The following is a 57,671-nucleotide window of genomic DNA, read 5'->3' as shown; positions in this document are numbered from 1 at the left end:
CCCGTTGCAATAGGAATCGCACCATATTGAGCGATTTCATGAATTGAATCCAAGTGCTCTGGCAACAAAGGCTCTTCTACAAACATTGGGCGTAAAGGTTCTAATTCACGCATTAGTACTTTTGCCATGCCTTTGTGAACTCGACCATGGAAATCTATTCCTATCCCCATATCTTTATGTGTCGCATCACGCACCGCTTGAACACGATCTAAAACAGCATCAACTTTACTGTAATCATCAATGTAATTTAGTTCTTCAGTACCATTCATTTTTATCGCTGTAAATCCAAGCTCCATACGTTCTTTCGCCATACGAGCGACATCATCAGGACGGTCACCACCAATCCAAGAATAAGTACGAATAGAGTCACGACACTTACCACCAAGCAGTTGATAAACGGGAACATTCAAATCTTTTCCTTTGATATCCCATAACGCTTGATCAATACCGGATAGAGCGCTCATCATGATTGGACCACCACGGTAAAACGTAGCGCGGTACAACACATTCCAAATATCCTCAATATCACGAGGGTCTTTGCCAATGACATAGTCCATTAATTCATCAACTGCCGCTTGAACCGTATGTGCACGACCTTCAAGTACTGGTTCCCCCCACCCCACAAGACCTGTATCCGTTTCTAATTTCAAAAAACACCAGCGTGGTGGAACTATAAATGTTTCATAACTTACAATTTTCATGGCAACTACTCTATTTGGCTAAATCAGGTAAAAAGGTGATAACGCTTGGCAGGAATACCAATGCAATTTGGACCAAAAGCATACTAATAAGGAAAGGGACGACAGCACGAGACAACTGAACCATTGAAGAGCCCGTAATACCTTTTGCCACAAATAGGTTTACCCCAACCGGTGGTGTAATAAGCGCAAGCTCTGTACCGACAATGAGAATAATACCGAAGTGGTAAGGACTAATACCTAATTGAACTAAGATTGGCAGGAACAACGGTGTATAGATCAAAATCTGCGCAGCAGTCTCTATAAATAAACCCGTGAACATAATCAGCGCAACAAATATCAATAGTATAATCGTCGGGTTATCAGTAACTTGAAGTATCGCCTCACCAATCATTTGAGGAATTTGACTCATGGTTAAGTAACGAGCAAATGCAGTCGCAAAGCCAAGAATGATAATAACGCAACCTGTCGTAAGAGCCGATTTAACAACGATTGGGCGGATATCTTTTAGCGTAATCTCTTTATGAATGAACAAGCTGACAATTAGAGTGTAGATAACGGTAATGCAGGCAGCTTCCGTAGCCGTAAATACACCGGAATAGATCCCACCCAGAATAATGACTGGTGTTAATAACGCCCATTTTGCATCCCAGAACGCTAACTTAACTTTCTTGCTATCAAATTTTTCTTCCATGCCTACATAACCACGTTTTCGCGCAATTAAGTACACTGTAAGAATCAAACCTAGACCAACCATTCCCCCTGGAATAAAACCAGCTAAGAACATATCACCAATTGAAATTTCCGCAGTCACCGCGTAGATAATCATTGGTATAGATGGAGGTATTAAAATACCTAACGATCCAGCAGACGCAGTCAAAGCTCCGGCGAAGTGACGGTTGTAGCCTTTTTCTATCATAGAAGGCACCATCATTGATCCAATCGCAGCTACTGTAGCTGGTGAAGAGCCAGAGATCGCAGCAAAAAACATACACGCGATAACAGTTACGATACCAAGGCCACCAGTTGTACGACCAACTAAAGTTGATGCAAAGCCAACAATACGACGTGAAAGCCCGCCGGTCTCCATGACAAAACCAGCCATGATAAACATTGGAATCGCTAGATAAGTAAATGAATCCAAGCCAGAGAATGAAATTTGAGCAATAAAACCACCCGAAATATCATTCATGAGCAACGCGGCCAGTGTCGACATGCCTATGCAAATCGCAATCGGCATACCAACGAACAATAGCGCTACGAAAATCAACATGGTAATAGCAAACGAAAACATTACTGAACCTCCGAATCATTTGAGCTAGCAATTAGCGCATCGCGATTTTGAAAACGGTGATACATTCGTTGTACTAAGCGCAAAGAAATTAAAAAGAAGAACACCGGTACAATCATGTATATCCAGCCAATCTGCCAACCAAGCGCAGGAGTTACTTGTGAAACACGCAACGCTTCTACGGTGATTTCAACACCATAAATGCCAATGTAGATCATAAATGCACACCAAGAAGCCTCTATCACTTGGTCCAAGTAATACTTAGCCTTACCCGAAACAAAGTTATCGATAATTTCAACTCGAACGTGTGCACCCTTAATAACTGCCAATGAAGAGGCTGCGTATACAAGCGCTATAAATACATAACGGGCTAACTCTTCAGTCCAAGACAAAGAAAAATTAAATACAAAACGGAATAATATTTGTAGAAGGCAAAGTACTATTAGTGCTAAAAATAAAGCGACACTTAAATATTCTTCAAACTCTTCACAGAAGACTTTTGATAATTTAGACATAACGATTCTCGATATTATCTATAAATGATGTAGGACGAGAATTCGCCCTACCCTCACACTATGACAGTTTATTTACCTGCTGTTGAAGCTCAGCAAAAAATTCAGGATCAATCTGATCGCCATGCTGTTTCACCACTGGCTCTACCGCATGACGTATTTCTTTCTTCGCGGTATCGCTTAACTGATGGTACTCAACCCCTGCATCAATCATTTTCTGAAGAGATTCCTGATCTTGAATTCTTACCGCTGAACGCATTTCTTCTTTCGCTAAGTCGGCACCTTGTTGCAAAATCTGTTGGTGCTCAGGGGATAGACCTTCATAGAATTTTTTACCTACAACAAAGACAACCCAGCTGTATACATGCCCTGTGTCTGTTGCATAAGGTTGAACTTCAAATAGACGTTGTGAATAGATATTAGTAAACGGGTTTTCTTGTCCATCTACAGTACCAAGCTGCAATGAAGAAAATAGTTCAGAAAAAGGCATTGGTGTTGGGTTTGAACCTAGAGCTCGGAAGGCATCTAAGTGGGATCGGTTTTGCATTGTTCTAAGTTTCAAGCCATCAAAATCACTCAATTGTGTAATCGGCTTAATACTGTTGGTTACATGACGGAAGCCAAAATTACCATAACCTAACCCGATATAACCCGCATTTTCTAATTTGCCCAATAAATCCTTACCCCATTCACCATCAACAACTTGGTTTGCAATTTCTTCAGTAGGGAAAATAAAAGGTAGTTCTAAAATGTTAAATTCCTTAACAATATTCCCCATTACTGCTGGCGCAGGCAAATTCATTTGAACAGTATTTAACTTGATCGATTCCAAAACCTCTTGGTCGTTTCCTAGCTGGTTACTAGCATAAATCTGAACATCTAATTTTCCTTGGGTTTTGTCTTCAACAAAAGCTTCAAATGATTTCATTGCTTTATATTCAAAGTGGGATTCAGGTACACCAATGCCCACTTTCATTATTTTTACATCATCTTCTTTATCACCACATCCGGAAAGTCCAAAAATGGCCATAGAAATAACAATTGAGGTGAGATTTTTTTTCATTTCACGTTTCCTTTAGTATTTTTAGTTATTAGATTGAGACCATGCTTCTCTATATTCACGAGCATTTTTTATAATTTGTTCTATTTTCATTCCCGGCTTGTATAAGCCGGAACCTAAACCAAAGCCGTTAGCTCCAGCTTGTCTGAATTCACTCATTTGCTTAGCATTCGCATTGATACCACCGACAGGTAAACAAGCTAAATTTGCAGGTAATACAGCCCTTAGTGCTTTCAAATAGTTTGCCTCTACACAATCTGCAGGAAAAAATTTTAAGCCACTCGCACCGCACTCTAGTGCCGTAAATGCCTCTGTTGGTGTCATGACACCAGGTAACGTTACGCAACCTTCTCGAGAAGCTAAACGAATAACGTCCGGATTCATATTCGGTGTAACCACTAGGCGAGCACCAGTTGTTAAAACCGATTCTAACTGAACAATATTGGTGACAGTTCCAGCCCCAACAATTGCTTTTTGCCCAAATTCATCAACTAAATAACGGATACTTGTTAGTGCATCAGGACTATTTAAAGGTACTTCGATGAGCTTATAGTTTTCCGCAATAAGTGCTGTAGCAACAGGAATAATATCTTCCGGTGTAATACCACGAAGAATTGCTACTAATGGTAACGAGGTAAAAGCATCGTCATTCATCAATTGTTCAGGCAACATTACGCATTCCTTCATTTTTTTGATAGATAGTCGTTAGGCCAGATAAAAAACAGTCATCGCCCGAAAGGATTTTGCTTTTTAAACCAATATGAACCAAGGCCGTTTGATAAAGAGTGCACAGCTTTTCATCACCAACGATATATACCAAGTCATCAGTTGATATGGCTGATAATTCCGCACCAATTAATATTCCAGATAGGTAGCTCTCTATATTGGATGAGGATATGTGATTAAATAATCTTTCGGTACGGGCAGAAAATATGACCGCACTCAATAAACCTTTGCGCCCAGCATCAACACCCTTTAGAAAAGCATTTTTACTATGATGCTGCTCAGGCAATTGCCGCCCTAAAATTGAATGCTGTTTAAGAATTGAAAATAGCTCACCAGTCATATACGTTTGAAAACTAATCAATGACTGCTGTTTTATCCGAGCATGCTTGCTATGCGTGCCTGGTAAAATTGCGATTACATTGTTTTGCCCTAACTGATGTGCTAAGCCCATTAATTGAATTTCTTCACCACGCATTACATCATGAAATTCAAATTGATTGTCGCCCGCCGCACCTGGAACTATCCATCCTTTTTGACCCCAAGGTAACTCAACGTCCACCAAGTTCTCACTTAAATCATGAATAGAAACAGGTAACGAGGCATAGGGAACATCACACCATCCTTGCTGAGAACCGACCATCCCTCCCAACAACACTGGTAGTGACTCAATCTTGCCTGCCCAAGGAGATGTAAGTTGTCGAAATGTCTCTGAAAACAGGCCATCAGGTACAGCTAACAATCCACATGATGCCGTGATTTTATCGATAACTAGTCCATCTTCAGTCATCAGGAACGCTCGAAAATTCGACGTTCCCCAATCAACAGCAATCCAACTTGGTATAAGTGATTTTTTTGTCATACATATATTCCTATCTTGTATGACAAGCATGATAGATGCTTTTTTAACCTTGGTGTGTGATCAGCACCAAAAATCTTCTAACGAATTAAAGAAACAAAATCTGGGTCTTCTGGTAACACTTTTCGCATCGATGCCAAAACCATATCTCGCATGCGACTGCGGGCACTAATAGCATCACGCATACGGATCGCATCAAGTACTTCCCAATGCTCTTGCAATGCTGGACCGCTTAAACTGACATCATCTTCTAGTGTATTAGCAAAAGAGAGCTCCATAGTGGCCGCTAGCATATTGCCTAATGCTAATAAAAATGGATTATGAGATGCATGGATAATTGCATTATGGAACTGAATATCACCTTGATTAAATTTTTCTCGATTCATCTCTGCTTTTGCATCACGCATAATCTCATAGCCAGCTTCAATATCAGCTAAGTCTTTACCTGTAGCGTTCAGTGCGGCTAAACCGGCAATATTTGGCTCAAAAATTAGACGTGTTGCGATTAGGTGACGTAAAACTTTGTCACTACTTTTGACTTGAGAGGTCCACCGAAGAACATCACTATCTAACCAGTTCCATTGTTCTACTGGTGCAATAGTCGAGCGTTTTTTAGCTTGAATAATAATCATCCCCTTCGACGCAAGACTCTGTAGAGCAGAGCGGACAGAGGTTCTTGATTTATCGAAATGGCGTGCAATCTCGTTCTCACCTGGTATTTGCTCATCAGAACCATAATGGCCAGAGACAATCAAATAAGCGATTTCTTCAGTTAGTGCTTTAGATACTGGTGTTGTTTTCATTTTTCCAATCATGTATTACAAGATATTGGTAGTAGCATACATTATCTGCATTTATACTCAAGCAACCAAATGAACCTAGTTGCACTAGAGCATTGCAAATGCACTTGATTCAACTATTTGAGGAGGAGGCTAACTACTATTCAACATTAAATATTTGTGTCCATGCAGACAGAACTCACTACTCAGACAGACTTGATCAAAATCATGTTTGCGAGCAAAGGGAAGAAAACTACCACTTTAGGGTTAAAAACGACCTTTTGCCCATTAACAGAATACTCAATATTAGCGCTGAAATTTAAGTAGGACGTTTTGCATGATCAGCACTAAATGGCTAGAACTCTATCAATATCTACAAAGCCAACTCCCTTTACTACCATCACAACAAGACGTTGAGCCAAAGCTCAATGATCGTTTGATGTTTTTAAGTGCCCAATTTGCCCAAGCAGGCCGTGAGCAAGATAAAAACCAACTTGATTGGTTAGAGCATGAAAGTTTCACTCTGGTAATGAGTGAGCTATTTGAACCGCTTTCCATTACCGAAGCCCAACTGCAATTTCTGTTTGAAACTTTAATGGCAGCACAAATGTGTCAGCTCGCCATGATCGTCACCAACCTTTACAAGTCGCTACTCCCTGAACATGAATTCAAAAGCAGATGTGGCCTTGTTTACCAACAGTTAGGTGATTACGAGATGGCAAAAGCGATGTTGCAAGAGTCCATCGCACTAAATGAAAACAAGCCAATGGTTCATTGCCACCTGGGTTTTAATCATCTTTACCAAGGTAACAGTGATTTGGCCGCAGAGCAGTTTCAACGCAGTATTGAAATTGATGAAAACTTTGTCGGCGGCTACCAAAATTTGGCTGGCCTGCATTATCAAGACAGTAAATTTGAGCTGGCAGCCAAGTATGCCGAGCAAGCTTTTGCTTGTGATCAATCGTTAGTCTCTACTTACATCACAGCCGTTAGCTCATACCTTGCCCTTGGTCAAAATGACAAAGCGGATCAGTGGATCACAACCGCACTAAACAACGATATTTCTTCGATTGAACTGGTGCGCTTGGCCGGGATCACCGCACACCAAAATGGTCGCTTAGAAGAAGCACTCGAAGCGCTGGATCACTATCTGCTATTGAAGCCGGAAAGCTACGACGTGGTCAGCATTCGTGCTCGCGTTAAAGCGGACTTACGTCTTTATGTCGAACTTGAACAAGATATTCGTCAATTACTGATCTTTGAACCACATGACGAATGGTGCTTAGAACACCTCTTCCTGTGCTACTTCCACACTGAAAAATGGGCCGATGCTCAATTGGTGATGGTTGAGCTTAATAAGCTGGCAGCACACTACAAAATTACCTATCGAGATCAGCTCAATACTATTAACAAAGCGCTGAGCCTTGATGTGGTCGAAATATAATTATAAGTCTGGAGTTAATGTGAAAGAGCAAGTTGAATCAGGTGTTGCAGACACCTCTCGCCGCGACTTTTTGAAGCTAGGTGGCGCAGCTGCCGCAACAGCGACAATTGGTGCAGCGGCCGGCGCTGGCTTTGTATTGGGTCGTGATCCTGATGCAAACGTCGGCTGGGGTCGTACCGAATCAGGCCACGATATGTACTTTGATCGTGAACCGTTCCGTGTCGATGTTGCACCTACGATGGAAGTTGCGGGTGAGTTGACACGCCCTGAATGGAGCGATTTCTTATTCCACCGCACTCGCGTGTTGGGTGCAGAGATGAAAAACGGCTGGGTTCCTACTGCTGATTGGCGTGAAATCCCAAATGAAAGAGTACGTGAATACTACTCACGCTACCCAGAGCGTTGGGCCGACATGCGTCAATCGTTTGAAGAGAAAGCTGAACACACGCAGAACTTTGAACAACACCGCTCACGCTTTGCACTTGGTTGGGCCTACTCTGCGGCTTACATGCGCGGCAACATGAGTAACTTCCCTCCGAAGCCTGATGGTCACCCTGACGAAGTGGATTTCCAGTGGGTTAAGCGCACTAAGCAAGAGTTTAAATCACCAAAACACGCGTCTGAACTGATTAAAAAGATGGCATTCAAATTTGGTATGAGCATTGTTGGCATCACCAAAATGGATCCTAACTTCATGTTCAAAAATACCATGCGTGGTATGCCTGATTGGGACGAATCAGTACCAAAACACTGGAAGAACGTGATCATCTTTGGTACCCCAATGAACTGGGATCCTATGTACGCAGCGATCGGTTACTCAACCTCTTACGACGGTTACTTCCGTGCGAAGAATGCCTCGGGGTTGATGGCGGCATTCCTTGGTGAACTGGGTTACGCGGCGCGTCCACAGTGGCCAGGTTCTGACTATGAAATCGTTGTGCCACCACTGGCTATCCAAGCAGGTATGGGTGAAGCGGCACGTAACGGTATTCTATTAACGCCGGAGCTAGGGCCAAACATCCGTCTTGCGGCGGTCATCACTGAACTGGATCTTGAGGCCGATAAGCCAATCGATACGAAGGTTAAGCACTTCTGTGAAGAGTGTAAGATCTGTGCTGACTCTTGCCCAAGCGGTTCAATCAGTAAGGCCGATAAACCGGATGCCATTGTCCGTGGCTACCGCAAGTTTGACTTCAACCAAGACAGTTGCTGGACAATGTGGCGTCAAGGCCCAACCGAAACCGCAATGGGTTGTCGCGTATGTATTGCTGTGTGTCCTTACACTCGTAAGAACAACTGGATTCACGCCTTGGTGAAGGAAACTGACCCGCGCGATCCAACCGGTATTACACGTAAAACACTATTGGCGATGCAACACAACTTCTTCTACTACCCAGAGGCCGAAGCGTACCACGGTGATTGGAATGGCGGCCGCTTTGCTGGTTACCACCAACCACCAGAATGGATGCGCAGCGAGAACTACCTCAAGGTTGAGAAAACTTGGGAATACGACGGCAGCTGGGAGGGCTTCTAATGTTTCCACAATCAACGGTACTTGATCCACTATTTTGGATGGCGTTTGGTGCACTACAAGTCTTAGTGTTTGCTGGTGCAAATCAATGGGCGAAGCAATTTAAGCTCGGTATGAACTGGTGGAAATGGGCACTCGTTGGCGGTTGGTGGGCTTCTATCGTCCTGACTGTCGCGGGAGCATTCACTCTACTGGGTGAAAACGAAGGTTTCGCAGGCTGGTACTTCCTTGGCTTTGCAGGTACTGGGCTTATCATTGGCGGCGCAATTCTATTGCGTGTGTTGATTGCTCTAAAACCGAAAACCGCACACTGATCTCACCCATCATGATTTAGTACAATGTTAAGGAGCAAGCCACAGAGTCAAATTTTGTGGCTTGTCTATTTCTGTATGGCAATAAAAAAACCAAAAACTCCAAATCGAAATAAAAACATCGAGAAGATCCTCAGCGTCTTATCGATCTTACTGCTGATTGTTGCTTGGTATTTAGGCGGTTTACGTCCGAATAACTCTCAAACGCAATTTTTTGAACACATTACTTCATCGCAAGATCAACGGATTGAAATCTCGCCGAATCTATACAAGCTAGTTGGCGAAGAAGGTGAAGATAATGCCAAATGGATCAGCTTTGGCTCTGGCATCGGTTATGGTGGCGAACTGACGATTGGTACCGTATTTACCGCTTCAGGTGCCGTTGAAACCATCTCCCTGATCTCATCAAAGGAAACCTCGTCCTACTTTGATAAAGTGGTGGAAGAAAAACTACCCGAAGCGCTATTGGGAAAAAACATCAAAACCTCGCTTAATGTTGATGCGATTACCGGTGCAACCTTGACGTCTGATGCTTATACACAAGCACTCGATCAAGCAGCCGATCCCGTCCGCCAAGCCATGTTTGGTTACCGCTTATCTGAACAAGCTTCGCCATGGAGCTATTTTAAGTGGTTAGATGCCGCGGCTCTGATCTTCTTTGCGATTGCCGTGTGGGTAAACCGTACACGCTCAGAGCATAAGGTAAAAATGAATGTTGCCTTATTAGCTGCATCCACTCTACTGTTTGGCTTTCACTCCGCATCACTTTACTCGGCTTCAACCATGGGTGGCTTGATTTATGGTTCGTGGATCTCTGGGGTCGCCAACTACACGCCGTTTATTTTGTTGGCACTTAGCATTATCTACATCTTCTACTACAACCGTAATGTCTACTGCCAAAGCCTATGTCCATTTGGCGCCGTACAACAATGCCTAGCCAAAGTGGGGAATGCGAAGTCATCACCAGTACGTCACCAGTTCTTTATTTGGTTTCCACGTGCATTGCTGCTGATCACGTTATGTCTCGGGGCATATTTCCGCAGTCCAGCGGCTTTCGTTTACGAACCATTTGGTATTGCCTTTGGCATGATTGGTGGCATGTATCTATTTGTATTGACGGTGATGATCATTTTAACGTCTTTGGTCGTTCGTCGCCCTTGGTGCCAAAGTCTTTGCCCGATCAACGCCATGACTGATTTCTTGGTCTTTAACAAAAACTGGTTCAAGCAAGTACGTAACCAAAAAGGTAAGAAAGCTCGTCAAACCGCGCCAAGAAAGCAAAGAGTTGGGGCTAAAAACGAAACCGCTAAACAAGAGAAGGAATAACAATGAGACAACATATCTCTATGGCATTTTACTGTTTGGCTTCAGTGGTGATTATTTTGCAACTTTCGACTAGCTTCATCAGTTTGAGTAATGAGCAAACGACTCAGCAATTACTGCATACTGTGACCAAGCAGGCAGAAAAAGCACCTGTAGTAGTAGAGAGTAAGGCCAAAATCGATTATCAGCAGATGGCCGAAGATATGGCGCAAGAAAGCTATTAGCCATATTGATTGGCTAGCCATGCGATAAACAAAATAAACGTAATAATAAGATTGGAGCTTCACCTTGTGTAAGCTCCTTTTTCGCTAACTATGAACAGTAAATGTATTCCACTTGAGCGCATGCGCTCCGAGTCTGATTTAACCAACCCTTATCTTTTTCGTATCTCACAGCTTTATGCTGAACGCGGCATTGAAGAGGTATCACGTCATCATCGACTCAATTTTAGTGCTCTAATCTACATTACCGAAGGCGAAGGTCAGCACTATATCGACCATCAATTTCATCAAGTACGAGCAGGCACATTACTGACATTAGGCAAAAACCAGATCCATGCCTTTGCCAAAAATCGTACAGTCGATGGCTTTGTGATGCCGTTTAATTGTACCTTTTTAGCTGAAAGCGGCCATGACCCTTATTTTGATTCGATCATTGCAGCTTTAGTACAGGTCAATTGCATCCACAATATCACCGATGATATTGACGCTTTGTTTCGAGTCATGGTGCAGGAGTTTTATTCTGATTCTGAATTTCGCGCAGAAATCATCCGCAGCTTACTACGTAGCGTATTGCTAAAAACCATCGTGCCTATCTATAAGGCTAATGCCAAACAGGTGCAGCTGGGTGCGAGTGATTTCTACCGATTAAAACACTATATCGATGAGCACTTTCGTCAACGCCCTTCCGTGGCTGAGATTGCCCTTGCGATGGGGAAAAGCGTCAAACAACTTGATAAATTGGCTAAGGATAATGCCGGAATAAGTGCGAAGGAACTGCTGGACGAACGTGTGTTAATTGAAGCCAAACGTCAACTGGCCTTTAGTCAATATTCCATCGCAGATATCGCCGAGCAACTGGGATTTAACGAAGCCACCAATATGACCAAATTTTTCAAACGTCATACCGATGTGAGTCCAAAAGACTTTCGTCAGCTGTGCCGCATGGGCTTGAGACAAAACTAGTTTCCCCCACTTATCGTAATGATCGTGGCAATGACAATAAAATCGCAAGACGTGTTAAGCGTCTTGCGATTTCAATTATCCCTCTATCAATGCGTGGTGCGAATCAATGTATGCCGCACCACATTCCACTTTTCCACGATGATGGCTCAACTTTGGTGACAAAAATACCACCGAGTAGAGGCAACATCAGCGCCATAGAGAACATTGAAATGGCGTTACCCGCAAACCAAGTCGATAAACTCAATGCAATCAAAGGGAAAAAGAGGAAACAAATTGACGCGGTAAAAGGGGTCGAAACTTGCCCCAATTTGAAATAAGCGACAATCCCGCCGACACTTGCAAACAAGCCAAGATAGAGCACAGCTGCCAAAGAGTCTGAAGAAAACGCCGTAATATCCGGTTGTTCTACAACCAATGACGTCGCAAAGAGACAGATGGATGCGACAAAACTCGGTAAAGCATTGTAAGTCAGCACGGCAATCCCTTTGCAGTATTTCTCAACCAACACATACATCACCGCATGAGCGGCCACAGCACCACCTAAGGCCAAAAAGCCCAGCAAATAATCACTGCCACCTAAACTCATCTCATTGATCAAAATTAAGATGAGGCTACTCACTGCAATCAACAACCCCATGATTTGTACTTTACGCAGCCTGAGACCAAGAAATAGACCAGATGTGATCATCACGGCAATCGGCATATTGGCGAAGATAATTGATGCTAATCCTGAAGAGATATACTGCTCGCCAAAAATCATCAAGGTAAACGGCACCGCGAAATAAAAAATCGCCACAACCGGCATCCAGGCCCTTTTTTCTTTAGGGAACAATAATGGCTGGTTAAACCATTTGGCTAACAGGATCAATAATGGTGCGGCAATTACAAAACGAAGCCCAGTCGCGAATATTGGCGGAATGGTTTTCACTGCGACTTCCATCGCAAGCCAAGTCGTTCCCCAAATTAAACATACAGAAATGAACAACAGCATAGGTAAACGTTTAAGCATCATCACGTTCCCCTGTAACCAATAAAACAGCAGTAGCGTCAAAGCAAGCAACGTATGAAGGCTGTGCTTGTGCGCACAACACTTGAGCGATCAATGTAAAATTCATTGTATTATTCCAATCACTAAGCGATGCAAATAAGTCGGCTTATTTACATGCATGGCAAATACACACGGTTAATTCGTGCAAAAAAGAAGCAGTAGCGAAATGCTACGAGATTGGAATTACGCTATCGGAGGACGATAAAGAGAGTGCAGATCAGCACTTAAATAGAAATTTATCCGAGGAACGTCAACAAGTGAGCGATAAAGAGCGGCATAAGAAGAGAATAAATTCCCAACCAGACAACTACCGCAGGTAGGGGCATGCGAGCAGCATTGCTTATCTCTACAGCTCCCGCCGGGATCGCAACATCCGGTTTCATCCGCTAAGAAAACCGCGAACAGATCATCACTAAGATAACCAGATTCACTCGTTTGAACATCAAGATTAGCAATGGAAAACGGCACAGGAGAAACATCAGCGCGCACAGAAAAGCTCAATAGTATGGCTACCATTAGAGTCATTGTCAGTAAGCAGATTGTGGTTAGTTTTTTACTTAACACCACTGTGTCTCGCCAGAAGGAAGTTTAGATTTATCGCGAAAATAGCGATAAATAATACAATTAGCAATAACAAAATTGGCGCTTTACACTCTTTTACCCTTAAAAATCATGATTATGTCATGATCAAATTCTCACCATTTACATTATCGAGCGGTTTCCATCAGTTCGGCTGACAAACTCTATAGCCCCCGGACACACTCTATAAACTAAAGCCACGTCAGTCCTATCACCCCACGCTATAATTAGCGAAGTGATACCCTTCGTTTGCTTTACACCTGTAAAGCAAACACACCAGTGTATTGATAATTTTTTTCCTCAAGTCGTTGTTAGGTTTGAGAACTAGGTCTAGTATTTGTGTAAGTAATTGTAACTGCGCACTTCTGCGTGATTCTCAAACGCCCTGAACAGGGCAACTAACTTAGTTGGTTTAAAATAATGAGTGAAAATACTGCACCGTCCCATTTCATCCGCAACCTTATTATCACCCTCATTGGTGCTGCGCTTCTTGCTGCCGTGGCCTATTTTTATGTCGAGCATCAGAAAAACTATCCAAGTACCGATGATGCTTATGTTCACGCCAATATCATTTACGTTGCGCCTCAAGTTAGCGGCAAAGTGCTTAATGTGAATGTTTCAAATTACCAAAAAGTTAGTCAAGGGGATTTGCTTTACCAAATCGATCCTGCACCCTTTCAAGCCAAGCTAGATGAAGCGCGTGCCGCTTACGAAATGGCGATTCAAAGTAATGCCGCTACTGATGATGCGATTCTTGCAGCGAGTGCCAATGTCAAAAGCACTGTTGCCCTACTCGCCGATGCTCAGTCAACCTACCGACGCATCGATAACCTAGTCAAAAAACAATTGCTTCCAGCGCAACAACTCGATGATGCTAAAGCCAAGCTTTCAAGTGCAGAAGAGAATGTGATTGCCGCTCGTGCCAGTATGTCACAACTGGTGAAGGCGCAAGGCGCACAGGGCACAGCCGCTCCTGAGGTCAAAAAGGCCGCTGCCGCATTAAGCCAAGCAACGCTTTCTCTTTCGTACACCAATATCTTTGCTCCAAAAAGTGGTCATTTGGGCAAGTTAAGCGCACATGCAGGCAGTGTTGTCTCGCCTGGCCAAGCTTTGGTTCCTTTAATTGAAGACAATACTTTCTGGGTTCAAGCTAATTTCAAAGAGACTCAGCTAGAGCGTATTACGACTGATATGCCAGCGACGATTGAACTCGATCTCTACCCTGACGCAAAATACCACGGTACTGTAAAAGCTATTTCACCAGCCAGCGGGTCAGCCTTCTCACTACTACCACCAGAAAATGCCACCGGTAACTGGGTAAAAATTCCACAGCGCTTCCCGATCTTGATTCACCTAACCAATGAAACTGAGCATCCAGATTTTCCATTGCGCGTAGGGGCGAGTGCAGATGTAACCATCGATACTGTACACACTCAAACAAGCCAACAAGAGCAATAGTATGGCGGAACTAGCCCACACGGCTTCTTCAGAGGATGAAGAAGCCAATGTAATGAGTGAAGGCACTCGTAAGCTAGTAACCTTGGCGGTGATGCTGTCTGCCATAATGGTACTGCTGGACATGACGATCGCCAACGTTGCCCTACCGCATATGATGGGCGCACTTGGCGTAACCTCAGATCAAGTCACTTGGGTCCTGACCTCTTACTCGATGGCGGAAGCGATCTTTATTCCGCTGGCCAGTTTTCTGGCGTTGAAGTTCGGTATACGTCGTTTACTATTGATTTCAGTCAGTGGCTTTATCATTACGTCTGCGTTATGTGGCCAAGCCGATAGTATCGCTGAAATGGTTACTTTCCGTATTATGCAGGGCGCTTTTGGCGCCTCAGTGATCCCGCTGTCACAATCGATCATGGTGCAGATCTATCCAAAAAATCAACGTGGTAAAGCGATGGCACTGTTCAGTGTTGGGGTTTTACTTGGCCCAATCCTTGGCCCAACTCTGGGCGGCATCATTACCGAAAATATGGATTGGCGTTGGATTTTTTACGTCAATATGCCAATTGGTGCCATTTGCCTCGCGCTGCTGTATTTCTTCGTAAAACTGGATGGGCGTGGCGACAGTAAAATTGACTGGCCTCTCGTCATTGCCATGACCATTGGTATCGGTTTGCTGCAAATGGTCCTAGACCGAGGTAATGAAGAGTCTTGGTTCCAATCTAACGAGATTCTGCTTGCCGCCATTATTAGCGCCTTCGCTATCATATTCTTTGTTAGCCGCTCGCTAATCACCAAAGGGGATATCGCGCCGGTATGGCTATTGCGTGACCGTAACTTGGCCATGTCGTGCATCGTGATGGCTGGATTTTCGATGGGCATGTTTGGTATTACTCAGCTGCAACCGATGATGCTGGAGCAACTGCTCAACTATCCCGTTGAAACCACGGGCTTCATGATGGCGCCCCGCGGTTTAACCTCCGCCATTGTATTGCTGGCTCTGGCCCGTTACATGGACAGAATTGACGCGCGTTTATTGATTGTCATCGGCTTATCACTCAATGCGATAGGCACCTATTTGATGACGTTATACTCGCTCGAGATCAACATCTACTGGATCTTGCTGCCAAGTATCATCCAAGGTGCTGGCATGGGGTTAGTCTTTGCGCCATTAAGCCAACTGGCTTACGCCACTTTGGCTCCCAAAGATACGATAGGCGGTGCGGTGATCTTTAACCTATGCCGTACGATCGGCGGTTCATTTGGCATCTCGATAGTAAATACTTACTTCTCTCGCATTCAGCAAAAAGAATGGAATGAGCTCGGTGGTTCATTATCACCAATGAATCCAGCTCTACAGCAAGCCGCCCACGCTCAAGGGACAACGATTACCGACCCATCGTTTTTGGCGCAGATTCAAAACTTACTGCACCAACAATCGACCTTAATGGCGTTTGTTTATACCTTTGGCTTCTTACTGTTTTCCTATATCTGTTTGATCCCCTTACTGGCGCTGTTTAAACCCAAACCCAAGATGGATAGCTAGATGGATCACGGATTTAAGACTGTACGTTGAAAATAAAAATAGGAGTCCATTTGGGCTCCTATTTTTATCTCAGATAATTTCATATCAGAAAAGGAGAGTATTGTTAGAAATTAAAAGCAAATCCCGCCCCTAATGCACTCTCATCAAAATTGTAATTGGAGATGGTAAGACCATAGCCCGTTTCAGCCTTTAAATAACCATTTAAGCCCTGATAGAGCGGAAAACTCCACGACACGCGGTAAGCCCCTTTCTGCCAATCTTTGGTCAATAGATTGGCAACGGTCAGTTTAACTTCATGGGAATCTAACGGTTGCCAACCTAACTCCATTTCGCCATAGCCCAAAAAATCAACGATGTCTGGGTTATAGTCGTTATTACCAATATCAACCCAGGGCTTTATACGCAAGAATCCCTGTTCAAACCGCCATTTCGCATCGACATAAGCGCGATTCCAACTCACTTCATAATCACCACCCGCGCCATTTGACTGATGTTCAAAGCCAAACGACAGTTGCCAAGCATCATGATTTAGTCGGTAAAACAGCTCTGGGTTGTACTGATCATCACGAAAATAGGCCGAATCGTCATACGCTTCCCAGTTTGAGCGCTGCGTATAGCCGATAAAAACACCGTGATCATCCCACGTCAGTAGTTTGTATTTCACACTCAGTTGAAATTGAACGAAGGTATCTTTCGCAGCATGCCCATTAGGATTGAGCGGTTCATAGCGACGCTGGTTGACCTTGCTCTCGTGATAAAATGGCAAAATGTAATTATCTCTATGCGCTGAAAAGCGACGCTCTTCAGCCTGCGTGACTGAAAGAGGTAACGACACTAACAACAGCACCAATGTCGTTTTCATCCCTAGTCCCTCACCCAATTGTGACCTCAACATAATAATCCTTTTCATTAACACGACTCACGGCAGGTAAATCGCGACCTCCAACAAAGGTAAGTTGCTATTAGTTGGAGTATAGCTAGTAGGAGTATAGAAAAGTCCGACGAATCGGCCATTATTTGTTGATTGTCAGTCATCTAGCTTGCCACTGTGGCAGCCTCTGACTTGCCTGATTACCTTATTTTAAGGCTGACCCGATCAAAAATGAGGCACGCGAGCCTCATTTTTCACAGTGGCATTGTGGATCGCTAGAGCGTAAAGACAACATCACTCAACATGAACAATACGATCACTAGCAACGTTAACCCATACCCCGCATTAGCGATAATGCTCATGGCTTTCGTAGTCGGAGTTTTCGGCGTGCGATCGAAGCGACGTGAATGTTGTTTCTTCTGCTCGACTTTGTCTCGAATGGACTGCTGTGACATCACTTATCCCTCTCGATATTAGACTGCTGAAGTGTAGCTTGTGACTTCGCCGACTGAACTTGAATCACTTTTCGCTTAGCGCGACTGCGCAACCATTGACGTGTTTGCTGACGCTTCTCAACCAGCAGGTTTAGACCTCGCCCCAAGGGACAAAATAAGCGGCACCAATAATCTTTAATGAAAAAACTACCAAACAGAGCCAACGGTAAGAGGTACCACTGCACACCAACACCATCGAGTGAAAATAGCATGGAGAACGGCTCATACGATGCTACTGCTGGATTGCGCGTAATAAAAATAAGCATCAATGCTGACCACAACAACACGTTTACCACCGTAATCGCGTGATTATTAATCCAACATGATAGCGCAATATTGTTTTTGCCTAACTTATGTAACCAGCGCTGAATATGATGGAATGGGCATAACTGACTGCAGTAAAGGTTTTTCCCTAACCATACAATGCCAACCAACACACTCAGCAATAAAATATACAGCGAAGGGTTTTGTCGTGGATCGGGCCAATAGCCCAAGATTAAACTCGATAGTGAAGCGATCGACAGTGCCATGTTGGCCCAAAAACCAATCACCACCACCGATAAAGCTCCAACAAACATAATATGATACTTACGTAATGTGGCAGGCATTTGGCGTTCAAACAACACCATCAATACCAATAAAGTGAGCAGCGCATCCGTCCACTGAAAACGCCACGGCGTAGCTTCAACTTTCGGTGACAACCCACGCTGAAGTGCCGCTTCGTGTGCTGCTTTACGAACCGCTTCGGTCATGCCCTCAACAGTCAAAGTAGCCCCACTCACACCATCAATATCGAAACCATTGCGCAGCGTGTCACTAATAGTTTTGCCATTGATGCGATCGAGAAAGCGCTGATTCAGTACATTGACCACATAACCTGCGGTATCAATGTGATCTACCAAGATGGCATTACGAATGCGCTGATTGTTATCAATCTCAAAAGCCATCACCAAAGGACCGCCATAACCATTCGCCGACGCAGCATAAGTCGTGACGCTTCCCGTTACTCCTGAATAGGTAAATTGGTGTTCCTGACCATCGATCTTGGTCACTGTGACTACGTTTAAATAGCGCGCAAGCACATGGTTTATTCCCACTTGCTGGCTATACCCAACCCACCATGCAACCAGCAATAAAAGGATAGCAAAAGGCTTGATCAGCGGCGTTACACAGCGCTGCCATAATGTAAGATATTTGACCGAAGATGGCTTCCTTGTTTTCATTTCGACAACTAAAAAGAGAGACGTAATTCCATTGTGCCACCTTTCTTTCGCCGCTCTTATGCCTAAGAATGGTTACCCGTATAGCAATATTGCTATAGTGATCAATAACTAAACCTCTCTCTCAACAAGCCGATAACAAGTCAAAGAAATAGCATGCTCTAGTTCAATCTTTGATGATCACGAGATAGATTTTACCGTTGGGCTAACGATAATCTCCGAGCACTAGGAGAGATTATGAAAATCGATGATCTGGCATTATTTGTTGAAGTGGCTGATCAGCTCAGCTTCACCGAAGCCGCAAACAATTTAGACCTGCCCCAATCAACCGTTAGCCGAAAAATAAAACAGATAGAGGATACGCTACAGTCACGACTATTCGAGCGTACCAGCCGCCAGATTTTTCTCACACAACAAGGCCACCAGTTCTATAAGCACAGTAAAGCGATTGTGGAGGAGTTCCGCCACGCTCAAGACAATCTGACTGATTTTCAATCTGAGCCAAGCGGCGAAATTCACTTATGTATGCCGGGCTTTTTTTGTGAAGTATTGTCGAAAGAGTTCTTTGATGACTTTATGCGCACCTTCCCAAAAATTCGCATTCATATCAAAACGCTCTCACCAACCCAAATTGAACAAACCAATGACGCCGATCTGTTTTTCTATATTCAACCACCGAAAAACAGTGGAATGGTCGCGCGTCGTTTGTATACTTTCAGCCGTCGTTTTTATGCCTCTCCAGACTATTTAGCCGCTCATGGAATCCCCAATCACCCACTCGATCTTGTTCACCATAACTGCTTGCGCTTTGATTCGCGCCTAGTTGATCCTTCTTGCTGGCACTATAACGAAGGTAATGATGTGCATTGTGTCCAAGTGGATGGCACCTTTATCTCTGAATCCATTCGTTCCACGATGCAACTGGCAGCCAAAGGCCATGGCATCTGCTATACACCACAGAGTTTGACCAACACGTTAGTACGGGAAGGTAAATTAATCTGTCTATTTGATGGCAAATATTCTTTTGAACAACCTTATTACGTGATGTATCACTCACGTCATCACATGCCGAAAAGGGTCCGTGTATTTCTCGATATGCTGACGCAATATGTTGAACAAAAACATGATCTATTTGATTTCTGGATAGGGTTATAGCAGCACCGATCTGCATACCCTTAGCAAGGATGTCTATTATCGTTTCCAGTATTATCGACTTGGAACGATCATGGAAAAACAACCTAATCCAGCGGCTGAGAAAGAGACTTCTACGTTGGAAAACCCCAATCGCCGCAACCTATTCAAAATGGGTGCAGCGGCGACCGCTCTTGCGGCCACAGGTGGTGCTGCCGCATTTATCAATTATCGTGTTAAAGGCGTACCACACGACAGTTTCCCGGTTGAAATTGATGACACTGTTCTGACTCCTTTCGATCAGCGAAACTCAGTATTCAGCTATGCAATCTCACAAGAGTTGCAACAGCAGTTTCCAGAGCGCAACCTTGCCTTTGCTGAAGAACTCGGTATCCCTGACTTCACTTTTACCAACATCATGCAGTCGCTCAAAGCGCACGCTCAACCAAACCCGGCCGCATGGGATAACAACACTCCAGGCTACCGCCAAATTGACTGGGCACTATGCCACGCAGCCGTTGGCCCATTAGATCGCTATCTGGCTCCATTAAGTAAATTTGGTGCACCAAAGACAGGTGAACATACTTGGGAACAGCTAAATCTCGCTACCGAGCAATGGCAGTTTGAATCTCCAGCTGATGCCAGCCAACATATCAAACGTGCCGCGTGCATGTTTGGCGCAGATCGCGTAGGGATTACCCACAACGATGAACGCTGGAATTACTCACCTATTTATGACCCAATCACAAGCACTACCTACACCTGGGAAGACGACTTCCCTTTCAAACCGAAAACCGTGATTGTGCTGGCGTTTGAGATGGATTATGAAGCGATCCGTACTGCACCTTCTGCGGTTTCAGCTGCATCGGTTAACAATGAATACACCGAAATGTCATTGGTTGCTGGCCAGTTGGCGGACTTTATTCGTCGCCTTGGCTATCAAGCCGTCGCTTCTGGTAACGATTTAGGCAACAACGTGGCTTATAGTGTGGCGGCAGGGCTTGGTGAAGGCGCACGCAACGGCACTTTAATCGTTCCGAACTTTGGTAGCCGTGTCCGTACAGCCAAGATCTACACCGACTTCGACTTTGTTGAATACGACAAGCCACGCTCATTCGGTATTATGGAGTTTTGTGAAAACTGTAAGCGTTGTGCAGAGCAGTGTCCGTCAGGCGCGATAAGCATGGATGATAAGCCTTCAATGGCTCCGACTTATCCAGGCAGTGAGCGCATTGAGATTTCATGGCACGGACAAAAAGGGGTCAAAAAATTCTATAACGACGCGAAGAAGTGTTTTAAATACTGGGGTGACAATGGCATTGGCTGCGTAATCTGTATCAAGGCCTGCCCATGGAACAAACCTGATTTCTGGCACCATCGCCTAATTGATGCTTCTAACACGGTGACCACTGGCTTTGTGCATAAGCTGATGACCGAGGCGGATATTCTGTTTGGCTACGGCAATATGGAAGTGGACAAAGCGGTCGATAAATTCTGGCTGTCGGATAAGGAGAAGTAACATGATCGGCTTAATGTGGTACTTGATGGGAATGCTCACCACTGGGGCGTTGTGGGGCTATCTTCATATAAACAAACGCTATCGTTTAACATGGGTGAGTAATCTCGCCCTTGCCGCTGCCTTTGGTATTTTATGGATTTGTATCGGTTGGTCTTGGGCTTCATTTGCCGAAGATGAAGCACAATCTGGGGCAATGGGGTTGGTTTGCTTTGGCTTACCAGCCATTATCTTGCTCAACCTTACCTGGAAGCGCTTAATCGCGCCTAATAAGCTTGGCTAGCTTTTAACCTCGATAAAAATAAATAACTCTCACGGTTGAAAGCATAATAAAAAACGAAGCCTCGATTTGATCGAATGGCTTCGTTTTCTTTTTTAACGCAAAGGTTGTACTAAATCGGAACGATTAGCTCAAGTGTGCGTAAGCAGTAATAAACGCCGCTTCTTGAAACTGACGTAGGCCCGTATCACGGAAATCTACCATTGGCGCAGTGCGCTTAAGCGCTTGCTTGATATCAACTGAGCTCATGAACTGAACGTCAAGGCCGTCGATAAGCTGGATCGCAGACTCTAGCTTAAAGCCGATTGCGCTACCGGCAAATTTACCGCGAGTTTCGCGAGTACGGATAACCACACGGTCTACTTGGTAATCATCAAGCAGTTTTTTGAATGCGAATTGGAAGTCACGCATCTCTTTGTTATCCAAAGAATCCTTGATGATGAACTTTTGAGTTCGACAATCAGGGATATCCATCATGCTATTACTTTTACTCAACAAGCAGATAATCGCTTCGTTGCTACGTAGCTCAACAGCACAAATTTTCATGTTTTCACCTATCTTTTAGTTAGCCCCTAAGTGTAAGCAAGTTTGCTGACGATGTCTTTAGGTTAAAGGCGTTAAAAATAAAAAACTCATGGCTATAGAGCCTACGTTAGCCGATATCAATGACTTGTTATCACTGGTTTAGCATTAACTCATCGCTTCACTATCAATTTGAATTAATACCGCATCAGGTCGCCAATATTCAAATTCACCATCCATTAACTGACCATCTTGTTTGTAGTTAATACGACATATCTTCAGCACCGATTGCCCTTCAGCAAGATTGAGCGCTTTGGCAACATGGCGTGGCGCCGAGGTTGATATGACATCAAAATGGGATCGTTTGGTTTCATAACCATATTTATTGCGATAAAGCTGCGTCAGCGACGTTGCTAGATTTTCATCTAATATGTCTGCAAACAATGTACTTTTCAGTACATTTTCAACAAACAATACCGCCCTTCCATCAATATATCGCAACCGCTCAATCACATACACTGACGTCATATCTGGTAGCTTGAGTGCCTGAGCATACTCCCCTTGCGCGCTTTCTTTGCGGGCATTGATCACCTTGGTTGCCGCGATTCGTTGTTGATCACGGATCATCTGATGAAAGTGCGTGCGCGAAAGTGGGTTATAACAAATTCTCGGCGGAGAGACGTACCAACCTCGTCGCTCTTCGCGATAAATCAGCCCTTCCGTTTCCAAAGCCACCAGCGCATCTTTGATTGTAATGCGAGTGGTTGAATACAAACCGCTCAATGCCCTTTCAGATGGCAACTTTTGCCCTTTCACCATCAATCCTGAATGTATTTGGTCACTCAAGCTGGTTTTAATTTTGCCTAGTTGTGTTTGTGAATGCATTACCTTGCTGATCTTCTCCATCAATGATGGCTACACAACATAAAGTGGGTTTATCACAAAAATATGACAGCTAACAGGCTGATTGAAAACAGAGTTGTCATCACTAACCTCGCTCAAAGTGAAATATAACTGCCATCGAAAAGCATCAAAACTGTCAAATAAGTTGCGCCAAACCGTCACATTACGCCCATAGCATACAAAACGAACTTACTGACCTAGTCCAAGAGGATAGAGACTATGAAAACTTTGTTAAGTCGTTCCACTTTTGTATCTGCCACTCTGGCAGCGGCGACACTTTCTGTACCGGCTCTCGCGACATCAACGGATGATGCCAATTTAGAAACACTGGTTAAAGCGGCGCAAAAAGAAGGGGCGGTTTACAGCGTCGGTATGCCTGATAGTTGGGCAAACTGGCAAGGAACATGGGCAGATATCAATGCGAACTACGGTTTAAAACACCAAGATACTGATATGAGTTCAGCGCAGGAAATCGCCAAGTTTGAAGCAGAGAAGAAAAATGCCACGGCAGATATCGGTGACATCGGCTTTGCCTTTGCTCGCGTTGCGGTCAAAAAAGGGGTCACTCAACCTTACAAACCAACCACATGGAATGATATCCCTGACTGGGCTAAAGACAAAGATGGCCACTGGGCACTGGCGTATACCGGGACAATTTCATTTATTGCCAACAATACATTGGTCGATAACCCACCGAAAAACTGGAGCGACCTATTAACGGGTGATTACAAGGTAACCGTCGGTGATGTCGGTGTTGCTGCTCAAGCCAATAATGCCATTCTCGCCGCAGCCTTTGCCAATGGTGGCGACGAATCCAACTTGAAGCCCGCGATCAAATTCTTTGCCGAGCTCGCCAAACAGGGCCGTTTGTCCTTTACCGATCCAAACATGGCTACGCTTGAAAAAGGCGAAGTTGAAGTGGCCATTATGTGGGATTTCAACGCGCTAAATTACCGCGACAAAATTGATCGTGAACGCTTTACCGTTACGATTCCACAAGATGGTTCGGTCATTTCAGGCTATACCACCATCATCAATAAATACGCTAAAAACCCTAACGCAGCCAAACTTACTCGCGAATATATTTTCAGCGATCAAGGCCAAATCAACCTCGCTGACGGTTACGCTCGTCCTATTCGTACCAGCATTACCCTGCCAAAAGCAATTCAAGACAAGCTGCTGACCAATGACCAATACGGCAATGTTCACCCGGTTAGTGATTTCTCTGCATGGGAAAAATCGTCGCGCAAACTGCCGCGTCAATGGCAAGAAAGCGTGCTGATCCACCAACAATAGTCCGCAATCAATGTCTAAAACTTCTATTTTAGAACTCATAGAGAAACTGTAATGAGCAACAAGGTTATCCTTATTGTTCTAGATGGCCTCAACTACCCGGTAGCCCGTGATTGCATGGGCTACCTCAATGGTCTACTAGAACAGCAACGTGCGACACTTTATTCCATCCAGTGTGAATTACCGTCGATGTCACGACCTTTATACGAGTGCATTCTGACGGGCGTGCGCCCGGTCGACAGCGGTATCGTCAACAATGACATTGTCCGTTTATCGCATCAGCAATCGATTTTTAGTCTTGCTACCGCGCAAGGTAAAGTCACCGCGGCAGCCGCCTACCATTGGGTCAGTGAACTTTATAACCAAGCGCCTTACCAAGCCGTACGCGACCGTTTTACCAACAACAAAGCACTCAATATTCAACATGGCTGCTTCTATCATTGGGATCATTACCCTGATGAAGCACTCTTTTTGGATGCCGAGCATTTACGTCTCACCCACCAGCCGGATTTTTTGTTGGTTCACCCAATGAACATCGATGATTTAGGCCACAAATATGGCGTGGATTCGCGTCAGTATCGCAACAGTGCTCGTCACGCAGACATCATTTTGTCTCACTACATCGATGGCTGGTTAGCTGCCGATTACCAAGTGATCGTCACCAGTGATCATGGCATGAACAACGATTTATCCCATGGTGGCATTTTACCTGAAGAGCGCGAAGTACCGATGTTTGTCATCGGCAACCAGTTTTCGCATCACAGCGCTGATGCTCAAAAACCAATCGAAGTGAAACAAACCGAGATTTGCGGCTTGATTTGCCAACTGCTTAATCTCGAACACGACAAACCCTACACTCCGGAGTTGCTGGCGTTATGAGTACCACTGTCATTTCACAATCAAGTACCGCCTATCAATCTAGGTCACATTCAGCACTCAATCGATTGAAAGGCTTCAAACCCGTTCTGTGGCTCGTCCCCTTTGCTTTGTTCTTCTACCTGTTTCAGCTCGCGCCAATGGCGTGGGTTTTCATCAATAGCTTTATTTACGAAGAGGCGTTTTCGTTAGAGAACTACACAGAGGTGCTTGATTCTGCCTTTATGCTGCAAGCGTTTGGCAACAGTCTTTGGCTAGCCGTATGGTCGAGCCTATTCGGCTTGATGATCGCAACTTTACTGGTTGCATCCCTACGCCGTGTCGATAGCAAAATTCGCGATGGGGTGATCGCCTTTACCAATATGAGCAGTAACTTTTCCGGTGTTCCTTTGGCATTCGCTTTTATCATTATTTTAGGCACCAATGGAGCGATTACTTTACTGCTAAAACAGCATGGCTTATTGGGGGATTTCGACCTTTATGGTCAATGGGGATTGCTGATCATTTATGTCTATTTCCAAATCCCACTGGCGGTTTTATTGCTCTACCCTGCTTTTGATGCATTGAGCGATGACTGGCAAGCGGCGGCCTCATTATTAGGGGCTAAAACGTGGCAATACTGGAGCAAAATCGCTTTACCCGTGCTTTCACCAGCGCTGCTTGGCACCTTCATTATTTTGATCGCCAATGCCATTGGTGCCTATGCCAGTGTCTATGCACTCACTTCTGGCAACTACAACGTGATTACGATTCGCATTGCCAGTCTTGTCTCGGGTGATCTCTTCCTTGAGCCTAACTTAGCCGCTGCTATTTCTGTGGTGCTGATGGCTATGCTGGCCTTTATTACCGTCATCAACCAATGGCTCATCTCAAAGAGTTACGCAGGGAAGAAGTCTCATGCAAAACGTTAACCTTCGTTTTCATCAAACCGTGGTGTATTCCATTGTTGGCATCATGTTGGTACCCATTCTTGCGACCCTCATTTATTCGCTTTCTTCGAGTTGGGGCGCCACCATTCTGCCTGATGGTTTTAGTTTAGATTGGTATATTAAGCTACTTACCGACCCGCGTTTTTTACATGCTTTTGGCCGTTCATTGTTCATCTGCATTGCATCACTCGCCTTGAGTGTGGCGCTGGTGTTGCCGGCAATTTTTGTGGTGTTCTATTACTTTCCAAAACTCGACAAGGTAATGAACATCCTTATCTTGCTGCCGTTTGCTGTGCCGCCAGTGGTCTCATCGGTTGGTCTATTGCAGCTTTATGCCGACAGTGAAATCACTTTAATTGGTACGCCTTGGATCTTAATCGGCACTTATTTCACCATCGCCTTACCTTTTATGTATCGCGCTTTAGCCAACAGTTTTGAAGCGATCCATTTGCATGATTTGATGGATGCCGCTCACCTGCTTGGCGCAAGCACCAGTAAAGCTTTCTTATTAATTATTCTGCCTAACTTAAAGAAAGGGTTAATGGCGTCACTGTTTCTCTCTTTCTCATTCCTATTAGGCGAGTTCGTGTTTGCCAATATTCTGGTGGGCACGCGTTATGAAACGCTACAAATCTACTTATTCAATATGCGTCAAACCAGTGGCCACTTTACCTCTGCACTGGTCATGACCTACTTCCTATTTATATTTTTACTAACTTGGCTAGCAAGCCGTTTCAGCCAAGGAGCCAAATAATGAGCTACGTAACCGCAAACAACCTAACCAAACGCTTTGGTGACAATACCGTGTTCGAAAACATTCAATTTAGCATCGAACAAGGCGAATTCATTACCTTACTCGGCCCCAGTGGCTGTGGTAAATCCACTTTACTGCGTAGCCTTGCTGGGCTCAACCCCGTCGACGGCGGTGAAATTTGGGTCAACGGTGAAGAGATCACCCATCAAACACCGCAACAACGTGGTATTGGCATGGTATTTCAATCTTATGCGCTGTTTCCCAACATGACCGTCGAGGGCAACATCGCCTTTGGCCTCAAAATGAAGAAGTTGTCCAATGATGAGATCCAGCGTGAAGTGGCCAAAGTCATTGAGCTTGTTGATCTAAAGGGCAAAGAAAAACAATACCCGCACGAGCTTTCTGGTGGGCAAAGACAACGTGTCGCACTGGCGCGAGCCTTAGTGGTCAAGCCTCGTATCCTGCTGCTAGACGAACCTTTATCTGCCCTTGACGCCAAGATACGTAAGCACTTACGTCAGCAGATCCGCGACATTCAAAAAGAGATGAATTTGACCACCATTTTTGTCACCCATGATCAGGAAGAAGCGATGATCATGTCAGACCGAATCTTCTTAATGAATAAAGGTGAGATCGTTCAAGCTGGTACACCTGAGGAGATTTACACTCAACCAGCTAATGAGTTCGTTGCCGGCTTTATGGGCCATTACAATCTCGTGGAAGCGCATAACGCCAAGCGACTATTTAATATCGATACTGGATGGAAAGTGGCCATTCGCCCTGAGTCTATTTACGTCAAAGAGCAAGGTCGCCACTATGGCAGCCATATTTCTGCTCCTCAAACCGCCACGATTAAAAATCATCAGCTACTTGGCAATGTAATTCGCTATCAAGTAGACGTTGACCAGTGTGAATTAACCGTCGATTTATTAAACCGTTCATCAGAGCGACTGCTCGCCAACGGCAGCCAACTTGAACTCCTATTTAACCTCAACGAAATTCAGCCAGTGAGAGCATAACGATGTCGAACCCCCTCTATGTATTTGATATGGACGACACGCTTATCGATGGTGATTGCGCCATGATTTGGAATGCGTTCTTAGTGGAAAAAGGCATCGCAACACAGCCGGATTTTCTGATTGAAGATCGTCGTTTAATGGCACTCTACGCCGCTGGTGAAATGGATATGGAAGACTACCTGCAGTTTTCCATGGCACCACTGGCTGATATACCTACTGAACAGGTTCATGAGCTCGCCGACGAGTGTGTTGTTCGCGACATTCTACCTAGGCTATACCCACAAGCAACACAACTTATCGAGCAACTCGCCCATGATGGCTGCGATATGTTGGTGATCTCTGCCAGCGTCACTTTTTTGGTCGAAGCCGTCGTAAAGCGGATCGGGATTCCCCATGCATTAGGCATTGATCTTTTCCAAAATAACGGCTGTTACAGCAGTGATATTCTCGGCGTACCAAGCTATCGTGAAGGCAAAGTCACTCGCCTTGAAGCATGGCGACTCGCCCAACAGCAGCGATTTTCTCCGATTCACTTCTATAGTGATTCGATTAATGACCTGCCATTGTGTCAGTACGCCGATTTCACCTATCTAGTCAATCCATGCCCACGTTTGCGCGAGCATGCCAACCAACCTAATTGGCAGATCCTCAAGTGGGAGAGATAGCACGTCTTCGTCAATAGGCTTCTAGGGCTTTGCTCTTGTATTATCGACAAAGTAAAGCCCCAAAGACTTGTGATTTTAACTTTCTAACTCTATCTATCCTCTATTTCACCACTATCAAAAATGAGCACTTATGTTGTAGGTAAAAACATAGCGCACTCTAATGAACGGCGTAGACTCAGTAAAATAAGACAGCCGCTATACTGTCTTTATTCATAAAATTATAAGTCAGCATAGAAGATCGCATTATGGCATTATCACGTGTAAAGGAAGGAGTGGATGAGCTATTCGCTGCTCTACCAAAATCAGAAAAAGTGCTGCACGCTTTAATTCTTATTTGGGTTTTAGTGCAGATCATTACCTCTAATTTCATGCATGTTCATGGGGATACACTGTGGGGAAGCATCAACCTCACAGCTAAGTTGCACGCTTATGGTGGACTTTGCTTACTGCCTATCACATTGGTGTTTGTCTACCGAGTCATTAAACGCCGTACCATTGCCGATATGTACCCTTGGTTATCTGGTAATCTCAACCAAATTAAAATAGACATAAAAGTCATTAGCACGTTACGCCTACCCGAATCACAACCAGCAGGTTTAGCGGCGACCGTTGAAGGTTTAGGTCTACTTGCTTTAGTGCTCGCATTAGTGACGGGGGCGATATGGTATCTCGTCGCCAGTAACTCAGGCACCGCACCACAACTTCTCGAAATACACAAAACCAGCGTTGGTTTAATCGAAACTTACTTCTACGCACATGGTGGTATGGCACTACTGCACTATATTCACTGGTGGCGTAATAAAGGATAAATATCGACAGATGTAGTTAAGGGGCATTAAACGCCCCTTTTTTATAATTCAAACGTGATGCTTCGTCTTCTATAAGAACGATTTTAAGCCCTGCGCTAAGCGAGTTACCGCTTCGATAAGCTCTTGTTGATTTGCGTTAGTGAAGTTTAGACGCAACGCCGCAGGAGCACTTTCTGCCTCAGGGTAAAATACTGGGCTTGGCACCACAGCAACCCCCGTTGCGAGTAACTGCTTTGCCAACTCAAAAGTGTCACATTGTGGAAGCGAAACCCAAATGAACATCCCACCATCAACCGCGTTAATCTCACATGATGTTGGTAACTGCTGCTTAAGCTCACTATAAAGCGTTTCATAACGTGCTTTATATAACGAGCGAATCGATTCAATATGCGCTGGGAAGTCATCATGTTGCAATAAACCAAGCAGCAGCGCTTGCATCGGCACACTAGAGTGGAGATCGGCGCCTTGTTTAATTTTAATCAGAGGCTCAATGAAGCTTTGCTTGCCGCTCACAACACCAATACGCAGACCCGGAGAGGCAATTTTTGAGAACGAACGCAGTACGATAGAGTGCTGCGGACAAAACTCTGACACCATCGGTAGTGCTTGCCCTTCAAAGCGCAATTCACGATAGGGAGCATCTTCAATAAACGTCACTTCATGCTGTTGACATAATTGTGCCACTTTCTGGCGAGTCTCTAACGTCCAGCAGACACCAGTCGGATTATGAAAGTCCGGTACGGCATAGAACATCTTTGGCTTATGCTCAACAAAGCTTCGTTCTAGCTCTGTAAGATTTGGGCCTAATTCGGTTTGAGAAATCGTCACTAAATTAGCCTGAACTAAACCGAATACTTGCATTGCACCAAGATAACTTGGCGCTTCCATTATCACAGTATCACCTGGATCGATATAAGCACGCGCAATCAGATCCAAACCTTGCTGGGAACCTGTCGTCACCATCGCTTGATGAGAATCAGGCAATTGATAGTAATCACGCAAGAAACTGAGCAACGGCGTATAGCCGGCTGTCGAGCCGTATTGGAAGACCTCTGGCATAGTGGCCAAGCTATTTAACATCGGCTTCATAAGATCAATAGGGAACGTCGATTCGTCCGGTAAACCACCCGCCAACGAAATGACATTTTTATCACACGCAGCCGCGAGGATTTCCCGAATATAAGACGATTTTACTTGTTGTAACGCGCGCGCAATTTCCATGGAGTCCCTGTCTGTTTTTGTTTTTTATCGTTGCCAAGTCATCTCTGTACTTGGTCAAAGTACCCACTTCCATGGTTTAAAAACCTATTTTGCGAAGTGATGTACAATTTGTTGTGTTTATTGATAGTACTGCGTGTTGCGCGAATTGATTTGTCCATTTATGCTCTCTGTTATGTCCATTTATGCGAATTTTAACGGTGAACCAGCAGCACGTATCTCGAATCAATGATGTTCTTTTTTATATCCATCAAGATATTAGTCAAGAATTGGCCGGCCGAGAGTTAGCCAAAATCGCGGCCTACTCCGAACAACATTTTCACCGTATCTTCAAACAAGTCGTGGGAGAATCACTCCATCAATATATTCGCCGAACACGGATGGAATATGCTGCAAACCAATTGATGTTCGACACCAAATCACCTGTGATTGATATTGCTAACAAATGTGGCTTTAGTTCGCTTTCATCATTTAGCCGTGCATTTAAAACCACCTTTCATATGGCACCCGGACAATGGCGACAGCACGATTTTCAAACTTCAGCGAAACCCTATTTAAAAGATGCAGAAATCGCCGCCGGCTATCGCCTCATTGCTCAGCGTCCGATACCGCTAGCCAAAATCCTTAACGTACCCTCACGAAATGTCGCCTATGTTAGACACGTCGGTTATAACCGCTCCATTCGGCAGGCATGGCTTATTCTCAACGCATGGGCAAACTCAGAGGGACGCAAAGTAACCGAACAATTTGGCTTGCATCATTCCAATCCAGCCTGGGTCGAACTCAACCAATCACGTTATGTGGCCTGCATGACGATCGACAAACCCGTCGCAGTTCGCGGCGTGGTCAATCAAATGGTGATACCCGGAGGCTTACATGCCGTCTTTAGGTTGGAAGGAAACTATGGCGAACTACTGCCGCAGATCAGCCTGATCCTCGAAAAGTGGCTGCCTAATTCAGGGTTTAAATTGCACTCTACACCCGCCTATGTGCACTACCATCAAAATCACTTTCTCAACGATAGCGAACACTTCGAGTTAGACTTTTTTTTGCCGATTGGTTTCTTTTAATAACAGACATTAAAAACGCGATAAATGAATTCAATCGAAACCATCATTATATTTAAAGCAATTAGTATCCTATATAACTGCATAAATTCTCATTTAGTGATACATTTTCCCAAAATATAACCCTACCCCATGCGGTTAATAGCTAGAACTATAAAAAAACCGCTGCTAGGCAAACGTTTACCATGCATATAATAAAAATAACGCCCCTACTCGCGTCATTGTTATGTACTCTTCCAGCATTCGCCGTTGATTCGCTTGATGACCTGCTTAACATGTCACTGACTTCCCTAGCGGAAACAAAAGTCACCTCAGCCACTCGCACCTCACAAAGTCTAGCGGATACACCTGCTGCGGTTTATGTGATTACTGCCAAAGAAATTAACCGTTCCGGGGCTCGCTCTGTCGCCGATGCCCTTGCACTCGCCCCCGGATTGCATATTGCCAAATACTCAAACTATGACTGGGGCATTACAGCTCGTGGTAGCAATAAAGCTCTAAGTAACAGCTTATTAGTGATGGTTGATGGCCGCAGTGTCTTTAACCCGATGTTTTCAGGCGTAGACTGGGATCTCATTCCAGTCAGCATTGACAATATTGAACAAATCGAAATTGTCCTTGGCCCAGTAGGGACGACATGGGGTGGCAACGCTGTAACGGGAGTAATTAACATTATTACTCTTGAAGCCGAAAATGCACTAGAAGCGCAACTGACAGTAAAAACCGGCAACTGGGGTTACAGTGAGTACCAAATGCGCCACGCTGGGCAGGTGAGTGACTATGCTTATCTCAGCGGTTATTTTGAGTTTGTTGAACATCCACCATGGACAAGCAAGCAAGATATCGTTCAAGCGATTGATCATTTCACCGTTTATACCGAACGTTTTGGTGGCCGTTTCGATTATCAAAAACTTGCCCATACTTTGAGCATCCAGGCGGGTGGCATTCGCTCACGTGAAGATTACTTATGGGCAAACTATCATCCGAATGCTTACTTCCCTAACACGCCTGCATTTACAGAATATGACACCGAAATGACCATGGAAGAATATTTTGTCGGTACCAACCATATCTATGAGATGCAAAATGGTAACTCAATCGAAAGTGACATTTGGTTAACTTATAGCTCAAATGACAGCACAGCTCGAGATGCAACATATTACCGTTTCGATCTCGACTCTCGATGGAATAGTAATGACCTGTGGGGAACTCAACTGACCATTGGGGCCAACGTTCGTCTTATCGATGAAGAATTGGCTACCTACAGTACATATGACAAATTTACTATGCCATATTTACGCATTACCGATGACCCAAAGTTCTTCAACGAAAGCTATGGCATCTATTCCAACTGGAATATCCCTCTAAGTGACTCAACGAATTTAATGATGGGTAACCGTTGGCAGTACAATAATATCTCCGACGAAATCGACGCTCAACCGCAAATTCGCCTAAGCCAAAAGTTAACTAACAATCAAAGCTTATGGTTTGGCTGGGGAAAAGCGGTAGTCACGCCTTCTCGTTTAGAGCGTGATACCTATTTTAAACAAAATACCGTCTTAGATTGTAACGTACCACCTGAACACCAATCTCCTTGGTGTGGTAAAGGAACCGGGAATCAAGACGATGTTTATATCGTTACTGGCCAATTTGGCAATGACAAACTCAAAACAGAAATAGTTGAAACCTACGAGTTAGGTTATCGCTTCTGGCAAGACGATCGTCTAAATGTAAGCCTGAGCACTTATTACAGTATTCATGACAATGTACGTAGCTATCTTTATACAAATATCTATCTGGATTGGTCAAAACCAGAGACATTAATTGTATCGCAAGGAAGCATAGTAACCGACAGTATTTGGACTGAAACTTATGGCGGTGAAATATCCGCCAAATGGCAACCATTGGATCAGTTACAAATCAATACGAACTATAGTTACAAACGCATTATTGGCCACTGCCAAACCAGCTTATGTAGTAATTATGATAAACGGAAGATTGAAAACGAACCGAACCACTTCATTAATACCCAAATCATGTGGGACATTAATGAACAGTGGTGGGCCAATGCGACACTGCAATATGTCGGTAAATCACAATTACATCAAGACTATAAACCTACTGGCCCATATGATTATACATGGCCTGAAGTTGTGAACCTCGATTTGTCTTTGAGCTGGAAGTACAACCAATACTCACCAAGGATCACCGCAACCGTTGAAGGTGTTGGCGCCGATCAAGACGTTGAGTTTGCTGAAAGTATGGGGCCATTCCAAAACGGCACACAATATTGGGTAACGGTCGAATGGGCCGTTGCACAAGAGATATGAGTAATCTAAGCCTATGATGCAACGTTTTTTCCGCTATATGAGCAGCAGTTGCACCAGCTTGATGTTGGGGCTGCTGTTGTTCACCACTAGTGCAAGCGCTAAATACAGCGATGAAGATCTGATGGCGGTCTATCTGTACCGCTTTGCGCTGCTGTCTGATTGGCAAGAAACCGGCGTGCCGAGTCGGCCATTGGAGTTTTGCGTAACCGAAGAATCAGATGTCGCCCTGCGCCTGCAAGATATCGTGTTGAGCAAACCAGAGTTAGCAACTTACGATAATATTGGTGAGCACTCTGACAGCTCGATTTGTCACATACTCTATGTCGATAAAGCGGATGAGCAAGCCGTCGCTCAACTCAAACTTGATTACCCACACGCACTTTTGGTCGGTACCAATAAAGCCTTTATTCAATGTGGTGGCATGATTGCATTTGTGAAAGTAAACAATCGCATCAAACCAATGATTTCTCGTGAAAATATTGAGCCTAGCCAGATCAAGTTGCGCGCACAGTTACTCAGTGTCGCCATCTTAGCGAGCGAGGCATAACCATGATTACGACATTAATGGCTGGTCTACCGCTACGCTACAAAATGATCTTACCAACATGGTTAATGGTGACCTTTATTATTGGCGGCATCGGTGCGCTCGCCATTCAATTTAACGTCAGTTCGCAAAAAGTGAATCTCGATCATCGTATCAGCGTGCTCACCCAAGCGGTGGCAAATACCTTGCCAGCGGCGCTGACCTTTGATGACTCTTTATCTGCACAAGAGCAACTGAACAACCTGACCTTTGATCCCGATATCATCGCCGCTCAAGTTCTTAACAGTCAACACCAAGGATTTATCGACATTCAACGCATACCTCGTGGCTGTGCATGGAACAATGGGGTTGTGCAATGCCAAAGCAAAGAGTTTGAAGTGCACACGACACCAATCTCGTTAGGCGGAGAGCAGCTAGGTACACTAAAAGTTTGGGTATCGCTCGAGTACCTCAAGGCAATGGCAAACAAACTGTGGACCTCATTGCTAATCATTACACTTTCTCTCTCCGTTTTGGCATGGTTATTTGCCCGCTCACTGCATCGTTTAATCATCACGCCGCTGAGTGCTTTACACCATTCAATGGAAAAAATGACTCGCGATGGGGTGCTGAAAAAAGAGCTTCCGGTGCTGCATGACGATGAACTGGGCAAACTCACGACTTGTTTTAACGAAATGGTCAGCAGCCTGCGCGAGCGTGAATTCCAATTGCATTCAGCACTGGATAGCGTTGAGCAAAAAAACCGCTACATCTATCGTGCACTTGATGTAATGAAACGTGGCATCATGGTGGTTTCTCCGGGGAACACCATCACTTATCACAATCCTGCGGCCGCAAGAGAGCTAAAAGACATCGAGCATGTCAATAATACTCGTTGTGTGTTGGAACGTTATTTTGAGCCACGCAGCGCCATTGAAGAAGTATTAGCGGCTATCGACAATCAACAGCCACTGCATGCCATCGAAATGCGGGCAATTCAAACTCAACGTCACTACCAGGTTAGTTGCCATCCGATGGACGAAAATAAGCACGTATTGCTACAACTGGAAGATATTACTGCGCGCCATCTTGCAGAGCATCGCCGTAAACTGGTTGAGCTGATGTTTGAACAAAACCAAGATGCCGTATTAGTGGTGTCTCGTAATTTTAAAGTTGAAATGCAAAACCAACAAAGCCATCAATGGTTTGGGCCGTTAGATTCACTATACGACTTGGCTTTTGACAACAAATTTAACAACCTTAAACAACTGAAAACGCTGCTTAAAAACGGTCGTTTGTCATTAGAGACAAAAGTACGCTGTAAGACTGATTGGTTACCCTGCCAACTTACGGTGCGCAGCCTGCGTAATGCCAAAGGCAAAGTAGAAGCATTGGTATTCACGCTCATCGATCAAAGTGTCGAACTGGAGCTGAAACGACTCAACTATGTTGCTAACCATGACCAACTTACTGGCCTAGCAAACCGCGCTAATGCCGTTCACCGCTTGCAAGAGTCACACAACAATGGTGAGTCGCAAATGGTGTGTTTCATCGATCTAGATGGCTTTAAAGCCATCAACGACGAACACGGACACGCAGTCGGTGACCAATTACTTTGTATGGTAGGTAAACGACTCACCAGTTGTCTTGCACAAGAAGACATCGTCTCTCGCCTTGCGGGTGATGAGTTCTTGTTGGGAATTAACGGCATGTGCTCTTCACCCTCTATTTTCAACCGAGTGGTAGAGAAGCTCTCAACCCCGTTTATGATTGATGGTGTCGCATGCCAAGTGACAGCAAGTTTAGGTATCAGCTACTGGCCAGCCACTGACACGACTAGCCTAGACCAAAAAATCACCGAGGCGGATGAAGCAATGTACATCGCTAAACGCCAAGGCAAAAATCAGTTCTACTGCTTAGATCATATCCATGCTCGAAGCAATGAAACTGAGGTAGGACAATCCGCATAAACTCTGGTTCGCAGCCATTTTGTCTGCGGTTGCGATAGCTTGGTACTCAAGATTCCCGCCCCGGCGGGAATTTTTTATTCGATGAAAACATCGCCTTGCAATCACAAACCACGCATTGAGAAAGTCTGCACTATAAAACCGATATTAGTAGAATATTTTTCTCTAAGTGCCGCGCTTTATAATCAATAAAGCAAACCTTTTTCCTCACGCCAGCGCTATATTAAACCACATAATAACCAAGGGTTTATGCCCAGACGAATAAGCTCATCAGCGCTAAATAACAAGCTGATAGCACACTATAGTGAGTGGATAACGTGAAAGAACATTTGTGGAATGGTTTTATCAATGTCGTAAAAAAAGAAGTCGTGCCGGCACTGGGGTGTACTGAGCCAGTCTCTGTCGCACTTGGCGCTGCAATTGCAATACGTCGCCTTGCGGCAATGCACAACCTTAACTCAAGCGATTCAGTTCAGAGCTTACCACACCAAGATCTTCGTATTGATGTCCTAGTTTCACCGAATCTGATGAAAAATGGCATGGGCGTGGGCGTGCCGGGAACCGGGATGGTTGGCCTGCCAATCGCCGCTGCGGTAGGCGCTCTCGCAGGAGATGCAGATGCCGGTTTAGAAGTGTTAAAGAACATCTCAAGCGATGATGTCAGTCGCGCAAAAGTACTGCTTGATGAACAACGCGTGTCTGTCGGTGTTGCCACAACTTCCCACATTCTCTATGCACAAGTAACCGTCACTCTTGAGCAATATTCTACTTCCGTCACTATTGCTGACACACATACGCAAGTCGTTGAGATTACGGAAAACGATCAAATTATTTATCGTGCTGAGTCACCCCTAGAGCAAAGCAATGCTCAAACCACGCAAGACCACCCCTTTGCCGATGCTAACGCTATCGACATTTTTGAGTTTGCCACTCATGCAGAGCTGCAAGATATTGCTTTTATTGAACAAGCTTACTTGCTGAATAACGCCCTCTCCGTCGAAGGTTTAACCGGAAACTACGGCTTGCAAATTGGTGCCACATTCCAACGTAACATTGATCGCGGCTTACTTAGCCAAGACTTGCTCACCGACATTATGCGCCGAACTGCGGCAGCCTCTGATGCCCGTATGGATGGTGCAATGAAGCCGGCGATGAGCAACTCTGGATCAGGGAATCAAGGGATTGCGGCTACCATGCCGGTCGTGGTTGTGGCAGAACATTTAAAAGTCGATCGTGAGACCATGATCCGCGCTTTAATGCTCTCCCATTTAATGGCGATCTATATCAAGAGCCACCAAAATAAGCTCTCTGCACTTTGTGGTGCAACCACTGCCTCAATGGGGGCGGTAGCAGGGATGACATGGCTACTCGGTGGACAATTTACTCACATCAGCTCCGCGATCTGTAACATGATTGGCGATATCACCGGCATCATCTGTGATGGGGCAAAAACAAGCTGCGCGATGAAGGTGTCGTCATCTGCAAGTGCGGCCATTAAAGCCGCGATGATGGCGCTCGATGGCATTCGCGTCTCAGGAGCAGAAGGTATTGTCGATACAGACGTAGATGCCACAATCCGCAATATGTCAGCGCTAGCCAATGGCGCGATGACACAAACTGACGTGCAAATACTTGAGATCATGGTGCAGAAATAGCGACAGATAAGATTAAATAAAATCACAAAGAGTTGTCGAAAAGGGCAACTCTTTTGCGTTTTGAGATCCGATAAATAAGCGCATTAACGTCAACGTTTAAAGCCTACATATTATGAGCGGTTTTATGATGTTCACGTGAATGCTCTTTATGGTCATGTTGCTTGGTTTTATGATGGCGGTGTTCATCATGCTCATGACGGTCTTGGTGAGTTTGCTGAGGATGTTTGTGCCCTTCAGGCTCACCACCATGTTGAATGTGTGGGTGACTTTTCTCATGCTCACGAACTTGGTGATGATCTTTATTATGTTTGTGCTCTACGTCGCTACCATAACGACGATCCATTTTTTCATGGTTAAATTCTGCACCGTGTTGTTTACCATGAATCGCTTGATTAGCTTGTTGTTCTTTTAAATTACTCATAATAATTACATCCTTAATCGAGGGGAGTAATGAAGCAAGTTCGGGGAAAATTTAAGTGACAACCACCACCAAACTCGTTCTTGTGTAACTCGAACTTACTCCTCTCCTAGCCCGTCGCCAATGACGAATCAACCAAAGATAATACCCATTAATGAGTGTTGAAATCATCGCGAGACAGGCGTAATCACAGCATAAAATCATTTAAAAAATCAATCAAAGCAGAAAATTAACGACAAAAAAATAGCCAATTGAGGCTGCTCTCTGAGACAAATTTTGTCGATATACTTAGAAGTCATTACCCAGCAGTTTCTAATGGCTTATCTAACAATATTTAAACCGTTCACTCACTCGCCAACACTTATCCTGCTTTTAGCGTCATTGAGCAACTCGTCCATATTCACATTAAGAGAACGAATTCTGACTACGCAATAACAAATTAAAATGGCAAATATCGCAATAAACGTGACCGAATAACTGTAATCCGCACGATCAATACCTGATGCTAACGTCAGCAAAACCATCAAAATATAAAAGCCTATAAAGTGGCTGTAATTCTTCTTCCTAGCCAGCATCGCACGCATTACTATCTCATTCGCTCGATCAATATTTTTGTGCTCTTGCAACACAAATTGATGGTGTTGCTCAATAGCCTCGATATTCTCTCGGCAACTCTCTGAACACACATAGCCATGTTCGATTTTTATCGCACATTCAGTGCACAAGAAGATCAAGCAAGACTTACAAGAACAGACGGCATCCACTTCAGGATGATTAAAACAGCGCATTGTCGCCTCTTATCACTTTATAAATGGTGTACACATCGTGTAACGCTAGGAAAGGCGCTCATTCTAGAGAGAAAGTAGCGGTAGCTCATTGCGATAAGTCACAAAGTTAATGCTTTGAAATAAAGCGATTAGCATTAAAAATGCGCCTATAAACTAAAGCGATTGAAAATGGCCAACAATGCGTTTCTCTCCCTTGCCCCCCTTCCCTTGCTAAAAGACACGTCGTTCACCACTTTAAAAACCATGAATATCACTTAATAATTATCGATAAACGATAAAAATTGATTGTTTTATTATTTTTCAATGATAGATTAGTGACCTCACTAAGGAGTTTCGCTATGCAAAAAATTCAAACATACAGCCGCTATATCCGACTCATTCTTCTTGCGCTGATCGTTATCACACCGATCGCTAATCTGTACTTTTGGCTAACCGTGCAATCAGAAAATGACTTTTTAACCTCAATGGGCATTATTCAATTAGACTTCGACATCTCAGCCTTCAACCAAGATTCATTAACACTATCAGCAAGATTGTGGGCATTCACCGCTAGTATGCTGCCGTGTGGCATCTTGATGTACGCCTTTGGTATTTTAGCTAAGTTATTTAAGTGCTATGAAAAAGCAGAAGTTTTTACGCTTGATACGGTAAGATACTTCCATAATTTAGGCTGGGTGTGTTTTTTCTGGGCCTTTGGCAACGTGATTTATAGTGGTTTGATTTCAGTCGCGTTAAGTTTTAACAACCCACCAGGCGAACGCATACTCGCAATATCTTTTGTTGGATTGGACTTAATGTCGATCTTCTGTGGTTTTATTGTTTTAACTATCGCGTGGGTCATGAAAGAAGCGCAAGAGCTTGCAGACGAACATCAACACACCATCTAAGAGGTAACTATGACCATTACGATTAATCTTGATGTGATGATGGCTAAACGAAAAATCCGCTTAAAGGAGCTATCCGTCCTTGTTGGAGTAACAGAGCAAAACTTATCCATCCTTAAAAATGGAAAAGCCAAAGCCATCCGCTTTAGCACTCTAGAAAAAATCTGCCAAGTGCTCGATTGTCAACCTGGTGACATATTAGCCTATGTTCAAAGCGACAGTGACGACTAAGCATATCTCTTACCTTAAATATCGCCCCGTTCTGAAAAAGCAAAAGAGCCAGTGAATCGACACTGGCTCTTTACTCTCAACCATTAATGACGATCAGTTAAGCTTTCATCACGGGAACCTGTTTTGATTTGTAAGCGCTGAAATAGCCATCCTAAGCCGATCAAACAACCGCCAAGCCCCATAAAGCTGATGGCTCGCCATAACCCTTCAAGTGCCGCAGCATCCCATAAGAAGACTTTACACGCCGCGACACCTAACATGGCAAAACCGATGCTCTGTAAAATACGCTGCTCGTGCTGTAACGCATAATAGGTTATCGCGACACCAAGCAAAATCAGCGCCACTGAGTAGCTAAATAGCTCCGCCATACTGGTTGGCATATCGAGCGTCAAAGGCCCTTGCTGCCAGAACTGACGAATGCTGTACATCACCCAAAGCAGCATAAGCGTCGCAGCGGCGCCAAATACTTCACGAGTTCGATTTGGATACAGTTGCAAACGCGCAATCACCACAAGAATCAGCGCAGGCACCAGCCAACCAACACTGAGCCAATTCAACACTGGCCAATCACTACCAAGTACATAAAGGCTAGTGAAAGGCTGAAATACCGTATTTAGGATCACGGCACATAGAACAGCCACCGCTAACAAGAGCAGACTGTAACAGCGATAGAAAAAGTGCAAAGACTGGCTATGGTACGCTTTGAACTGATACACGCCCATCAACGCTAAACTCTGGCCAGCAAAGATGGCGATATTTTCAAATTCAAATTGATAAAGGAAGTTGAAATAACCAAGCAGCAGGTAATTGGTTTGAGCGAAAATTAATATCACCAATAAGTGAAGCATTGCGGCATCAAACCATTCGGCAATACCATGTTGGCGCTGACGCAACATGTGGCGAATCCAAGCAAAAACTAACACACTTGGCACTATCGTTAGCAATAACCAACTCCATTGCGGAGTCGCCAATGTTTGTAGTTCAGGAAAAAATGGCAATAGTGACAAGCGCACCACAAGCAAACTGCCCAATGCCTTAAAAGCTGCTAGATTTGGCGCTAGCCAATTGCGTTGAACCTGCATCGCCATCAACAACATTTGCGCGGCAATAAACAGTGTTAACTCACCGCCTGCGCTGTAAATAATACCGATGGTCAGCAATAAAGCGTGTATCGCCACCGACAAATTAGCTCTAAGGGCGACAAACTTAATCGCTAGCCAAGCCAACAGTAGCATGAACACCACCGCAAAGAAGGTCGTCGTTAAGCGATATTCAGGTTGATAATGGTCAATATAGAATAGCGACAACACGACAAGCAGCGGAGCTAAAATCACCGCCTGCCAACCACTCACTCTGGATTTATCACCTCGCTCGTATTGCATAATGGTTCTCAGCAGTAGCAACAAAATTAACTCACCACTAACAACCAATATGCCCACTATGATGTCTGGCTGAGATTCCATGAGCATCAAAGCCGTTACGATAATACTCAGCGCTGCAACCACATTGACCCAAGCGAACGACCTTGGCGCTCGGCCTCGACGACAGGCAGGGAATATCAACAGTAGTACTGGCAATACAAAATAAATTAAAGACCACCAGCCCAACACAGGCGTCTTATCAAGTAAAAACGCGCTGAGAGTAGCAAGAATCGCAGCGGGAATCGTCGCATTAAAAAATGGCGGACGGGTACGGTAATGACATTGGAAGCCCAGTGACCAACCCAGTTGTGGTACAAACACCAACAAGTAACATGAAACTGGCACAAACAGTACAAACCACAGCAACAAATCCGCTTGCGGAAGCGCATAGGCAATTGCGAATAACCATAAGCTGTGTAACGCAATAATTCCGTAGGTAAGCCATGGGATACGCGTAAGCTGCTGAACCCACATCCCCGCAATCGAAATGCTCGTGATATAACAAGAAAGCAAAATGAAATTCGGCTCAGTACCGCCAATCCATATTGGTGCCGTATAACCACCAAATAAACCCAGTACGGCCATGAGAGGCCCTAACCGCTGCGTTAATGCAAGCGCTGCTGCTGCTAATATCGCCATTAACCCAAGCGCGAGCGCCGGAGGAAGAAACGCATGGATCACCGCAGAGAATATCACAGTGCCATAAAGCCCACTCATTCCCGCGCCATACACCGCCGCAGGGATATAGGCATCGGCCTTTTGGTGGAGAAATTCACCATCAATGGCGGTAATTTTTCGGTGTAACCACTCACCAAGACCAATCATTGAACAAGAAAGAAGGATCGCAATCAGAACGCGAGCAAATAATGGAATGGTGAAGTTAGTTCCGACCGTTTCAATCAAATACGCCACACCGATCACCATCGCTACACCACCGACCCAAACCAGCCAATTTTCTTTTACGTGTCCCAGCCAGCGATCAAATAATTGCGTCACAACATCGGAAGTATTGACTTTCGTTTGTGGGGAACGCGGCTTTAGCTTAGTTGGAGGTAATGGCAATCCGCTATCTGGATTCACCACAATTAGCGGTTCATTCGCAATAGAAGAATAGTCTGATTGGGGCTGTTCTAAGTGAGAATGAGTAGTCGCTTGAGCTATTGACGGTTTATCGTCAGTTTGAGTCTGCGACTTAGTGTTAGAAGGCTCCGCCGCGATGTCATGCATCGTGTTTGGCGCACGATTCTCATGATGAACCTCACTCGATGAAGAGTTCACACCAGCAGAACGTAACTCAGCGACTTTTTGCGTCAATATCGATACTTGCCGCTCAAGGGATTGCACCTTAATAAAAGCCACCAAAGCAATGATGGGGGTCGCTATGACGGCAAGCCCCAACACAACCACTAGAAGTTCCATTTATACGCCTCTCTACAACAGATAAACAAGCTCTCTTTTTGACGAGGCATTGCTCTTAATGGTGACAGTGTGGCGAAAAATGCCTGAAAAATATATGAAATGAGCGACATAATTTTATGACGTCCGATGTACTCCCTTTCGTTTTAGGCAGCAAAAAGTGCAAAATACTCAGCTGAAAAAATAAACCAGCGGTTGATTTCCATCATCAACCGCTGGTTACCTTTCTCATTATTCAACACTTGTGGTTGAGCAAATCAACTCGCCAAAATACTTCGCTAATGCTCTTACAAGTACAGAGTTAACGTAAAGAAGATGGAGCAACAAGTTTTCCTTCTGCAATGGCGTGTTGATGAATCAAATAGCCACCATAAGCAGGCATCGCATTTGCAGGCAGGTCGATATGCTCCACATCTAATGCATAAACGGTAATGGTGTAATTATGTGGCTGCGCACCTTCTGGTGGGCAAGCGCCACCAAATGCTTTGACACCAAAATCATTGGTGACTTGAGACGCTCCTGCCGGTAAGAACTCATTGCTAACGTTGCCAGCATGAGCCTCAAGCATATGCACCTTCGCAGGGATATTAATCACCATCCAATGCCACCAACCACTACCCGTAGGCGCATCAGGATCATACATGGTCACCGCAAAACTCTTCGCGCCTTCAGGAATATTTGACCAAGTTAATTTGGGTGAAATATCTTCACCTGTACACCCCCAGCTATTAAATACTTGGGCTTTAGTGAGTGATTCTCCGTTCGTCACGGTAGGGCTGGTTAGTGTCATCGTATCGCCAGAATCAGCCGCCAATACGTTACTGACACCAAACAACGGAATAGTCATCAACAGTGAAACCGTCGACAATTTTTTTATCATGTTCATCTGCTTTCCTCAGCTACGAGCGAAACTACTGCTCAAATAACAATTCAATCAATTAACAGCACTAAGCGTAGGATCGGTTGACGATAATCGCATCATCATCAATAAAATATCAGTAAAAAAATGGCGAACCGCTAGCAAATAAAGCTGGTGAGATAACACTTTATCAAACCGTAATTGGTTATTTCACCCTCAACGAATATGCTTTTAGTTCAATCTCTATTACTGAAGCGAATGTTATGACGACCACCATCGATACCTCAATGAATGCGCGCGTATGGGCGATGCTGCTCGGTCTTTCTCTGCTTTGGGGTGGCTCATTTTTCTTTGTCGGCGTCGCTGTCCGAGAACTGCCGCCGCTAACCATCGTGACACTAAGAGTTGGCCTTGCCGCTATTACGCTGTGGTTGGTGGTCTTGGTGAGTGGTATCCGTCTTCCTTCTGATCCTAAAGTTTGGCGTTCCTTTCTTGGTATGGGGTTACTCAACAATGTGATTCCCTTTGCACTAATTGTGTGGGGGCAAACTCAAATCGCTTCGGGACTGGCTTCTATCTTAAACGCAGCCACGCCTATTTTCGCCGTTGTCGTCGCCGGGATATTGCTGCAAGACGAACGAATCACACCATTAAAATGTTTGGGAGTGGCACTCGGTTTTATTGGTGTGGTGGTCATGATTGGCGTGCCAGCCAGTACTGATGTCAGCAACGTGCTACCTCAACTGGCCATCATCGGTGCTGCGCTCTCTTACTCTTTTGCGGGGGTATACGGCCGTAGATTCAAAGGGTTTGGCATCAACCCTATTTTAACAGCGGCAGGGCAAGTAACAGCCTCCACATTAGTGCTATTGCCAATCACCTTTGTTGTCGAAGGGGTGCCAAACATCGCCAACGTTAGCTGCAATATTTGGGGAGCAATCGTAGGGCTTGCGATCATTTCAACCGCCGTAGCCTATATCCTCTATTTCAAAATATTGGAACGCTCTGGCGCGACCAACGTATTACTTGTAACACTATTGGTGCCTGTTTCGGCTATTTTATTGGGTTCGCTATTTTTAAATGAAACACTGCAAACCATCCATTTCGTTGGCATGGCATTGATCGCACTAGGCTTATCAGCTATTGATGGGCGTTTATGGCAGTTACTCAAGACCAAGTGTTAAGCCGTCTGATGTAACTCAAAAATCAACTGTGCTCATTTACCCGCTTCAATCATCGCAATGATTTTGTGCGCTTTCTCAAAATGATCAAGCTGGTGCGTGTGTATCCACCATGTGGCCGCTTCCATCAACAATTGAGGGTCATCGTTTTTATTGGCGAAGAAGGCATAAAACGACACGCCAACATTGTCGCCCTTCTGGGCGATTTTTTTATTGCAGACCTGAATAATCTTATCTCGTAACGAATGACGCATACCTCTCCTTATGCATATTGGTTAAAACATTAACGTCGACACTAAATTCTATCGTCTGGGATCTCCAATAAGAAATCCGTTGTGCCGACATCGACTCCTAATTGGCTGAGTACCGCGCTTAACTGGCCTCGATGGTGAGTTTGATGATTAAAAAGATGACGGATTAAAGCGCCAAAATTCCGTTCACTGACCACACCAGCCGTATTGGCATACACCAGTTTGTGGATGAAATCCTCGCTATAAACCTCATTCGTTAGCCACTCAACAATCAATCTATCAAGGCTTTCTCTTGCTTGTTTTAACTCAGAAAAATCTCGATAGAGGATATCACTTAGAGAGGTTGGCACTGGCCAACTCGCCAGCGACGCGAGTGAGACGTAACGTTCTGAAAAATAACTAAATCTGCGCAACCAAATAAGATCACCGACCAAAAGGTGGTTCAGAGTGCCGAGAATCGATTGAAAAAACAGCCCTCGATCTTGATTGATAGTTTCGGTCGATAACGGTTCTATCGCTTGATACAGTTGCCCATTCATTCGCTGGTTATATTCAGCAAAGAGTAAATAGTGCTGCGCTGGCAACATAAAGGTTCCTTTCTTTTCAAGATCTAAGGCCATATTAAACTGCGAATCATTTACCACAGATATAACGCCACCTTACGAGCAAATGGAAGCGCACGCACCCAACATAAAAGCGACACTGTCACGCAATTCAAATTCATTCCTCGCACTCCAGGTGGAAACTAGCATGGGTCATTGGCGCTAAAAAGCACCGATAATTGGCGATGGTCTTTAATTCAACAAAGCTCGCATTTTCGCAGGTAATTATATGAATGGCCTTGAACGAGAAACTCCTGCGCTGGCAGAAATCTGTTTTATATACAAAAGAGCAGAAGTAGTTCAGCCACTTTTGTTATTTAAGCAGTAGGTAACGCGGAAAACTTTTTTTAGTCACCACGATATAAATCCTGAATATGACGATAAAAGCAATGCAGAGGATGGTGTTCACATCAGTATTCATACCTAGGTGCGAGAAGCCGACAAACGCCGTACAACCAATAATAACCGGGGTAGCGTAAAATTCAGTGTTGTTGAACATGGTTGGGCGGTTAACGATCACATCACGAACAACACCGCCAAAGACGGCGGTAATCACCCCCATTGTAATGGCCACATAAGCCGCATAATCTTGATGAACCATCTTTTTGACAACCAAGATCGAAAAGATTGAAATACCAATCGCATCCAAGACTAAAATAAGTCGTTCCGCTTTAAGCTTTCTCAATTCCGCCGCAATAAAAAAACCGACCAGCGAGCTGATAATTGCCGCCCAAAAATAGTCCGGATATTGAATCCAAAAAACTTGCTCGGTAGACAAAATGACATCCCTAACTGTCCCGCCCCCCAACGCTGTCACTAAGCCAAGCACTAATACACTAATAATATCTTTACCTTTATTGGCTTCACTGAGCACCGCACTGAGTGCAAAGGCGCAGATGCAGATAATTTCAGTAATATGGACAAACATACGATTCAGACTCTTATAACTGGCTAGACATAAAACCAATAAAGGCCAACTGCATACACAATCGGCCTTTATTTTAGTATTGCACCTTATACCGTATAGACGGTAGCTCGGGCTTAGTGACCACTATGATCAAATGAACTTGAATCTTCCGCAGTACAATTGGTTGAACCATTTTTCTCTAGGAACTCGATTGAGCGTTTGAAATCTGCAATCAGTAGGTTCGCTAAATCAATGGTTAACCCCTGTTTTGCTAAGATACGTTGCACGACCATTGTCTCGATATTTGCAGGCAAGCTGTAAGCTGGCACCAACCAACCACGAGTGCGTAGACGATCCGCTAGATCGTAAAGTGTGTAATCCACTTTCACACCCGGTTTTAAGCGCCATGCGATAGCTGGAATACCTTTCTCGCGGTTACCATCGAATAAGAACTCAAACAGATCGAATTTATTGAGCTCTTGAACTAGGTACTCACACACATCGTAGCTTGCTGAGTGAATACGTTGGTATCCTTCAAAGCCTAAGCGAAGGAAGTTGTAGTACTGAGCAATAATCTGACCCGCAGGGCGAGAGAAGTTCAACGCGAAAGTCGGCATGTCACCACCAAGGTAGTTAACGTGGAACACCAAGCCTTCTGGTAGGTCTTCACTGCTACGCCAAATGATCCAGCCAACGCCCACTGGTGACAAGCCGAATTTATGACCAGAAGTACTGATTGATTTCACACGCTCTAGACGGAAATCCCATGCATCAATGTCAGGCGCACAGAATGGAGCTAGCATAGCGCCACTCGCGCCATCAACGTGGATATCGATTGAAATACCTGTCTCACGCTCGTAACCATCTAATGCATCTGCTAGAGGTTTGACGGTTTCGTATAGACCCGTAAAGGTTTGACCGAATGTTGGCACCACCATAATGGTGTTTTCATCCACCATATTCAGCATATCTTCTGGCTGCATGAAGTAGTGGTGCTCTTCCATGTCCATTTGGCGAATTTCTACATCCCAGTAGCGTGCAAATTTTTCCCAACACACTTGTACAGGGCCGCACACCATATTCGGTTTGTCTGTTGACAAACCTTGTGCACGACGTCGATCGCGCCAACGCCATAGCGCAGCCAAACCACCCAGCATACATGCTTCACTCGAACCTGTGGTTGAGGTACCAACGGTTGTCACTGCATCCGGCGCATTCCAGAGATCGGCTAGCATGTGCACACAACGGCCTTCAATTTCTGCCGATTGTGGGTATTCATCTTTATCGATCATGTTCTTATCGATGGAGAGATCCATCAACTTATGAACTTCATCTTCTTCCCATGTTTGGCAGAAAGTTGCCAAGTTTTGACGCGCATTACCATCAAGGTAAAGCTCATCACGGATCATCTGGTAGATGACGGTTGGTGATTGTTCTTGCTGTGGAAGCTTTTTCGCAGCCGCAACTCTATGGATATCTTCCGAGCCAAAAATTGGGTCATTGTTTGGATTTACATTATGAAGTGCCATATTTTTCTTCCTACCTTAATGTTGCTGACTACTGAACAAATTCCAACCCATAGTTTGAGCGATTTGTTTGATCATTTGTTGGCCACGTACGCTATTACCGAATTGGTCTAAGCGTGGGGAGAATGCTGCTAGAGCTCCGACATTTGGGATAACCGCGACTAAACCGCCACCGACACCACTTTTACCCGGCAAACCAACGTCATACGCCCAGTCACCAGAGGTGTCATAAAGCCCCTCCATCGCCATTTCGGCCAAAATATGCGGGATATTTTCTGGTTGAATAAGTTGTTTACCAGAGCATGGATTTTTACCACCATTTGCGAGCGTTGCACCAACCGTCGCCAGCTCAACCGTATTAAACAAAGTTGAACATTGGCGGGTATACACATCACAGGCTTGCATCGAATCAGAATAAATACAGCCTGCTGATTCAAGTAACAATGCGATGGCACGGTTATGGGTATTGGTGGTTTGCTCCGACTGGTTTACTTCATCAGAGAGCACAATCTGACTATTGGCAAGCGCAGACTGGAAGGCCAGAATTTGCTGCCAACGATCTTCTGCATCCATCGCTTTAACCATACTCACGGTAGCGATAGCACCGGCGTTGACTAACGGTGTAAGCGGTTTACCTTGATGAAGCTCCAACGCCAACACCGAATTAAATGGCATACCCGTCGGCTCTGCACCAATTTTGCTATGTAACTCATCGGCGCCAGATTGTTCTAACACTAGCCCTAGAGTCATCACTTTCGAAATTGATTCAATCGCAAATGGGTACTCCGCATCTTGCAACTGAATGACCTCACCTTTAACAGAGACAAAGGCTAGGCCCGCTAATTGTGAAGGAACTGACGCTAAGAACGGAATGTATGAAGCATTTTCACCATCATGGTTATTCACGCTGTTTTCCAATGCTTGCTGCATAACTGCAGCAAGCTCGTCGTTAGATTTAGAGGTATCACGTTGTGACATTACAAAACCCTACCTTACGAATTCAATGTATGCGTAACTTTGTCTGAAGTGTTGATGACACCTGGGTGCATATCTTCAATTTCCCACGTGAACGGTGCAAAGTCTGTCACTGCAGGGTCACGCCAGTGCGGTTTACGTGCGCGGTAAATTACAAATGGTACCGCAACAAAAATAACCGTTAGTGCAACAAGAATACCGATATAAGCTTCTGGGCTACCTACCGAGATTTGACTTGGTGGGATAAACGAGAAGACAAATGCAATCAATGAACCAATGAAACCAAGGCCAGCCACTAGCCACATGCCAATGTTGCCACCAGGGATACGATAAGGACGAGGACGGTTAGGCTGGCTGTAACGTAGGTGAATAGCCGCCGCAAACATCAATAGGTACATGATGAGGTAAAGCACAACCGTTAACTGACTTAAGATCTGATAAGCCGCTTGAACCGAAGGTAATACAACAAAGACGGTTGAAATCATGGTAACGAGTAACGCTTGCGCCATCATGATGTGTGTTGCCATGCCATGCTCGTTAGTTTGTTGCCAAAAACGAGGAAGATACCCACCTTTCGCCACAACCAATAAACCCGATGAAGGACCTGCAACCCAACCAACAACCATCGCCAATACGCCAAGCGCTAAACAGCTTGCCATAATCGGTGATGCCCAACTAATCCCTGCCCATGCAAACATTTCATCATAAGCAACGAGCAAGCTTTGCGTTAAGCTGATGTCTTGTTGTGGAATAACAAAGGCAATCGCCAACGTTCCGAGAACAAACACGCTAACAGTACCAATGGCCGCAATCATTATGGCTAGAGGATAATTACGAGCTGCGTTGTCTACCTCTTTAACGTGCAGTGCGTTCATTTCCATACCGGCGTAGAACAAGAAAATACTCGCGGCCAGCACAACATTATTAAAGTTGGAGAAATCAGGAATCACTTCACTCCAAGAGAGCTCGATTTGAGGTGGTTTACCTGAGAAGAATAGGTAAGAGAAACCTAATACAATAAGCACGATACCTGGAATAACGGTACCGATTAAGCCGCCCCATTTGGCTACTTTTGCAAATGCATCAGTGCCACGCAGAGCAATGAAGGTCGCAATCCAATAAATGGCGAGCACAATGCCAAGAACAAAGAACTTATTTTGTGCTAATGCTTGGTCCCACGATTGATCAGGACCAACAAACGCAAGTGAGACTGAACCAAAGGTTAATGCGGTTGGGAACCACACCGTAACTTCAATCCATAGCATGAACATCGCAACCAGTGCTAAGCGAGGACCAAATGCCTCACCAACCCAACGAAAGATACCGCCTTTTTCCGACCACCCCGTCGCCAGCTCAGCGGCAACCAGTGAAACGGGAATAAGAAAAACTATCGCAGCAAATATATAGTAAAAAATCGAACTAAGGCCATATTCAGCTTCTGCTGGAAGGCCTCTTAAACTCACCACAGCAACAATATTCAGCATGGCGAGGGCAAATATTCCTATGCCCCCTTTTTTGATAGTGTCCGTTTTTGCCATGTTACCAACCTCATATTCATCATGTTTAGTTTAGACAGGTCAGGTACTGCGAGTAGGCATATAACCACATGATTGCTCGGGATTATATGGAGACAGGAGAAACCCAATGCCCGCAAAGTACCACTATGAGACTAGACTGAATATTCCAGAACGGACAATTTAATATTGCGTAGATAGAGGTTGTGAAACAACGTGCGACATGAGAAAGGAATCATTTTTTATCTGCCTATGTAAAGCGCAATATAATTGCTGTAGCACAGCATTTATCGCGTAACAGACAGAAATGCATCATTTTAGTGAATAAGTCGCCAAATATAGATGTAAGCAATGATTTATCACTTAACTTGATAAGCCATTCCAACCCAATCCAATACGACTTATTGATAACTTTTAAATAAGTAGTATGAATTTTGTTATTTAGACCTTAAAAGTAATGATTTACACCGACAAGCAAGCGTGATTTGCGTCTCATTTAATTGATATTTGAATGACAAAGCTATAACTGACTTAGCCTAGAGGCTGAAATGGCAACTCACCTGATACTGATTAGAGTACATCAAACACACAGCAGTATTTACATTTAGTTACATTTACGACGAAAGAGAAAAACACTGTAAGATCAATGGAAAAACCGTCAAAAACGGTCATTTTTCAGACTGATTTTTTTTTAATTTTTTTTGCTTTGATCACGAAAAATAACCGCTCAAATTAAGGGTCGGCATACTATAAAAGTTAAATATCCCCCTTTTGACCAATTTTAATTTCCTTTATCAGACACTTTCAAATTGTATAGACACAAAAAAGCCAGTGACGAATCACTGGCTTTCCGTTTAATTTAGCGACTTTTTTATCTTGTCATTGATTAGCCACGGTTGCTATTTGCGGCAGGGCGAGGACGGCGGTTTTGTTGTGGCTTACCCGCACTATTTGCGTTACCAGCAGAGCGCGAGCGATTACCGCTATTGTTCGCATTGCGATTGCCACCGGCGTTACCGTTGCGGTTAGCGTTATTACCACCGCCAGTATTGCCGCTGCCAGTATTACCACCTGATTTCACCGCAGGCTTTTGACCATTACCCGCAGGCTTAGAACCCGTGTTTGGCTTACCATTTTGAGCTTTCTGTCCATCCGCTGATTTAGGACCAAAATGACGTTTATTTTTGCTTGCAGGCTTGTTGCCACGCGCGTTATCACCAGAGCGTTGACCATCAGCATGGCCTGTTCTTGGCTTTTTCGCTTTCTTTGGTTTCTTCGCTTTGAATGGGCGGGTATCCAAACGTGATTCTGGCAGTGGATTACTTGGTTTAAAGCCTTCCAACTCCATGCGTGGTAGTAGCGTTTGAATTAGACGCTCAATACCAAATAGCTCATCGGTTTCATCCGCACACACTAATGATACGGCTTTACCCGCTTCGCCAGCACGTCCAGTACGACCAATACGGTGTACGTAGTCTTCTGATACGTTCGGTAGATCGAAGTTCACGACTTGTGGCAACTGAGGGATATCAATACCACGCGCAGCAATGTCGGTTGCGACTAATACGCGTACATCACCAGATTTAAAATCAGCCAATGCACGAGTACGCGCACCTTGGCTCTTATTGCCATGGATTGGTGCCGCTGTCACACCTTGCTCATTTAGGTAATGTGCAAGACGGTTTGCGCCATGTTTAGTGCGGCTAAAAACCAATACTTGGCGCCAATTACCATCGGTAATCAACTTCAATAGCATCGCTGGCTTCTTACCTTTATCCGCTGGGTAGATACACTGCTCTACTTTTTCTGCGGTTGAGTTAGCCGGTGCAACTGAGATTTCGACTGGGTTGTTCACCAAACCTTTTGCAAGATCGCGGATCTCTGGTGAGAACGTCGCTGAGAACAGTAGGTTTTGACGCTTTTTCGGTAGCAAGTTTAGGATTTTGCTGATGTCGCGGAAGAAGCCCATATCCAACATGCGGTCAGCTTCATCTAAGACTAAGACTTCAAGCTGTGAAAAGTTCACGGCTTTCTGGTTGAAAAGATCAAGTAGACGACCCGGTGTTGCCACCAAGATGTCGCTGCCTTTACGCAGTTGCATCATTTGTGGGTTAATTTTTACGCCGCCAAATACCACAGTAGAATTAAGATCGAGGTAACGGCTGTAGTTATGCACGTTCTCTTGGATCTGCGCTGCAAGCTCACGAGTCGGCGTTAGAATCAAAGCGCGAACATGATTGCTCTTCGCTTTTTGGCCTTTGCTTAGTAGCTCAAGGATTGGAAGCGTAAAGCCAGCTGTTTTACCGGTACCCGTCTGGGCTGCTGCCATGACATCTTGTCCTTCAAGAACTGCAGGGATAGCCTGAGCCTGAATTGGCGACGGCGTATCATATCCTTGCTCTTGAATAGCTTTAAGGATTGGAGCAGAAAGAGCGAGCGAGGTAAAACCCATAAATTTGATTCTCAATATATAGTGGTTCTTGCCGAGCAAGACATTTTTGTTTGGCTCGGGTAGAAAAGTTCGACATTCTGAGGCTTTTACCCTTCGGTATCAACATATCAATGCAAATAACCACCTTATCACGCCAGATAGAGCCAAATCACTCGAGGCTAGTGCTTTAATATCAATAAGTAACACTCATATTTCTTTTTATCTTTATTTGATTGCCGCTTTTCCATCGCGCCCTTAGTCATCAAGCCTTGCTGCTATTTTGCACACAAAACCCAACCGTTTGCGCCAACGTTTTCCTTTCTATAAAAACTTTAACAAAAGTGATCGTTGTCACAACGAAAAAGGCTGCGTATACTCCGCGCCCGGTTAGATATGAAGCCTACTCACGCAATAGTAATTGTATGGCTAGGTCATTAACCGGCTTTCAATCGACTGAAACATGGATATTTGCCCCAAGGAATCGGGCCCAGCGTAACTGTGAGCGTTTACGGGTCTTGAATTTGCTATCGGGCAAACCAACACGGCGAAACAACACCGCCCTGTTGCCAATGCCTGTGTGCGTGTAATTCTTTACCCGCCTTAAGACTGACACATAGCAAGGCAACATAATGCAAATCATCTTCAGCTTGGCCGGCATATTGGCTCTATTGGCATGTGCTTACGCACTTTCAGACAGTCGCCGTGATATTAACTGGCGTACTATCATCGGTGCATTTTCACTTCAGGCAGGTTTTGCTGCCTTAGTTCTCTATTTCCCATTGGGTCAATCTCTACTTGTTACAGTCAGTGACGGTGTTTCAGGTCTGCTCGCATTTGCTGATGCGGGGATTAGCTTCCTTTTTGGCGATCTCGCTTCTGGTAACTTCATCTTTGCTATTCGCGTCCTACCGCTGATCATTTTCCTGTCTTCTATTATTTCTCTACTTTACTACCTTGGCATCATGCAGAAGCTAGTAAAAGTGATTGGTGGTGCGATTGCCCGCCTACTGGGTACTTCTCAGGTTGAATCTCTGGCTGCAACCAGCAATATCTTCCTTTCGATGAGTGAAGCTTCGCTTATTGTGCGTCCGTTCTTACCGAAAATGACCCGCTCTGAACTTTTCGCAGTGATCGTTGGTGGTATGGCATCAGTCGCGGGTTCTGTTCTTGGTGGCTACGCCGCTCTTGGTATCGAACTAAAATACCTAATCGCAGCCAGCTTTATGGCAGCACCGGGTGGCCTATTAATGGCAAAAATTCTCGTTCCTGAACGTGAAAAACTAAGCCAAGACGACCCAATTGAATTGGAAGCAAGTACCGATGCTAACATCATCGATGCCTTGGCTTCTGGTGCGATGAACGGCGTAAAAGTAGCGGTTGCTGTCGGCGCAATGCTACTGGCGTTTGTCAGTGTCATCGCCATGGTTAACGCAGGTTTTGAGAACGTAGGTAACTGGGTTGGTATTGATAACTTATCATTACAACTGATTTTTGGTTATCTGTTTGCACCACTGGCTTTCTTTGCCGGTATCCCAACAAACGAACTGCTAACAGCGGGTGCATTGATTGGTCAAAAAACAGTTCTGAATGAATTTGTTGCCTTCTTGGATTTCATTAGTGTGAAAGAAACCTTGTCTGCCCATAGCCAAGTGATCATCACTTTCGCACTGTGTGGCTTTGCCAACATTGGTTCGATTGCGATTCAATTAGGTTCTATCGGTGTAATGGCACCAGAGCGTCGTCAAGATGTTGCACAGCTCGGTTTCCGCGCAGTGACCGCGGCAACGCTAGCGAACATGATGAGCGCAGCATTAGCTGGTCTGTTTATCGCGCTATAGGTTTTCGGCCAAAACCTGAAGAAACTCGGGTTAAAACGATAGCTTAAATTGAACAAGCCCACTCTTTCTCATTGAGTGGGCTTGTTACTATTCACAATCCGCTTTGCACGCTCAGCGACTTTCACTCTTCCACTACTTTAACTCTTCCACCACCAAATCAATAAAGCGACGAACCTTAGTCGACATATGTTTACGACTTGGGTAGACCAAACACATTTCGATTTTATGTACCGGAAAATCGGTAAATAACTCGACCAATTCGCCTCGCTCAATGCTGTCTAATACCAGCGCTTCAGGCAAGCGACAAATGCCTTGCCCTAACGTGCTTAAACTGAGGGACATTTCTGGACTGTTGGTCGTCATCACTCCACTCACCTCAATACGCAGTAGTGAGCCATCGTGATCAATGTAGTTCCACACATAAGGCTGTTTGTGGTTGCTATAACAAATCATTTTGTGTTTGCTAAGATCACTCGGGTGTTTGGGCATACCATGTCTTTCTATATAACTCGGTGCAGCAACGGTGCGAGTGCAAGATCGCTGAACAAGACGGCTAATCAAGCTCGAATCGGCAGCACTTGACGATGAACGCAATACCACATCATAGCCTTCACCAATCAAATCCACCTTATGGTCGCTGGCAAATACTTCCACTTTTACCTTGGGATAGAGCTGCATGTATTTGGCCAATACGGGGCTAAGTTGAGCCGCGCCAAAATTGACCGGACAGCTAATCTTCAGTACCCCCGTCGGCTCTTGTTGTTGGCCACTGATCGCCAATTCAAGCTCTTGTGCACTTTCAATTAGTTGCTTGCTGTGCTGAAAATAATGCTGCCCTTCTGGTGTTAAACTTAACGTGCGCGTTGTCCGATGGAGCAAACGTACGCCTAATCGCTCTTCAAGCTTGTTAATTTCTTTGCTGATAAACGAAGTCGAGTGGCCGGTACTATTGGCTGCATTGGTAAAACTCCCCAGCTCAACCACCGTCGTAAAAATCACCATACCATCGAGTAAGTTCGTATCTGAAAGGCTCATACCTCACCTCATTACAAGTCATATGGAAATAATAATTACACATTTACCCTATTAATCAAAATATGGAATCAAACTAAACTCTCTACATCAACCGAATTGAGCAACAGCAGTAAGCACTGCATTGAGGAATAGAGCATGAAAGTTTTAGCATTTGGCGCAAGCAACAACAAAAATTCAATCAACCAACAACTGGCTCACTACGCAGCAAAACAAGTTCCAAACGCTGAGATCACCATGTTGGATATCCACCAGCTCGAAATGCCTATCTTTAGCGACGAGCGTGAAAAAGAGCTAGGCCAACCAGAGCAAGCGAAACAATTTTTCCAAGCGATCAGCGAGGCTGACTTGATTATTATTTCGTTTGCTGAGCACAACGGCTCTTACACCGCGGCATACAAAAATGTCTTTGACTGGACTACCCGTATCGACATGAAAGTGTTCCAAGGTAAACCTGTTATCATGCTTGCAACGTCACCAGGCCCAGGTGGTGCAGGTAGTGTCCTAGCCGCAGCATCAGGTTCAGCGCCGTACTTTGCAGCCGACGTAAAAGCGAGCATCTCTCTACCAAGCTTCTACGACAACTTTGATATGGAAACGGCTCAAGTCACCTCAGAAGAATTTAATCGTCAGCTACTTGATGCGATTGAAACGCTGTAATCAATAAACATACATTTGCCTAATGACAATCGAGATAGTCACTGATCAGCCATTTACACCATCATGCTCAGAGAGCTATCTTGATTGGAAACACCATTGATTCAGTATCAAAAAGCCCGCTAAATCTTATTTAGCGGGCTTTTTCTTTTTCCTATCTCTCAGCTTTCTCTATAAGCACTATTTCTTCACACACATTACATGGTAGATGCCGTTCTCTACTTCTGTACCTTCCGTTTCGTGTTCAAAGCCCGGGAACTCTTTATCCCATACTTCCAAGCTACGCAAATAAGTGATCTGCGGACTGGTGCTATCGCCAAAACTTTCGCCTGACATCAGCATAGGAATACCTGGT

The 57,671-nt window shown here is 44.6% G+C and carries 55 protein-coding genes (1 of these 55 running past the window's edge); 28 read left to right on the top strand and 27 right to left on the bottom strand.

What is annotated here, in order from left to right; genetic code table 11:
- The 7 genes from dgoD to RH88_RS20995 all read right to left on the bottom strand — a co-directional run.
- Positions 1-701, bottom strand: partial view of a galactonate dehydratase gene (dgoD, locus tag RH88_RS21025; RefSeq protein ID WP_005599857.1) — the 5' portion only. Its footprint begins 448 nt before the window's first position; only the first 701 of its 1,149 coding nucleotides appear in the window; it begins with the start codon at positions 699-701; its stop codon lies off the left edge, out of view.
- Between the two features lie 10 nt (positions 702-711).
- Positions 712-1,992: a TRAP transporter large permease gene (locus RH88_RS21020; RefSeq protein ID WP_005599855.1), complete on the bottom strand. Its 1,281-nt coding sequence runs from the start codon at positions 1,990-1,992 to the stop codon at positions 712-714.
- A complete protein-coding gene (locus RH88_RS21015; protein WP_005599853.1) occupies positions 1,992-2,504 on the bottom strand; it encodes a TRAP transporter small permease in 513 nt (170 codons plus the stop codon). Before RH88_RS21015 ends, RH88_RS21020 begins: the two co-directional genes overlap by 1 nt.
- A 58-nt stretch (positions 2,505-2,562) precedes the next feature.
- Positions 2,563-3,564 carry a TRAP transporter substrate-binding protein gene (locus RH88_RS21010; RefSeq protein WP_005599851.1) on the bottom strand — a complete coding sequence of 334 codons (1,002 nt, stop codon included), beginning with the start codon at positions 3,562-3,564 and terminating at the stop codon, positions 2,563-2,565.
- A 21-nt stretch (positions 3,565-3,585) separates the two neighbouring features.
- Positions 3,586-4,233 carry a 2-dehydro-3-deoxy-6-phosphogalactonate aldolase gene (locus tag RH88_RS21005; RefSeq protein ID WP_005599850.1) on the bottom strand — a complete coding sequence of 216 codons (648 nt, stop codon included), beginning with the start codon at positions 4,231-4,233 and terminating at the stop codon, positions 3,586-3,588.
- Positions 4,223-5,146, bottom strand: coding sequence for a 2-dehydro-3-deoxygalactonokinase (locus RH88_RS21000; RefSeq protein ID WP_005599848.1), 924 nt, complete (start codon positions 5,144-5,146; stop codon positions 4,223-4,225). Before RH88_RS21000 ends, RH88_RS21005 begins: the two co-directional genes overlap by 11 nt.
- A 77-nt stretch (positions 5,147-5,223) precedes the next feature.
- The gene (locus tag RH88_RS20995; protein ID WP_005599846.1) at positions 5,224-5,946 is read right to left on the bottom strand and encodes a FadR/GntR family transcriptional regulator; all 723 of its coding nucleotides are present in this window, start codon (positions 5,944-5,946) and stop codon (positions 5,224-5,226) included.
- Positions 5,947-6,259: 313 nt separating this feature from the next.
- Between RH88_RS20995 and RH88_RS20990 the strand changes: the two genes are divergently transcribed.
- The 6 genes from RH88_RS20990 (at position 6,260) to RH88_RS20965 (ending at position 11,715) form a co-directional block, all read left to right on the top strand.
- The gene (locus RH88_RS20990; RefSeq protein WP_005599843.1) at positions 6,260-7,366 is read left to right on the top strand and encodes a tetratricopeptide repeat protein; all 1,107 of its coding nucleotides are present in this window, start codon (positions 6,260-6,262) and stop codon (positions 7,364-7,366) included.
- A gap of 19 nt (positions 7,367-7,385) precedes the next feature.
- Complete coding sequence (locus RH88_RS20985) at positions 7,386-8,900, top strand: 4Fe-4S dicluster domain-containing protein (protein WP_040758056.1); 1,515 nt, start codon at positions 7,386-7,388, stop codon at positions 8,898-8,900.
- Complete coding sequence (locus RH88_RS20980; RefSeq protein ID WP_005599841.1) at positions 8,900-9,211, top strand: hypothetical protein; 312 nt, start codon at positions 8,900-8,902, stop codon at positions 9,209-9,211. The genes RH88_RS20985 and RH88_RS20980 overlap by 1 nt, the downstream gene beginning before the upstream one ends.
- A gap of 75 nt (positions 9,212-9,286) precedes the next feature.
- Complete coding sequence (locus tag RH88_RS20975; RefSeq protein ID WP_241212212.1) at positions 9,287-10,534, top strand: FMN-binding protein; 1,248 nt, start codon at positions 9,287-9,289, stop codon at positions 10,532-10,534.
- Positions 10,535-10,536: 2 nt separating this feature from the next.
- Entirely contained in the window at positions 10,537-10,755 is a 219-nt protein-coding gene (locus tag RH88_RS20970; protein ID WP_005599837.1) for a hypothetical protein, read from the top strand.
- A 90-nt stretch (positions 10,756-10,845) separates the two neighbouring features.
- A complete protein-coding gene (locus RH88_RS20965) occupies positions 10,846-11,715 on the top strand; it encodes a helix-turn-helix transcriptional regulator (RefSeq protein ID WP_005599835.1) in 870 nt (289 codons plus the stop codon).
- Between the two features lie 103 nt (positions 11,716-11,818).
- Here the strand turns inward: RH88_RS20965 and RH88_RS20960 are convergent, their stop codons facing one another.
- A complete protein-coding gene (locus RH88_RS20960; RefSeq protein WP_040758054.1) occupies positions 11,819-12,727 on the bottom strand; it encodes a DMT family transporter in 909 nt (302 codons plus the stop codon).
- 1,035 nt (positions 12,728-13,762) lie between these two features.
- Between RH88_RS20960 and RH88_RS20955 the strand changes: the two genes are divergently transcribed.
- Both RH88_RS20955 and RH88_RS20950 read left to right on the top strand, forming a co-directional pair.
- Positions 13,763-14,800 (top strand): HlyD family secretion protein, encoded by a 1,038-nt coding sequence (locus RH88_RS20955; RefSeq protein WP_005599829.1) that lies wholly within the window; start codon positions 13,763-13,765, stop codon positions 14,798-14,800.
- 52 nt (positions 14,801-14,852) lie between these two features.
- Positions 14,853-16,343, top strand: a complete 1,491-nt coding sequence (locus RH88_RS20950) for an MDR family MFS transporter (protein ID WP_231893217.1) — start codon at positions 14,853-14,855, stop codon at positions 16,341-16,343.
- A 103-nt stretch (positions 16,344-16,446) separates the two neighbouring features.
- On the opposite strand, the gene RH88_RS20945 is transcribed toward RH88_RS20950, so the two are convergent.
- The 3 genes from RH88_RS20945 to RH88_RS20935 all read right to left on the bottom strand — a co-directional run bounded on the left by RH88_RS20945 (position 16,447) and on the right by RH88_RS20935 (position 18,931).
- Entirely contained in the window at positions 16,447-17,205 is a 759-nt protein-coding gene (locus tag RH88_RS20945; RefSeq protein WP_005599825.1) for a phospholipase A, read from the bottom strand.
- 284 nt (positions 17,206-17,489) lie between these two features.
- Entirely contained in the window at positions 17,490-17,669 is a 180-nt protein-coding gene (locus tag RH88_RS20940) for a hypothetical protein (RefSeq protein ID WP_005599823.1), read from the bottom strand.
- Entirely contained in the window at positions 17,669-18,931 is a 1,263-nt protein-coding gene (locus tag RH88_RS20935; RefSeq protein WP_138944312.1) for an FMN-binding protein, read from the bottom strand. Before RH88_RS20935 ends, RH88_RS20940 begins: the two co-directional genes overlap by 1 nt.
- Positions 18,932-19,165: 234 nt before the next feature.
- On the opposite strand from RH88_RS20935, the gene RH88_RS20930 reads away from it, so the two are divergent.
- From RH88_RS20930 to RH88_RS20920, 3 genes are all read left to right on the top strand, one after another.
- Positions 19,166-20,083: a LysR family transcriptional regulator gene (locus tag RH88_RS20930; RefSeq protein ID WP_005599819.1), complete on the top strand. Its 918-nt coding sequence runs from the start codon at positions 19,166-19,168 to the stop codon at positions 20,081-20,083.
- 70 nt (positions 20,084-20,153) lie between these two features.
- On the top strand, positions 20,154-21,578 hold the full coding sequence (locus tag RH88_RS20925; RefSeq protein ID WP_005599817.1) for a reductive dehalogenase: 1,425 nt from the start codon (positions 20,154-20,156) through the stop codon (positions 21,576-21,578).
- A gap of 1 nt (position 21,579) precedes the next feature.
- Positions 21,580-21,858, top strand: a complete 279-nt coding sequence (locus RH88_RS20920) for a hypothetical protein (RefSeq protein ID WP_005599814.1) — start codon at positions 21,580-21,582, stop codon at positions 21,856-21,858.
- Positions 21,859-21,981: 123 nt separating this feature from the next.
- Here the strand turns inward: RH88_RS20920 and RH88_RS20915 are convergent, their stop codons facing one another.
- Both RH88_RS20915 and RH88_RS20910 read right to left on the bottom strand, forming a co-directional pair.
- Positions 21,982-22,401, bottom strand: coding sequence for a DUF3010 family protein (locus tag RH88_RS20915; RefSeq protein ID WP_005599812.1), 420 nt, complete (start codon positions 22,399-22,401; stop codon positions 21,982-21,984).
- 144 nt (positions 22,402-22,545) lie between these two features.
- Complete coding sequence (locus RH88_RS20910) at positions 22,546-23,262, bottom strand: UTRA domain-containing protein (RefSeq protein ID WP_005599811.1); 717 nt, start codon at positions 23,260-23,262, stop codon at positions 22,546-22,548.
- 237 nt (positions 23,263-23,499) lie between these two features.
- Between RH88_RS20910 and RH88_RS20905 the strand changes: the two genes are divergently transcribed.
- The 7 genes from RH88_RS20905 to RH88_RS20875 all read left to right on the top strand — a co-directional run bounded on the left by RH88_RS20905 (position 23,500) and on the right by RH88_RS20875 (position 29,625).
- Positions 23,500-24,576 (top strand): ABC transporter substrate-binding protein, encoded by a 1,077-nt coding sequence (locus tag RH88_RS20905; protein WP_005599808.1) that lies wholly within the window; start codon positions 23,500-23,502, stop codon positions 24,574-24,576.
- Between the two features lie 51 nt (positions 24,577-24,627).
- Positions 24,628-25,452, top strand: a complete 825-nt coding sequence (locus RH88_RS20900) for an alkaline phosphatase family protein (RefSeq protein WP_005599806.1) — start codon at positions 24,628-24,630, stop codon at positions 25,450-25,452.
- Positions 25,449-26,360 (top strand): ABC transporter permease, encoded by a 912-nt coding sequence (locus tag RH88_RS20895; protein WP_005599803.1) that lies wholly within the window; start codon positions 25,449-25,451, stop codon positions 26,358-26,360. The genes RH88_RS20900 and RH88_RS20895 overlap by 4 nt, the downstream gene beginning before the upstream one ends.
- Positions 26,347-27,132, top strand: a complete 786-nt coding sequence (locus RH88_RS20890; protein ID WP_005599801.1) for an ABC transporter permease — start codon at positions 26,347-26,349, stop codon at positions 27,130-27,132. Before RH88_RS20895 ends, RH88_RS20890 begins: the two co-directional genes overlap by 14 nt.
- Positions 27,132-28,151: an ABC transporter ATP-binding protein gene (locus RH88_RS20885; protein WP_005599799.1), complete on the top strand. Its 1,020-nt coding sequence runs from the start codon at positions 27,132-27,134 to the stop codon at positions 28,149-28,151. Before RH88_RS20890 ends, RH88_RS20885 begins: the two co-directional genes overlap by 1 nt.
- A 2-nt stretch (positions 28,152-28,153) precedes the next feature.
- Positions 28,154-28,816 (top strand): HAD family hydrolase, encoded by a 663-nt coding sequence (locus tag RH88_RS20880; RefSeq protein WP_005599797.1) that lies wholly within the window; start codon positions 28,154-28,156, stop codon positions 28,814-28,816.
- Between the two features lie 245 nt (positions 28,817-29,061).
- Positions 29,062-29,625, top strand: a complete 564-nt coding sequence (locus tag RH88_RS20875) for a cytochrome b/b6 domain-containing protein (RefSeq protein WP_005599795.1) — start codon at positions 29,062-29,064, stop codon at positions 29,623-29,625.
- A 69-nt stretch (positions 29,626-29,694) separates the two neighbouring features.
- Here the strand turns inward: RH88_RS20875 and RH88_RS20870 are convergent, their stop codons facing one another.
- On the bottom strand, positions 29,695-30,846 hold the full coding sequence (locus tag RH88_RS20870; RefSeq protein WP_005599793.1) for an aminotransferase-like domain-containing protein: 1,152 nt from the start codon (positions 30,844-30,846) through the stop codon (positions 29,695-29,697).
- 197 nt (positions 30,847-31,043) lie between these two features.
- Between RH88_RS20870 and RH88_RS20865 the strand changes: the two genes are divergently transcribed.
- The 5 genes from RH88_RS20865 (at position 31,044) to RH88_RS20845 (ending at position 38,385) form a co-directional block, all read left to right on the top strand.
- Positions 31,044-31,913, top strand: a complete 870-nt coding sequence (locus RH88_RS20865) for an AraC family transcriptional regulator (RefSeq protein WP_005599790.1) — start codon at positions 31,044-31,046, stop codon at positions 31,911-31,913.
- Between the two features lie 182 nt (positions 31,914-32,095).
- The gene (locus tag RH88_RS20860) at positions 32,096-34,240 is read left to right on the top strand and encodes a TonB-dependent receptor plug domain-containing protein (protein WP_040758053.1); all 2,145 of its coding nucleotides are present in this window, start codon (positions 32,096-32,098) and stop codon (positions 34,238-34,240) included.
- 13 nt (positions 34,241-34,253) lie between these two features.
- Positions 34,254-34,787: a YfiR family protein gene (locus RH88_RS20855; protein WP_005599787.1), complete on the top strand. Its 534-nt coding sequence runs from the start codon at positions 34,254-34,256 to the stop codon at positions 34,785-34,787.
- A 2-nt stretch (positions 34,788-34,789) separates the two neighbouring features.
- On the top strand, positions 34,790-36,733 hold the full coding sequence (locus RH88_RS20850) for a diguanylate cyclase domain-containing protein (protein WP_005599784.1): 1,944 nt from the start codon (positions 34,790-34,792) through the stop codon (positions 36,731-36,733).
- Positions 36,734-37,047: 314 nt separating this feature from the next.
- Entirely contained in the window at positions 37,048-38,385 is a 1,338-nt protein-coding gene (locus RH88_RS20845; RefSeq protein WP_005599782.1) for an L-cysteine desulfidase family protein, read from the top strand.
- Positions 38,386-38,488: 103 nt separating this feature from the next.
- Here RH88_RS20845 and RH88_RS20840 read toward each other — a convergent pair whose 3' ends face one another.
- The gene (locus RH88_RS20840) at positions 38,489-38,806 is read right to left on the bottom strand and encodes a hypothetical protein (protein WP_005599780.1); all 318 of its coding nucleotides are present in this window, start codon (positions 38,804-38,806) and stop codon (positions 38,489-38,491) included.
- 344 nt (positions 38,807-39,150) lie between these two features.
- Complete coding sequence (locus RH88_RS20835; protein WP_005599778.1) at positions 39,151-39,591, bottom strand: hypothetical protein; 441 nt, start codon at positions 39,589-39,591, stop codon at positions 39,151-39,153.
- A 338-nt stretch (positions 39,592-39,929) separates the two neighbouring features.
- Between RH88_RS20835 and RH88_RS20830 the strand changes: the two genes are divergently transcribed.
- Both RH88_RS20830 and RH88_RS20825 read left to right on the top strand, forming a co-directional pair.
- Entirely contained in the window at positions 39,930-40,478 is a 549-nt protein-coding gene (locus tag RH88_RS20830) for a DUF2975 domain-containing protein (RefSeq protein ID WP_005599776.1), read from the top strand.
- Positions 40,479-40,487: 9 nt separating this feature from the next.
- Positions 40,488-40,706 carry a helix-turn-helix domain-containing protein gene (locus tag RH88_RS20825; RefSeq protein WP_005599774.1) on the top strand — a complete coding sequence of 73 codons (219 nt, stop codon included), beginning with the start codon at positions 40,488-40,490 and terminating at the stop codon, positions 40,704-40,706.
- 83 nt (positions 40,707-40,789) lie between these two features.
- Here the strand turns inward: RH88_RS20825 and RH88_RS20820 are convergent, their stop codons facing one another.
- Together RH88_RS20820 and RH88_RS20815 are read right to left on the bottom strand one after the other, a co-directional pair.
- Positions 40,790-43,546, bottom strand: a complete 2,757-nt coding sequence (locus RH88_RS20820; protein ID WP_005599773.1) for a DUF2339 domain-containing protein — start codon at positions 43,544-43,546, stop codon at positions 40,790-40,792.
- Positions 43,547-43,844: 298 nt separating this feature from the next.
- Positions 43,845-44,429, bottom strand: coding sequence for a YbhB/YbcL family Raf kinase inhibitor-like protein (locus RH88_RS20815; protein WP_005599771.1), 585 nt, complete (start codon positions 44,427-44,429; stop codon positions 43,845-43,847).
- 236 nt (positions 44,430-44,665) lie between these two features.
- Between RH88_RS20815 and RH88_RS20810 the strand changes: the two genes are divergently transcribed.
- Complete coding sequence (locus RH88_RS20810) at positions 44,666-45,586, top strand: DMT family transporter (RefSeq protein WP_005599769.1); 921 nt, start codon at positions 44,666-44,668, stop codon at positions 45,584-45,586.
- 32 nt (positions 45,587-45,618) lie between these two features.
- Here RH88_RS20810 and RH88_RS20805 read toward each other — a convergent pair whose 3' ends face one another.
- From RH88_RS20805 to RH88_RS20775, 7 genes are all read right to left on the bottom strand, one after another.
- A complete protein-coding gene (locus RH88_RS20805) occupies positions 45,619-45,837 on the bottom strand; it encodes a DUF6500 family protein (RefSeq protein WP_005599766.1) in 219 nt (72 codons plus the stop codon).
- Positions 45,838-45,878: 41 nt separating this feature from the next.
- On the bottom strand, positions 45,879-46,454 hold the full coding sequence (locus tag RH88_RS20800; protein WP_241212211.1) for a DinB family protein: 576 nt from the start codon (positions 46,452-46,454) through the stop codon (positions 45,879-45,881).
- Between the two features lie 295 nt (positions 46,455-46,749).
- A complete protein-coding gene (locus tag RH88_RS20795) occupies positions 46,750-47,364 on the bottom strand; it encodes a trimeric intracellular cation channel family protein (protein WP_005599763.1) in 615 nt (204 codons plus the stop codon).
- A 113-nt stretch (positions 47,365-47,477) separates the two neighbouring features.
- A complete protein-coding gene (gene gad, locus RH88_RS20790) occupies positions 47,478-48,872 on the bottom strand; it encodes a glutamate decarboxylase (RefSeq protein ID WP_005599761.1) in 1,395 nt (464 codons plus the stop codon).
- A gap of 15 nt (positions 48,873-48,887) precedes the next feature.
- Positions 48,888-49,847, bottom strand: a complete 960-nt coding sequence (gene glsA, locus RH88_RS20785; protein ID WP_005599760.1) for a glutaminase A — start codon at positions 49,845-49,847, stop codon at positions 48,888-48,890.
- 14 nt (positions 49,848-49,861) lie between these two features.
- Positions 49,862-51,382, bottom strand: coding sequence for a glutamine/gamma-aminobutyrate antiporter GadC (gene gadC / locus RH88_RS20780; protein WP_081467399.1), 1,521 nt, complete (start codon positions 51,380-51,382; stop codon positions 49,862-49,864).
- An 862-nt stretch (positions 51,383-52,244) separates the two neighbouring features.
- Positions 52,245-53,810: a DEAD/DEAH box helicase gene (locus tag RH88_RS20775; RefSeq protein WP_005599758.1), complete on the bottom strand. Its 1,566-nt coding sequence runs from the start codon at positions 53,808-53,810 to the stop codon at positions 52,245-52,247.
- A gap of 608 nt (positions 53,811-54,418) precedes the next feature.
- On the opposite strand from RH88_RS20775, the gene RH88_RS20770 reads away from it, so the two are divergent.
- On the top strand, positions 54,419-55,627 hold the full coding sequence (locus tag RH88_RS20770; protein ID WP_005599757.1) for a NupC/NupG family nucleoside CNT transporter: 1,209 nt from the start codon (positions 54,419-54,421) through the stop codon (positions 55,625-55,627).
- 132 nt (positions 55,628-55,759) lie between these two features.
- On the opposite strand, the gene RH88_RS20765 is transcribed toward RH88_RS20770, so the two are convergent.
- Positions 55,760-56,662, bottom strand: coding sequence for a LysR family transcriptional regulator (locus tag RH88_RS20765; RefSeq protein ID WP_005599755.1), 903 nt, complete (start codon positions 56,660-56,662; stop codon positions 55,760-55,762).
- A 135-nt stretch (positions 56,663-56,797) separates the two neighbouring features.
- On the opposite strand from RH88_RS20765, the gene RH88_RS20760 reads away from it, so the two are divergent.
- Entirely contained in the window at positions 56,798-57,319 is a 522-nt protein-coding gene (locus RH88_RS20760) for an NADPH-dependent FMN reductase (protein WP_005599753.1), read from the top strand.
- Between the two features lie 177 nt (positions 57,320-57,496).
- Here RH88_RS20760 and RH88_RS23130 read toward each other — a convergent pair.
- On the bottom strand, positions 57,497-57,671 hold a 175-nt coding region (locus RH88_RS23130), incomplete at its 5' end, for an Orn/Lys/Arg family decarboxylase (protein WP_005599751.1).

The organism is Vibrio scophthalmi LMG 19158, assembly GCF_000222585.1.
Taxonomy (GTDB): domain Bacteria; phylum Pseudomonadota; class Gammaproteobacteria; order Enterobacterales; family Vibrionaceae; genus Vibrio; species Vibrio scophthalmi.
Note: the sequence above shows the minus strand (reverse complement) of the source record. Positions and strands in the feature narration are given on the sequence as shown.

Coding starts and splice junctions, on each gene's coding strand:
- RH88_RS21020 (WP_005599855.1), bottom strand. CDS start 1,992: ATGTTTTCGTTTGCTATTACCATGTTGATTTTCGTAGCGCTATTGTTC.
- RH88_RS21015 (WP_005599853.1), bottom strand. CDS start 2,504: ATGTCTAAATTATCAAAAGTCTTCTGTGAAGAGTTTGAAGAATATTTA.
- RH88_RS21010 (WP_005599851.1), bottom strand. CDS start 3,564: ATGAAAAAAAATCTCACCTCAATTGTTATTTCTATGGCCATTTTTGGA.
- RH88_RS21005 (WP_005599850.1), bottom strand. CDS start 4,233: ATGTTGCCTGAACAATTGATGAATGACGATGCTTTTACCTCGTTACCA.
- RH88_RS21000 (WP_005599848.1), bottom strand. CDS start 5,146: ATGACAAAAAAATCACTTATACCAAGTTGGATTGCTGTTGATTGGGGA.
- RH88_RS20995 (WP_005599846.1), bottom strand. CDS start 5,946: ATGAAAACAACACCAGTATCTAAAGCACTAACTGAAGAAATCGCTTAT.
- RH88_RS20990 (WP_005599843.1), top strand. CDS start 6,260: ATGATCAGCACTAAATGGCTAGAACTCTATCAATATCTACAAAGCCAA.
- RH88_RS20980 (WP_005599841.1), top strand. CDS start 8,900: ATGTTTCCACAATCAACGGTACTTGATCCACTATTTTGGATGGCGTTT.
- RH88_RS20975 (WP_241212212.1), top strand. CDS start 9,287: ATGGCAATAAAAAAACCAAAAACTCCAAATCGAAATAAAAACATCGAG.
- RH88_RS20970 (WP_005599837.1), top strand. CDS start 10,537: ATGAGACAACATATCTCTATGGCATTTTACTGTTTGGCTTCAGTGGTG.
- RH88_RS20965 (WP_005599835.1), top strand. CDS start 10,846: ATGAACAGTAAATGTATTCCACTTGAGCGCATGCGCTCCGAGTCTGAT.
- RH88_RS20960 (WP_040758054.1), bottom strand. CDS start 12,727: ATGATGCTTAAACGTTTACCTATGCTGTTGTTCATTTCTGTATGTTTA.
- RH88_RS20955 (WP_005599829.1), top strand. CDS start 13,763: ATGAGTGAAAATACTGCACCGTCCCATTTCATCCGCAACCTTATTATC.
- RH88_RS20950 (WP_231893217.1), top strand. CDS start 14,853: ATGAGTGAAGGCACTCGTAAGCTAGTAACCTTGGCGGTGATGCTGTCT.
- RH88_RS20945 (WP_005599825.1), bottom strand. CDS start 17,205: ATGAAAACGACATTGGTGCTGTTGTTAGTGTCGTTACCTCTTTCAGTC.
- RH88_RS20940 (WP_005599823.1), bottom strand. CDS start 17,669: ATGTCACAGCAGTCCATTCGAGACAAAGTCGAGCAGAAGAAACAACAT.
- RH88_RS20935 (WP_138944312.1), bottom strand. CDS start 18,931: ATGAAAACAAGGAAGCCATCTTCGGTCAAATATCTTACATTATGGCAG.
- RH88_RS20930 (WP_005599819.1), top strand. CDS start 19,166: ATGAAAATCGATGATCTGGCATTATTTGTTGAAGTGGCTGATCAGCTC.
- RH88_RS20925 (WP_005599817.1), top strand. CDS start 20,154: ATGGAAAAACAACCTAATCCAGCGGCTGAGAAAGAGACTTCTACGTTG.
- RH88_RS20920 (WP_005599814.1), top strand. CDS start 21,580: ATGATCGGCTTAATGTGGTACTTGATGGGAATGCTCACCACTGGGGCG.
- RH88_RS20915 (WP_005599812.1), bottom strand. CDS start 22,401: ATGAAAATTTGTGCTGTTGAGCTACGTAGCAACGAAGCGATTATCTGC.
- RH88_RS20910 (WP_005599811.1), bottom strand. CDS start 23,262: ATGCATTCACAAACACAACTAGGCAAAATTAAAACCAGCTTGAGTGAC.
- RH88_RS20905 (WP_005599808.1), top strand. CDS start 23,500: ATGAAAACTTTGTTAAGTCGTTCCACTTTTGTATCTGCCACTCTGGCA.
- RH88_RS20900 (WP_005599806.1), top strand. CDS start 24,628: ATGAGCAACAAGGTTATCCTTATTGTTCTAGATGGCCTCAACTACCCG.
- RH88_RS20895 (WP_005599803.1), top strand. CDS start 25,449: ATGAGTACCACTGTCATTTCACAATCAAGTACCGCCTATCAATCTAGG.
- RH88_RS20890 (WP_005599801.1), top strand. CDS start 26,347: ATGCAAAACGTTAACCTTCGTTTTCATCAAACCGTGGTGTATTCCATT.
- RH88_RS20885 (WP_005599799.1), top strand. CDS start 27,132: ATGAGCTACGTAACCGCAAACAACCTAACCAAACGCTTTGGTGACAAT.
- RH88_RS20880 (WP_005599797.1), top strand. CDS start 28,154: ATGTCGAACCCCCTCTATGTATTTGATATGGACGACACGCTTATCGAT.
- RH88_RS20875 (WP_005599795.1), top strand. CDS start 29,062: ATGGCATTATCACGTGTAAAGGAAGGAGTGGATGAGCTATTCGCTGCT.
- RH88_RS20870 (WP_005599793.1), bottom strand. CDS start 30,846: ATGGAAATTGCGCGCGCGTTACAACAAGTAAAATCGTCTTATATTCGG.
- RH88_RS20860 (WP_040758053.1), top strand. CDS start 32,096: ATGCATATAATAAAAATAACGCCCCTACTCGCGTCATTGTTATGTACT.
- RH88_RS20855 (WP_005599787.1), top strand. CDS start 34,254: ATGATGCAACGTTTTTTCCGCTATATGAGCAGCAGTTGCACCAGCTTG.
- RH88_RS20850 (WP_005599784.1), top strand. CDS start 34,790: ATGATTACGACATTAATGGCTGGTCTACCGCTACGCTACAAAATGATC.
- RH88_RS20840 (WP_005599780.1), bottom strand. CDS start 38,806: ATGAGTAATTTAAAAGAACAACAAGCTAATCAAGCGATTCATGGTAAA.
- RH88_RS20835 (WP_005599778.1), bottom strand. CDS start 39,591: ATGCGCTGTTTTAATCATCCTGAAGTGGATGCCGTCTGTTCTTGTAAG.
- RH88_RS20830 (WP_005599776.1), top strand. CDS start 39,930: ATGCAAAAAATTCAAACATACAGCCGCTATATCCGACTCATTCTTCTT.
- RH88_RS20825 (WP_005599774.1), top strand. CDS start 40,488: ATGACCATTACGATTAATCTTGATGTGATGATGGCTAAACGAAAAATC.
- RH88_RS20820 (WP_005599773.1), bottom strand. CDS start 43,546: ATGGAACTTCTAGTGGTTGTGTTGGGGCTTGCCGTCATAGCGACCCCC.
- RH88_RS20815 (WP_005599771.1), bottom strand. CDS start 44,429: ATGAACATGATAAAAAAATTGTCGACGGTTTCACTGTTGATGACTATT.
- RH88_RS20810 (WP_005599769.1), top strand. CDS start 44,666: ATGACGACCACCATCGATACCTCAATGAATGCGCGCGTATGGGCGATG.
- RH88_RS20805 (WP_005599766.1), bottom strand. CDS start 45,837: ATGCGTCATTCGTTACGAGATAAGATTATTCAGGTCTGCAATAAAAAA.
- RH88_RS20800 (WP_241212211.1), bottom strand. CDS start 46,454: ATGGCCTTAGATCTTGAAAAGAAAGGAACCTTTATGTTGCCAGCGCAG.
- RH88_RS20795 (WP_005599763.1), bottom strand. CDS start 47,364: ATGTTTGTCCATATTACTGAAATTATCTGCATCTGCGCCTTTGCACTC.
- gad (WP_005599761.1), bottom strand. CDS start 48,872: ATGGCACTTCATAATGTAAATCCAAACAATGACCCAATTTTTGGCTCG.
- glsA (WP_005599760.1), bottom strand. CDS start 49,847: ATGTCACAACGTGATACCTCTAAATCTAACGACGAGCTTGCTGCAGTT.
- gadC (WP_081467399.1), bottom strand. CDS start 51,382: ATGGCAAAAACGGACACTATCAAAAAAGGGGGCATAGGAATATTTGCC.
- RH88_RS20775 (WP_005599758.1), bottom strand. CDS start 53,810: ATGGGTTTTACCTCGCTCGCTCTTTCTGCTCCAATCCTTAAAGCTATT.
- RH88_RS20770 (WP_005599757.1), top strand. CDS start 54,419: ATGCAAATCATCTTCAGCTTGGCCGGCATATTGGCTCTATTGGCATGT.
- RH88_RS20765 (WP_005599755.1), bottom strand. CDS start 56,662: ATGAGCCTTTCAGATACGAACTTACTCGATGGTATGGTGATTTTTACG.
- RH88_RS20760 (WP_005599753.1), top strand. CDS start 56,798: ATGAAAGTTTTAGCATTTGGCGCAAGCAACAACAAAAATTCAATCAAC.